The sequence below is a fragment of the Eubacterium sp. Marseille-QA0814 genome (genome assembly GCF_965119675.1).
Taxonomy (GTDB): domain Bacteria; phylum Bacillota; class Clostridia; order Lachnospirales; family Lachnospiraceae; genus Eubacterium_G.
The window spans coordinates 42501-100171 of sequence record NZ_CBCPMG010000001.1 but is presented as its reverse complement, the minus strand read 5'-3'; the positions used below and the strand labels follow the sequence as shown (position 1 = coordinate 100171).

General features: G+C 35.0%; 27 protein-coding genes, 14 tRNA genes and 1 rRNA gene (2 of these 42 cut by a window edge). 1 reads left to right on the top strand and 41 read right to left on the bottom strand.

What is annotated here, in order from left to right:
• The 8 genes from lepA to ACQY63_RS00400 all read right to left on the bottom strand — a co-directional run.
• A protein-coding gene (lepA, locus tag ACQY63_RS00435; RefSeq protein WP_428244550.1) for a translation elongation factor 4 crosses the window boundary here: on the bottom strand, positions 1-736 show its 5' end (the start). Its footprint begins 1079 nt before the window's first position; 736 of the gene's 1815 nt are visible here — the first part of the coding sequence; the start codon lies at positions 734-736; its stop codon lies off the left edge, out of view.
• A gap of 12 nt (positions 737-748) precedes the next feature.
• Positions 749-1273, bottom strand: coding sequence for a DUF4364 family protein (locus ACQY63_RS00430; protein WP_022165079.1), 525 nt, complete (start codon positions 1271-1273; stop codon positions 749-751).
• 3 nt (positions 1274-1276) lie between these two features.
• Positions 1277-1876: a ribosome biogenesis GTP-binding protein YihA/YsxC gene (yihA, locus tag ACQY63_RS00425; RefSeq protein ID WP_428244549.1), complete on the bottom strand. Its 600-nt coding sequence runs from the start codon at positions 1874-1876 to the stop codon at positions 1277-1279.
• A 32-nt stretch (positions 1877-1908) separates the two neighbouring features.
• Positions 1909-4221, bottom strand: coding sequence for an endopeptidase La (gene lon, locus ACQY63_RS00420; protein WP_428244548.1), 2313 nt, complete (start codon positions 4219-4221; stop codon positions 1909-1911).
• Between the two features lie 36 nt (positions 4222-4257).
• Positions 4258-5532, bottom strand: coding sequence for an ATP-dependent Clp protease ATP-binding subunit ClpX (gene clpX, locus ACQY63_RS00415; RefSeq protein WP_118436998.1), 1275 nt, complete (start codon positions 5530-5532; stop codon positions 4258-4260).
• 65 nt (positions 5533-5597) lie between these two features.
• Entirely contained in the window at positions 5598-6179 is a 582-nt protein-coding gene (gene clpP / locus ACQY63_RS00410) for an ATP-dependent Clp endopeptidase proteolytic subunit ClpP (protein ID WP_022165074.1), read from the bottom strand.
• A 35-nt stretch (positions 6180-6214) separates the two neighbouring features.
• The gene (tig, locus tag ACQY63_RS00405) at positions 6215-7495 is read right to left on the bottom strand and encodes a trigger factor (RefSeq protein WP_022165073.1); all 1281 of its coding nucleotides are present in this window, start codon (positions 7493-7495) and stop codon (positions 6215-6217) included.
• A gap of 161 nt (positions 7496-7656) precedes the next feature.
• A complete protein-coding gene (locus tag ACQY63_RS00400) occupies positions 7657-8202 on the bottom strand; it encodes a DJ-1 family glyoxalase III (protein WP_022165072.1) in 546 nt (181 codons plus the stop codon).
• Between the two features lie 369 nt (positions 8203-8571).
• On the opposite strand from ACQY63_RS00400, the gene ACQY63_RS00395 reads away from it, so the two are divergent.
• The gene (locus ACQY63_RS00395) at positions 8572-9030 is read left to right on the top strand and encodes a CYTH domain-containing protein (RefSeq protein WP_022165071.1); all 459 of its coding nucleotides are present in this window, start codon (positions 8572-8574) and stop codon (positions 9028-9030) included.
• Between the two features lie 109 nt (positions 9031-9139).
• On the opposite strand, the gene ACQY63_RS00390 is transcribed toward ACQY63_RS00395, so the two are convergent.
• From ACQY63_RS00390 to ACQY63_RS00230, 33 genes are all read right to left on the bottom strand, one after another.
• A complete protein-coding gene (locus ACQY63_RS00390) occupies positions 9140-9808 on the bottom strand; it encodes an ABC transporter ATP-binding protein (protein WP_022165070.1) in 669 nt (222 codons plus the stop codon).
• A 3-nt stretch (positions 9809-9811) separates the two neighbouring features.
• Positions 9812-10966 (bottom strand): hypothetical protein, encoded by a 1155-nt coding sequence (locus tag ACQY63_RS00385; RefSeq protein WP_022165069.1) that lies wholly within the window; start codon positions 10964-10966, stop codon positions 9812-9814.
• Between the two features lie 2 nt (positions 10967-10968).
• Complete coding sequence (locus tag ACQY63_RS00380) at positions 10969-12006, bottom strand: ABC transporter permease (RefSeq protein ID WP_412622286.1); 1038 nt, start codon at positions 12004-12006, stop codon at positions 10969-10971.
• A gap of 8 nt (positions 12007-12014) precedes the next feature.
• The gene (locus ACQY63_RS00375) at positions 12015-12434 is read right to left on the bottom strand and encodes a hypothetical protein (protein ID WP_022165068.1); all 420 of its coding nucleotides are present in this window, start codon (positions 12432-12434) and stop codon (positions 12015-12017) included.
• Between the two features lie 178 nt (positions 12435-12612).
• The gene (locus ACQY63_RS00370; RefSeq protein WP_428244547.1) at positions 12613-13143 is read right to left on the bottom strand and encodes a LytTR family transcriptional regulator DNA-binding domain-containing protein; all 531 of its coding nucleotides are present in this window, start codon (positions 13141-13143) and stop codon (positions 12613-12615) included.
• A 148-nt stretch (positions 13144-13291) separates the two neighbouring features.
• The gene (srtB, locus tag ACQY63_RS00365; protein WP_428244546.1) at positions 13292-14008 is read right to left on the bottom strand and encodes a class B sortase; all 717 of its coding nucleotides are present in this window, start codon (positions 14006-14008) and stop codon (positions 13292-13294) included.
• Between the two features lie 162 nt (positions 14009-14170).
• The gene (locus ACQY63_RS00360) at positions 14171-15535 is read right to left on the bottom strand and encodes an ABC transporter substrate-binding protein (protein WP_428244545.1); all 1365 of its coding nucleotides are present in this window, start codon (positions 15533-15535) and stop codon (positions 14171-14173) included.
• 47 nt (positions 15536-15582) lie between these two features.
• Entirely contained in the window at positions 15583-39486 is a 23904-nt protein-coding gene (locus tag ACQY63_RS00355) for a hypothetical protein (RefSeq protein WP_428244544.1), read from the bottom strand.
• A 435-nt stretch (positions 39487-39921) separates the two neighbouring features.
• Positions 39922-42189 (bottom strand): hypothetical protein, encoded by a 2268-nt coding sequence (locus tag ACQY63_RS00350; protein WP_022165410.1) that lies wholly within the window; start codon positions 42187-42189, stop codon positions 39922-39924.
• A gap of 76 nt (positions 42190-42265) precedes the next feature.
• Complete coding sequence (locus ACQY63_RS00345) at positions 42266-43978, bottom strand: NAD(P)/FAD-dependent oxidoreductase (RefSeq protein ID WP_428244543.1); 1713 nt, start codon at positions 43976-43978, stop codon at positions 42266-42268.
• Between the two features lie 59 nt (positions 43979-44037).
• Positions 44038-44117, bottom strand: a tRNA-Leu gene (locus tag ACQY63_RS00340).
• Positions 44118-44232: 115 nt separating this feature from the next.
• Positions 44233-44305 (bottom strand) — tRNA-Lys (locus tag ACQY63_RS00335).
• A gap of 38 nt (positions 44306-44343) precedes the next feature.
• Positions 44344-44415 (bottom strand) — tRNA-Gln (locus ACQY63_RS00330).
• A gap of 8 nt (positions 44416-44423) precedes the next feature.
• Positions 44424-44497 (bottom strand) — tRNA-His (locus ACQY63_RS00325).
• Positions 44498-44525: 28 nt separating this feature from the next.
• Positions 44526-44599 (bottom strand) — tRNA-Arg (locus ACQY63_RS00320).
• A 28-nt stretch (positions 44600-44627) separates the two neighbouring features.
• Positions 44628-44698: transfer RNA gene (locus ACQY63_RS00315), tRNA-Gly, on the bottom strand.
• 6 nt (positions 44699-44704) lie between these two features.
• Positions 44705-44779: transfer RNA gene (locus ACQY63_RS00310), tRNA-Pro, on the bottom strand.
• 121 nt (positions 44780-44900) lie between these two features.
• The gene (locus tag ACQY63_RS00305) at positions 44901-45383 is read right to left on the bottom strand and encodes a metallophosphoesterase family protein (protein WP_022164851.1); all 483 of its coding nucleotides are present in this window, start codon (positions 45381-45383) and stop codon (positions 44901-44903) included.
• Between the two features lie 4 nt (positions 45384-45387).
• A complete protein-coding gene (locus ACQY63_RS00300; protein ID WP_022164852.1) occupies positions 45388-45981 on the bottom strand; it encodes an XTP/dITP diphosphatase in 594 nt (197 codons plus the stop codon).
• A 245-nt stretch (positions 45982-46226) separates the two neighbouring features.
• On the bottom strand, positions 46227-47951 hold the full coding sequence (locus ACQY63_RS00295) for a lectin like domain-containing protein (protein WP_022164853.1): 1725 nt from the start codon (positions 47949-47951) through the stop codon (positions 46227-46229).
• Positions 47929-49101: a THUMP domain-containing class I SAM-dependent RNA methyltransferase gene (locus tag ACQY63_RS00290; protein WP_022164854.1), complete on the bottom strand. Its 1173-nt coding sequence runs from the start codon at positions 49099-49101 to the stop codon at positions 47929-47931. Before ACQY63_RS00290 ends, ACQY63_RS00295 begins: the two co-directional genes overlap by 23 nt.
• Positions 49102-49324: 223 nt before the next feature.
• Positions 49325-49609, bottom strand: a complete 285-nt coding sequence (locus ACQY63_RS00285; RefSeq protein WP_022164855.1) for a rhodanese-like domain-containing protein — start codon at positions 49607-49609, stop codon at positions 49325-49327.
• A 160-nt stretch (positions 49610-49769) separates the two neighbouring features.
• Positions 49770-49991: a hypothetical protein gene (locus ACQY63_RS00280; RefSeq protein WP_022164856.1), complete on the bottom strand. Its 222-nt coding sequence runs from the start codon at positions 49989-49991 to the stop codon at positions 49770-49772.
• Positions 49992-50410: 419 nt separating this feature from the next.
• Complete coding sequence (locus tag ACQY63_RS00275; protein WP_428244542.1) at positions 50411-53119, bottom strand: ATP-binding cassette domain-containing protein; 2709 nt, start codon at positions 53117-53119, stop codon at positions 50411-50413.
• 324 nt (positions 53120-53443) lie between these two features.
• Positions 53444-53517, bottom strand: a tRNA-Arg gene (locus ACQY63_RS00270).
• Between the two features lie 219 nt (positions 53518-53736).
• On the bottom strand, positions 53737-54984 hold the full coding sequence (locus tag ACQY63_RS00265; RefSeq protein ID WP_022164857.1) for a glycoside hydrolase family 25 protein: 1248 nt from the start codon (positions 54982-54984) through the stop codon (positions 53737-53739).
• Positions 54985-55120: 136 nt separating this feature from the next.
• Positions 55121-55204 (bottom strand) — tRNA-Leu (locus tag ACQY63_RS00260).
• A gap of 27 nt (positions 55205-55231) precedes the next feature.
• Positions 55232-55304: transfer RNA gene (locus tag ACQY63_RS00255), tRNA-Val, on the bottom strand.
• 50 nt (positions 55305-55354) lie between these two features.
• A tRNA-Ile gene (locus tag ACQY63_RS00250) sits at positions 55355-55428 on the bottom strand.
• A 10-nt stretch (positions 55429-55438) separates the two neighbouring features.
• Positions 55439-55511 (bottom strand) — tRNA-Thr (locus tag ACQY63_RS00245).
• A gap of 78 nt (positions 55512-55589) precedes the next feature.
• Positions 55590-55661 (bottom strand) — tRNA-Glu (locus tag ACQY63_RS00240).
• A 30-nt stretch (positions 55662-55691) separates the two neighbouring features.
• Positions 55692-55763 (bottom strand) — tRNA-Asn (locus ACQY63_RS00235).
• A 101-nt stretch (positions 55764-55864) separates the two neighbouring features.
• Positions 55865-57671, bottom strand: a 23S ribosomal RNA gene (locus tag ACQY63_RS00230); it runs 921 nt beyond the window's last position.

Sequence of the window (57671 nt, the reverse complement as noted above, 5' to 3'; positions counted from 1 at the left end):
CAAAATATCCAACTTCTACAACATTTGCCACTGCACCTGTTGCCATCATTTTTATATTCATTCCCGGCTTTACAGTACCTTCCTTAATACGGCAAAATACAATTACACCTTTGTAGGAATCATATAAGCTATCAAATATTAAAGCCTGTAAAGGTGCATTTGAATCACCTGTAGGTGCCGGTATATTTTTTACAATTGCCTCTAATACATCCTCACAGTTTAAACCTGTTTTTGCAGAAATAAGAGGTGCATCTTCCGCCTCAAGACCAATAACATCTTCGATTTCAGCTTTTACCCTGTCAGGATCTGCTGATGGTAAATCTATCTTGTTAATAACCGGAAACACTTCCAAGTCATGGTCTAATGCCAAATAAACGTTTGCCAAAGTCTGTGCCTCAACGCCCTGTGCCGCATCAACTACCAACACTGCACCATCACATGCTGCCAAACTTCTCGAAACCTCATAGTTAAAATCCACATGGCCCGGTGTATCAATTAAATTGAAAATATATTCCTCGCCATCTTTTGCCTTGTAAACAGTACGAACTGCCTGAGACTTAATTGTAATGCCTCTTTCTCTTTCAAGTTCCATATTGTCAAGAACCTGAGCCTGCATTTCCCTGTTTGTTAAAAGACCTGTCATTTCAATTATTCTGTCTGCCAAAGTTGATTTACCATGGTCTATATGAGCTATAATACAAAAATTTCTAATTTTACTCTGATCAATATGTGCCACTTTTTCCTCCAATTACTTAGTAAGATTATCAATTACAAACTGATATATTTTTTGACTGTTGTTCATTGCTTCCCAATTAGTACACATCTTAGATGCCATGTGCTTATCAGGGGTTGAAATATTCAGCTCAATTAACGTGCTGTCACCTTCTTTTACCTGACAATGTACCACATAGTCCCCATTAGAAGCCCTGTAATAATCAGACACCGTACCTACTTCGTTTCTAAGTTCGTATCTGTTGTCAACCAAAAACATATCTATATCATCAATAACCTGGTTAGGTATCTTGTTCTCGAAGAATTTAAGACTCTCTCTTCCCTCTGATGATAAATGGTAATATGATGTATTTCTGTTTACATTTGAAAAAACAAACCCATCCTCAATAAGTTCATTAATTGCTTTCTGCACAGCAAAATAATTTGTATATTCATTTTCCAAAAAGAATTGTGCAATCTGTGAGTTAGTCAATGGAAATTCTACTTTATTTAACATATGCATAATCATTAACTTGTATAAAGTTTCTGTTTCTATTGCCATATTCTACTCCTCTACTGTACCTTTTGCTAATTCTTCTATAACCTGTAAAATTTCTTCTTTTCCCTGCTTTGTCTGAGCTGAGAATGGTAAAATCTTTGTTCCCGGAATTACGTTTAATCCCTGACGAATCATTTTGATGTTCTTCTGAACCTGACTTCTTTTTATCTTGTCTAACTTAGTTGCTATAATAATCGGTTCATAACCGTTTGCCAAAATCCACTCATACATATTAAAGTCATTCTTTGATGGCTCATGTCTTATGTCTATTAACAAAAACACTGCCTGCAGCATTTGTGAAGTATGAAGATAATTTTCAATCATCCTGCCCCACTTTGCTTTTATTTCCTTAGACACGCTGGCATAACCATACCCCGGTAGGTCTACGAAATACATTTCCTTATTTACATTGTAAAAATTAATTGTCTGAGTTTTTCCCGGCTGAGAAGATGTTCTAGCCAATGCTTTTCTATTAACCAAACCATTTATTAATGATGATTTTCCTACATTTGACTTTCCTGCAAAAGCAATTTCCGGCATTGTATTTTCCGGTAATTTACTTGTTATTCCACAAACTGTTTCCAATTCAACATTTTTAACTATCATCTTCTCTCCTATCTTTCACTGTAAATCAAATTCTAAACTAATGCAATCTTTATAACATCATCCATTGTTTCAGCCAGAACAATTTTCATTCCGCCTGTTATCTCTTTTGATATTTCTTCAAGCATTGGTTTGTTCTTCTTAGGTACTACTACAATCTTAATACCTGCGTTCTTTGCTGCCAATAACTTTTCTTTTAATCCACCAATTGGCATAACCTTCCCTCGTAAATTAATTTCACCGGTCATTGCAACTTTACAGTTCACTTCTCTGTTTGTAACAGCCGAAAGTATTGCTGTTGCCATAGTGATACCTGCTGACGGTCCATCCTTTGGCACTGCCCCTTCCGGAACATGAATATGTATGTCATGTTTTTCAAAGTAATCATCTGCCACGCCATACTTACCTGCAATGCTTCTTACATAAGAAAGTGCAATCTGTGCAGATTCTTTCATAACATCGCCTAACTGACCTGTTAATTTCAACTGACCCTTGCCAGGCATTGTGTTTACTTCGATTTGTAAAGTTGTTCCACCAACTGCTGTCCAGGCAAGTCCTCTTACAATACCAATATCATTCTTTTCATTAGCCTTGTCATCGTCAAAAATCTTTCTGCCAAGATATTTTTCAATATTCTTTGAAGTAACCTTTAAACGCTTTTTGTTGTTTTTGATAATAAGACCTGCTGCCTTGCGACAAATCTTTGAAATTTCTCTTTCTAACTGTCTTACACCTGCTTCTCTTGTATAGTAGCGGATAATACTGTTAATTGCTTCATCTGTGATGGATAACCAGCTTTTCTTTATACCATTTTTTTCAAATTCTTTACTAATTAAATGTTCCTTGGCAATATGGAATTTTTCGTTTTGAGTATAACCTTCAATTTCTATTATTTCCATTCTGTCAAGTAAAGGTCTTGGAATTGTGCCTGCGTCATTAGCTGTTGCCACAAATAAAACCTTTGATAAATCAATTGGTATTTCAGCGTAATTATCTCTAAACTTTGAGTTCTGCTCTGAATCCAACACTTCTAATAAGGCTGACGCCGGATCTCCATGAACTCCCTGTCCCATTTTATCTATTTCATCAAATAAAATTAAAGGATTAGAACTTCCTGCCTGCTTTAGTCCTTTAAGGATTCTACCTGGCATTGCTCCTAAATATGTTTTACGGTGTCCGCGAATTTCTGACTCATCACTAACACCACCTAATGATATTCTAACATATTTCTTGTTAAGTGCCTCTGCAATTGATTTTGCAATACTTGTCTTACCTGTTCCTGGAGGTCCCACAAGACAAATAATCGGTGCCTCACCCTTTGCCATAGTCAATTGTCTTACAGCTAAAAATTCTAAAATTCTTTCTTTAACTTTAGTTAATTGGTAATGGTCTCTATTTAAAATTTCCTCTGCATTCTGCAGGTTGGGATTTTCTTCTGTTTCATTGTTCCATGGCAAATCTAACATTGTTTCCAAATAGGTTCTAATAATGTTACCTTCTGCCGGATTACCCATGGCTGATTTATATCTTGAAAGTTCTTTTAATAATTTTTCTTTAACACTGTCATCTGCGTTTAAATTATTAATCTTCTCTTCAAGCTGATCTGTTTCTGCGTCAAAGTCATCCCCTAATTCTTCTTTGATAATCTGCATCTGTTCGCGAAGAATATGTTCCTTCTGACTTTTTTCTAAACGTTGTTTAACTTTTTCTATAATCTCATTTCTAACCTGTGCAACTTCATTTTCTTTTGCAAGAAACGAATATATAGTAGTAAATTTATCTTCAATACTGTTCTGTTCCAAGTATTCCTGTTTTAATTTATATCCTACTTTTATTCTCATTAAAATCTGGTTCATTAGAGTTTCAATATTACTAATATCTAACAAACCTCTTAAACTTGAAGGAGATAATTCTCTTACCTTACCCTCGAATAATTTTAAAGTATCTCTTAATTCTCTAACATAAGCTTCTTCCTGCGCCTCTGTTAAAGTATTTTTATCTTCTTCTATAATTGAAACTTCCCCGGCAAAATGTCCATCAGCCATGTATAAAGACTGTATTTCTCCTTTGGCTTTTGCCTCCACCATAACTCTTACCACGTCATCGGGAAGTTTATTTAACTGCTTTACAACTACAACTGTTCCAACCTTGTATATACCATCAAAACCCGGTGTGTCTTCCACCGGGTCTTTTTGTGCAACAACAAACAATTCTTTATCGTCAATCATTGACTCTTCTGCTGCTGCAATTGATGCTTTTCTGCGAACGTCAAAATGAACAGTTGTTCCCGGTATAATAGTAAGGCCTCTTAATGGTATAACCGGAAAAGTTTTTAAGTTCTCTGACATGTCTTCTCCTTGTAATAGCAACTTAAATGTGGCTAATTATTTCTTTTTTGTAGTATTCTTTTTAGGGATTACCGAATTATAAATTATTTCAGGATCCGCTAATCCATTTACCACATCTTCATTTATAATACATTCTTTTATTGATTCGTCAGATGGTGTCTCATACATAATATCCATAATAACATTTTCAATAATTGCTCTAAGGCCTCTTGCACCTGTTTTTCTCTTAACAGTTAATTTGGCAATAGCGTTTATCGCTTCATCTGTAAATGTTAATTTAACTCCATCTAACTCAAACAATTTCTTATACTGTTTAACTAAAGCATTCTTTGGTTCTGTTAAAATCTTTTCTAATGCTTTTTCATCTAAGTAATCTAATGTAACTGTTACCGGTACTCTTCCGATAAATTCAGGAATCAAACCGAACTTAACTAAATCTTCCGGCATAACTTCCTTCAACAATTCATCTTCAACAATTTCAGATTTCTCAGCAATTTCAGTATTGAAACCTATTGAACTCTTATCAAGTCTTCTTTCAATAATCTTATCCAGTCCTGCAAAAGCTCCACCACAAATAAATAAAATATTTGTAGTATCAATAGGGATAAGTTCCTGCTGTGGATGTTTTCTACCACCCTGTGGTGGAACGCTGGCTTCTGTTCCTTCTAAAATCTTAAGCAAAGCCTGCTGAACACCTTCACCTGAAACGTCTCTTGTAATAGAAACATTCTCTGATTTCTTTGTAATCTTATCAATTTCATCTATATAAATAATACCATGTTCTGCTCTCTCAATATCATAGTCTGCTGCCTGAATTAATTTAAGCAGAATATTTTCAACATCTTCACCAACATAACCAGCCTCTGTTAATGTTGTAGCATCTGCAATTGCAAAAGGTACATTTAAAATTTTGGCTAATGTTTGAGCAAGATATGTTTTACCTGAACCGGTTGGACCTAAAAGTAATATGTTTGATTTCTGTAATTCTACATCTAAATCCTTGTCAGCCAATACTCTCTTGTAATGATTGTAAACAGCAACTGAAAGAACTTTCTTTGCTTCCTGCTGTCCAATAACATATTGATCCAAGAATTCTTTTATTTCTTTAGGCTTTAGTAAATTGATTTCCTCATTTGCACTTTTCTTTTCATCACCATAGATTTCATCATCAACTATGCTTGCACAAATCTCAACACATTCATCACAAATGTATGCATTGTTCGGACCTGCTATAAGTCTTCTAACCTGATTCTCACTTCTACCGCAAAAAGAACAGCGCAAATTGTTATCAGTTATATTTTTATTCGCCATAATAACCTCGCATTAATCTAAATTTGAACATAAGGCACCACAGTAATTGCGGTGCCTTATTCATTCTATCTCTGTTTAATTACCTGATCTACTAAACCATATTCTTTAGCTTCATCTGCACTCATCCAGTTGTCTCTGTCAGTATCCTTTTCAACAACTTCAACGGGTTGACCTGAATTTGCTGCCAAAATGTCGTTCAATTTCTTTTTAGTCTTTAAAATGTGCTCTGCAGCTATTTGAATTTCTGTAGCCTGTCCTTGTGCACCGCCAAGTGGCTGATGAATCATAATTTCTGCATTTGGAAGGGCATATCTCTTTCCTTTAGCACCACTTGATAAGAGGAATGCTCCCATACTTGCCGCCATACCGATACAAGTAGTTGAAACATCACACTTTACATAATTCATTGTGTCATAAATAGCCATACCGGCTGTAACAGAACCGCCCGGGCTATTGATATACATATGAATGTCTTTTCCAGGATCTTCTGATTCTAAAAATAGAAGCTGTGCTACAACAACACTTGCTGTTGCATCATTTATCTCTTCTCCTAAGAAAATAATTCTGTCCTTTAATAATCTTGAGTAAATATCATATGAACGTTCACCACGTGAATTCTGTTCAATGACATAAGGTACTAATGCCATAATCTATACCTCCTTAATAAATGCTAACAAATATCTTATTTAGCTTTTTCTACTACTAACTTAGCAGCCTTTCTTGCACAGATGTCAGCTCTGATGTTCTTCTTATCATCATCTGATAATAATTCATTAACCTTATCAGCTTCCATCTGATATCTTTCAGCCATTCTCTTGATTTCTTCATCAAATTCTTCATCTGATGCTTCAATCTTTTCAGCCTTAACAATAGCTTCAAGAACTAAGCTTGACTGTACTCTTGCTTCAGCCTGTGGCTTAACCTGTTCTGTAAGCTGATCTACAGTTGTACCTGTAAACTGCATGTATTGGTCAAAAGAAATTCCCTGCATAGCAATGTTCTGTGCAAATTCTTCAACCATCTGCTGGCTCTGAGCTTCAATCATCTTTTCAGGAATATCCATTTCTGAATCATTAACGATTGCTTCAATTACCTTGCTTTCCTTATCAGCTTCAGCTTCTTGTGCTTTCTTTTCTTCAAGATTCTTCTTAATGTCTGCCTTGTATTCATCTAATGTATCAAATTCTGAAACATCCTGTGCGAAATCATCATCTAATTCAGGATATTCCTTAACTTTAATTTCCTTAATTGTTACTTTGAACATTGCTGGCTTTCCTGCAAGTTCCTTAGCCTGATACTGTTCTGGGAATGTAACGTTTACTTCTACTTCTTCGCCAACTTTCTTTCCAATAAGCTGTTCTTCAAAAGTATCAATAAATGAATGTGAACCAATTGTAAGCGGATAATCTTCACCCTTTCCACCTTCAAATGCTACTCCATCAACAAAACCTTCGAAATCGATTGTTGTCTGATCTCCGTCTTCAACTGCCTTATCGTCAGCAGCTACAAGTCTTGCGTTCTGTTCCTTAACCTTATCAAGTTCAGCAGCTACATCTTCATCTGTAACTGTTGTGTCCATAGCTTCAACCTTAACTCCCTTGTACTTTCCAAGTTTGATTTCAGGCTTAAGTGTTACTTCAGCTTCGAAAACAAATGGCTTTCCTTTTTCAATCTGTGTTACATTGATTTCCGGACGAGCAACGATTTCTAATTCACTTTCTGCTGCTGCATTTGCATAAGCATCTGGAATTAATTCGTTTGCAGCTTCTTCATAGAAAACGCCTGCACCGTACATTTTTTCTACCATAGCGTAAGGTACTTTACCTTTTCTAAATCCTGGTACGTTAAATTTATTCTTGTTCTTCTGATATGCTGTCTGAATGGCCTTATCAAATTCTTCTGCCGGTACTTCAATAGTAAGCTTTGCTGTGTTATTTTCTAACTTTTCTACCTGTAAACTCATTATTTTTCCTCCTTGTTATCAAAACGGGTATGAGTATCCCATTTAATTCATTGAATTTTACTCGTCATAGCCTAGTAACCTATTGACGCAGTGTATGATTATATCATACTTTCCTTTTCTTGTCACTACCTTTTAAAACACATATTTTCAACAGTATTCTACTAATTATACTGAATCTGGTCAGCTATTTTGCCACTTGTTTCCTCATCAATAAGACATGATATTAATTCAAGTCCAAGCTCTAATGCAACTCCAAGACCTTTTCCTGTAATAATATTGCCGTCTCTTACAACACCACCGCCATATTCCTTACATTCCATCTTGTCTGCAAAACTTGGAAATGAAGTTGCCCTCTTGTCCTTCAAAATGCCAAGACTGCTAAAAATACTTGGTGCCGCGCAAATTGCTGCTAACCACTTACCCTGTTCATTATACTTAATGATATGGTCCTTTAATGTCCCACACTCACTTAAATTTGTTGTTCCCGGCATTCCTCCCGGCAAGAAAATACAATCGCCCTGTTCAAAGTCGATTTCATCTATTGTCTTGTCTGCAAAGAATTTAACCTTATGAGAACTTTCAACCATTAATTCTTCCTTGATGGATACTGTAACTACATTCAACTTAGCTCTTCTAAGTAAATCCACAACCATCAAACATTCAACTTCCTCTAATCCGTCTGCTAAAAATGCATATACTGTTTTCATTTAAAACCTCCTGTTTATTTAATGTGTCAAATATAATCATTTAACCTATAATTAACATAAGTATAATAGTAAATAACCGAATTTAATTATATCATAAGGGTATAATATTTGTTATACTAAAAAATATTGTAAAAAAATTATTAATTAAATATTTTCGTAATAAATTTATTATATCTGCTGTGGGAAACATACAACATTTAAGAAAGTGCTGGTAGCCCGTCGGTTCATCAAGGCAGCGTAGTCGGCTTGATAGAACCGCTACGAGGCGGACGCAGCGGAAGCGTGCTTTCGTAATGTTGTATGTTTTCACAGCAGTGTATAAAATTGTGAAAATTTTAGAGTTACTAAGAAAGGTGGTTTCATTATAATATGGGAATGGAAATAGAAAAAAAATTTATACCTACAGATTTACCAAAAGATTTGGACAGTTACGAACATCATGTAATTGAACAGGCATATCTTAACACTGCTCCTGTTGTTAGGATTAGAAAACAGGACGATGACTATGTTCTTACTTACAAAGGTAGTGGCATGATGGCTAGAGAAGAATATAATCTTCCACTGAATAAAAAAAGTTATGAGCATTTGTTAGAAAAAGCAGATGGCAACATTATCTCAAAAGTACGCTATCTTATTCCAATTAACGACGGAAAACTTACCGCCGAGTTAGATGTTTTCAAAGGAAAATTTGCAGGAATGCTTTTAGTTGAAGTTGAATTTTCAAGTGTTGAACAGGCTGATGCTTTTCAGAAACCGGATTGGTTTGGAGAAGATGTAACATATAGTAAAATATATCACAACAGCTATTTATCACAGATTAAGGGATAATTAAAAAACAGCACCAGCCAAAAATAAATAAGATTAATTTACTGATACCACTAATCTTTTTTATTTTTCATCAAACTGGTGCTATTTATTATTCTGTTTTAATATTTAGCTATTCTATCTTTCCATCTTTTATTGTTATTATTCTACCGCATTTTTTTGCAACGGTCTCATCATGTGTAACAATAATCACCGTTTTTCCTTCTTTATTCAGAGACGATAGTATTGACATGATTTTTTCAGCATTTACCGAGTCCAAAGCCCCTGTAGGCTCATCTGCCATTATATATTCAGGGTCACATACCAATGCCCTTGCTATTGCTACCCTCTGTTTTTCGCCTCCTGATAAAACAGATACCTTTTTGTTTGACAAATGTTCCACTCCTACTTTTTTCATTTTTTCTAAGGCTACTTCTCTTATTTTTTTCATAGAAGTTCTACTTAACATTAACGGAAGAGATACATTTTCCATAACAGTTTCGTCCTCAACCAATCCAAAATCCTGTAATACAAATCCAATTTTTTCATTTCTAATTTTAGCCCTTTGTTTATTAGTAAAATCAGATATGTCTTCACCATCTAACTTGTAGTTTCCCCGGTCGCATACATCCAACAAGCCTATTATATGTAAAAGGGTGGATTTGCCTGCTCCTGATTTACCCATTATTGCTATCATTTCGCCATCAGCAATAGTTAAATTGACACCATTTAACACTGATTGAATTTCGTTGTCTCTATTTATTTCATATTCTTTGTATATATTTGAAAGTTCTAATCCCATTTTCTATTCCTTATTTTTCTTATATAATTCTATAATGTTACTTTTACCTGATTTTTTTATAAAGTCAAAAGATGAAACTGCATAAATAAAGCACAAGTTTATAACAACCACTATATACATCCAGTTTTCTATCCTACCTACTCCTTTAGGTGATGTTATTGCCGCAATTTTTCCACCAAATATAAGCATTGTAATAGCAGAAATTCCGATTACTGAAAATGTATTAAGTGTTTCAATTAACATTCGTTTATTCTTGTTCATTCCCAACATAAATAAAATAGTATAAAACTTATCATTATTTTTGCTTTGAATATAATTTATTCCACCTATCCCTGTCATTGTAAGAAACAAAAATACTATTCCTACAATTCCATTTGTAAAAAGAAATTCTCTGTTACTTTTGTTATAGTTTTCCTGCATTTGTTCTACAGATGTAATAGCACCATAATCACTTAACATTTTTATAGCACTTTGATATTTCTTACCATTGCAATATATCATTTGGGAATCCTGCGGTAAATCCATTTTTACAATTTCTGAATTGTTATAATAGCTACAATTTGGCCCATACGGCATAATTAAATCACACCCTCTTACCGTCGCTAATATTTCTTCTATTGAGGATTTTCCTGAAGACGCTGACGCATTAAATCTAACTACACTACTATCCTCTGAGATTTTTCCTACAACTTCACAAATTTGTTTGTCCGACAATACTATTGTATCTCCAACTCTAAATCGATTTCCCATAGCAATTACCGGAATATTATCACCTGTATATGACGATATATTTTGCCCTTCTATAATATTTAATTTTAACTTCTTCATAATGATGTCATCATATCCTATCACTGCTATAGCGCTATCACTTTTTGATTCTATCTTCAATTCATGCATTTCACAAACTTCTACATTTTTAAAACCTTTTTGACTAAGTAGCTCTTCAGCGGAAAAGTCATCATAGTATGTATATGGTGAAAAATAATATATGTTTTTTCCATCAAAAGAATATGCCAAATCTTTTGTCTCAAAGTAATAAAAGATTTTTCCTAAAGTGGATAATATAACTATAGAGCATATTATTATTTCCACAGTTAATAAAAATAATGACCATTTTCTTTTTTTTGTTAATCTGTATGCAATTCTTAATGTATTCATAATCACTCCACTATATTATATATAATCTCCGACTTAGTTGCCTTTTTTGCCAGAATATATGAAAAGCCTACCAAAAGAATGATTACCACCCCTGATATAATTATGTATGGCAAATAATTTTGTTGATATACTATCTCATATTTCCTTATTATCATCTTTAAAATGGCAAACAATATATTTCCCACTAAAACTCCACTGAACATAAGAATTACCGTTTGAGTTAACGCAATATGGATTATGTCTTTTTTTGTCGCTCCACATATTGCATAGATTTTGAACTTTCTATTAAATGTACTTAACCATGCATAAGTCATACATAATACATTTATTATAACCGCTGCAAAAATCAATAAAATTTGAACAAAAGCTCCCATGAAATCTTCTGATAAAAATGGTGTACTTCTTTTCATATTATATTTTTTTACTATGGTATTTTGCGCAAGTGTCTTTTCTATTTTTGAGGAGTTTTTTCTATTATTATACTTTATCATAATATAGTCAGTAGGATAATTGTTAATATAATAATAAACAGGCAAAATGTAATTATCATATTGGGAATATGGAATTATCCCACCAATTCTTATTTTTTTTCCACCTACTTTAATGTTTTTACCTACTGGTTTTTCGTATCCTTCAATATTATCAACTTGATATTCAGCCATTAATAAATATGGTCTATTGTCATCAATACTATAACATTGTCCTACCAGCATATGCTCTTTCCATGTTTTATTGTATTCACCTATAAGCTTACCTTCTGATAACTTACCATTTGACACACACATATCTGATATATCCTTTTCTTTTAAAGACAACTCCTCAATCACTCTAATAATATCCGAACTCTGTGTTGATTTCTGTAAATAAATTTCCACCTGGTTTTCAGTCTGCGATTGGTAATAATCGTATAAAAAATATCCTGAATAAAATAATATTCCTAAAACCGATAAAGTTATACTTGTAAATATTATTAACATCATTATACTTTTATTTTTTAACATCAACCTTATGTTATTAATAGCTAAATATACTTTTTTCACTTTATTTCCTACTTCTTCCAAATTGTATTTTTTGTTGATACCCACTTATTGTTTGTGTTATATGTTTTTGCCTTATGAGTTCCTACAGCTTTTTTCGCTGCTCTAATGCTAGCTTTCGCCCCGGCATTAAGCGGCAAATCCCATACTGCTCCCCCTTTCAAATTATACGAGTCTTTTTTACAATCGCCATCAGAATTATAAATTTTAACAGTTGTTTTAGACTCACAATCATTGTATTTTTTTGATGGTCTTGATACACTTGTATAAGCTGTTGCATTATCTTTTAATATAGGTACTATATGTACATTTACGGATAAGTTTCCCTTAATACTATATCCAGCTGCCCAAATTGATGTTGCTAACATTGTTGTCAACGCTAAGCTTACTATAAATGTTCCTATTTTTTTGCTATAATTAATATGTTTCATACAAATTACTCTCCTTACTTTTTATTTTTTCAAATATATGAATTTACCATATTAGTACGCGCACTATAATTCACACATCGAAGTTACTATATCATTCTTTATCAATAAATAAAACCTCATGGTCATTTTTTGTATATTTAAAGTCCACTTTTTTCATATTCAATATTGCTTCCTATTTTTAATTTCTGTAATAACTTTCCATCTTTTCCTTCAATTCTTTTGTTTTCGAACGCGATACAGAAAGTATTTTTCCATCCAATAATTGAATTTCCTGTCTTTTTCTACCCCGTATATATTCCATATTTACTATATAACTATTATGTGCGTAAGCAAAATTATAATGTTCCAAAATTTTATATAATTCACAAATTCTCCTATTACAATGCACCTTTTTTATATTTAACCTCTGTTGTAACTTTTCGTTTATAAAAACATCAACTCCTCTTTTTGCAATCGCTATATACATAATCTCTTTAGGGGCTATTTTATAACTATCCTGTCCACTATGACATAATATATATTCATTTGCAAAACCTAATTTTGAACAAACTATATATGGGGCTTGTTCTCTCTTTATTGCTTTTATTAAATCTTCTTTTGAATTATATTTGTGAAATACTATATTTTTATTTAGATTTGACTTTAGAAATGTATTCTTGATTTGTCTTACATAATCTTCATCATGATTGTATATTGCTATGTTTATCATATGTTCCCCCTTTAATTTTGTTTCATTTTTCAAGACTTCCATAATTCTATCACAATTTACAAATTGTGTAAACATTAGGACTACAAAACCTCTCTCATTTATAGAACAACAAGGAATGTCCTTTAGAACATTCCTTGCCATTTAATAACTATTTTTTCTTCACTGCTACTACAATTAATCTGCCATCTTCATCCGAACCGTAGCATGTAGACAATGTTAATAACTGCTGACCAAACTTAGGTTTTACTCCTGTTGTATAAAGTACTTTTTCCATAATTCCTGTAATATTTTTCTTGAAATTTTTGCTATTTGGTGCATCAATGAAGTTGTACCATTCATCATCCTGTTTTAAAGCAACAACAGCAAAAATCTTATAAAAATTATCTCCGTTTTTTGTTTGGAATTCTACCTCCGGATGTTTTTTATAATATGATTTATCTACATACTGTTTTAGGGAAGCAAACAGCTGTCCATTACGCATATTATGTCCATACAATATGCAGTTACTGCTATTTATTGTACAACGTGCATCTAAAAAAGGAGTTCCTGAACTACTATACTGTCCGTTAAAATTTTTATACAAATATTTCTTAGGATCATTAGGTGTGTGCATTACAGGGTAATCTATGGCTGTTTTCTTTATGCATACCCAGCCAATGCACTCCTTATTTTTCTTAAATAAAGCATCTAAATCTCTTCCTGATTTACTGTCATTAGAGATTTCTTTTGACAGTTCTTTGAATCGCTGTTGTGCCACTTTATGACTGAAAATTTCACGACCAATTATAATTCCCGCTACTACAATAATTAATAACAATATTAAAATTATAATCCATTTAATGCCTCTGCTTTTTTTCTTTTTCATTACATTTCTCCTTTTAATTTGTAACCAATTTTAGGAGAGGATTGATTACATATTTTCACACCTGCACACAGTATATTTTTAATGGTGTACATGCAATTCATATACCTTCCCTATAGAAAGTATAGGGATTGTCATACATCATTCATATAACAATCCCTAATATTATTCTGTAATTTCTTTGTTGTCTCTTCCTGCAAGGAATGCAACCCATGTAGTGTCTTTGCTTATTGGCACTATGTTGTTTTCAGTTGCAAAAAACTTTTCGAAACAATCATAGAAATCTTCAGCGTCCATACCATTATTTTCCTTGAAAAATTTCTGAGCATCGGTGTCGCCCATCATATCCTGATATGCACCATAGGCAACAGTTATGTCATCGTTAAAACCTTTTGGAACTTCTTCTGTTCCGTAATCTTTTTCAGTGGTTTTAACCCCTTCTTCTTTCAACTTTTTAGCCAAAGCCTTGTAAATGTTTTTGGCTATTGCTGAGTAGTCATGACCAATTGTTAAACTCTTTGTTTTGTCAAAGTTTCCGCTATCCAGATATGAATAGTAATTTGGTTTAACGTAGGCATTTGTCATTCCGTCTGAATAAATCCCCTCTGCACTTGTTTTCTTGAAAAATTCTTCACCTTCTACTAATTTTCCAATGGCGTTTTTTGTGTCCTTATTCTTAATGTTAAGCTTTAAGAACCAACCTGTTTCTTTGCCATACTCGTAAATATCATAGGCTTTGTTCTTTTTGATTGCATCTCCATGCTCATCTTTATTAAATAAGAACATGTCATAATCCTGTGATTTAATGAGCCTTGTTTTGTCGCTAAAATCAGCAGTTTTTATTGTGACTGTTTTGTATGAACAATTACCATTTTTACCAGGCTTTAATGTAATATTATCGTACGCCTTAACCGAATCAATAACATACTTTCCTGTACCTAACGGATAATCCTTTTCCTTTAGTGACTGATAAATAATAGGAATATTAAATATTGTAATATTTCTGCTGTCAACAGTGTTAAAAGTAAATACTAATGTTTCATCATCTGTAACTTTCACACTTGAAATTCTTGTAAGCAAATCTTTGTAAGAATTGTCCTGTGATCTAAACCACCTGTATGACTGTGCCACATTAGAAGCTTTTACTTTTTCGCCGTCACTGTAAGTTTTATCAGTATTTAATTTCACTACGGCTTCCCTGCCTTCTTTGTTGAAGGTAATAGATTTTGCATTGCAGTAAGTAATTTTGTAATTACCGTCAATATTTATTAATGGTTCGTAAACAAGTTTTTTTAGAACTGCTGCTGCCTCATCATCATGACTGTATGGATGATTGTCAGCTATGGAAGTTGAAACCCCAATGGAATATGTATCTTCTCTATCCTGTTTTAAATTAACCTTAGATGAATCACCTTTGAATACAACGTGTGATCTCTGCCCTTTTCCAGCAAAAAACGCTATGATTAACCCTATTACAACAGCAATTAAAAATACAACTATCAGGGCTATAATTTTGTTTTTTTTATCCATTTTAAAATTTTTCATGTTCTTAATAAAGAATAAGGGGAAAAATCCCCTTATTCTACTTCCTTTCTTCTCTTTTTACCGAATATCAATAATATTGCACCTGCAAGCATTGCTAATACCATTGGTACTAATGCCCACCAATATTTCATGTCTAAGCCGGTCTGAATCTTATCAGATTTCTCTACTGCGGTAAATCCAAGATAAGCGTTCTTATGATTGTAACCATCAAGCTCATATTTAAGCTTGTAGTAACTCTTAGCCTTTCTTGGAATTGCCAATGTAATTGTTGGAGTAATACCTGTTGTTACCTTGTCCTTAGCACCCTTAGAAGTGTCAGGAGCAAGAATATTAACCTGTTTGCTTCCAAATATTACAAATTCATAATCCTTAGTAAATGAACGTTCATCCGGTTTTTCCATTGTCAAACGATATTCATAAGGTTCATTATTTTCATCAAGAACCGGAAGATTTTCAAATTTGAAGAATCCTCTCTTATCTGTAACAACTTTTCCACCTGGATACTTAACAAACTTGTCATCAGATTTCTTCTTGTATAATAAGTAAACATCTTTGTTTTCAAATTTCTGTTCACCCTTATCAATAATACCATCTGCATTAGCATCTTCAAATACAATACCTGCAATGCTTCCTACTCCGTAAGGAATAATACCTGCATCAAGTGATTCTACTGAGAATCCGTATGAAATATTATAGCCGTCTACGTTGTAATCAGCCGGTGTTGTGTTATCAGCTTTATCTGCTAAAATCATCAATGCCTGTTCTGTTTCCAGATAGCCTGTCTTTTCGTTCAAGTCACTCTTGTTTCCTTCAGCTTCAACATGGAATTTTGTAACTCCATACTGACTTGGGATTTCTGAAACCTTAACACGATATCCGTATACTACCTGTTTCTCATCAACATTTCCGTATAACTCAAGGTTATCGAACTTGTATTTTCCATCCTTGCCAGTCTTCATTGTTACAGGTTCTTCTTCGTCTATCTTAACCCATTTTCCATTGTTAAGATATAACTTTTCAAGTGTAACAGTAACGCCCTTAGCGTATTTCTTTTCATTACTAATTCCATCTCGGTCTTTGTCAACCCATACAAAACCTGAAATTGAGTAAACACGTTTTGCTACGAATCCACCGTTATACTGTTCGCGGTCAATTCCCTTAACAACATCATAACCTTCGATTATGTATGGTGTGTTAGGATTTTCATCATTGTCAGCTTTCTGTGCTAAAACAATACAACCCTTGAATAATTCTTCTCTGCCATCTTCTTTCTTAGTAATTTCGAAAGTATCGCTTCTAAGTGAACTATCCTTATCACCATTGTTCATCTCGTACTTAGTTGTCTGTCTGTCAGATTTGTCAATTACATATACTTTATATCCATACATGTAGTTTGTTCCATCTTCATTAACAAATGTATCAAGATTATCGAACTTATAGTTACCGTCTTTGTCAGTCTTTGTCTTAGCAAAGAATTCAACATCTTCTGTTGTTCCTGTTCCTAACTGACCTGTTGTATTTTCCGGAGCAAGCATCCATTGGCCGTCCTTGTATACAAAACGCTTTAATCCGATTTCTACATTTTCTAACATCTTATCACCATCGTTTATTAAACCATCGTAATTTACGTCATCGAATATAGAACCTGAAATAGCTGCTTTCTTAATTTCAGTGTAGCCACCATTGTGCTTCTTACTATGTTCTGCAAGAATTACGTTGTAACCTTCAACCTTGTAAAGATCATCAATTCCCTTAACATTAGTATCTTCTGTAATCTTGCTTGCGATTACAGTCTTTCCATCAAGCATTTCATTGATTGATGTATCAGCCTTAATAATGTGACCACTTGTAAGCAAGTAACTGTCATCACCGTATCTTGTTACGGCATATCCGTCAGGATCTTTAATTACCCATACTTCATAACCGTATAACTTATTAGATCCTTCTTCTTTCTTGTGTGTGTTCAAATTACTGAACAGGTATCCACCGTTGGCATCTGTTGTTGTAGTGCTTATGAAGTCCTCCTCATGAGTTGGTACCCACTGACCGTCTTCATATACAAACTGTTTAAGTCCAACTTCAAATCCTTCAAAGAACTTGTCGTCTTCGTCAATCTTGCCATCGTAATTTACATCTTCAAAGATTGTACCGCTTATTGAACCTCTCTGTTCTTCAACATAGCCTGCGTTGTAATTCTTATCATGTTCTGCCTTGATTACGTTGTAACCTTCAGCCATGTAAATATCATCAACGCCCTTCTTATCTTCAGCAGTTGTTGCCTTGTGAGCAACTATTGTCTTGCCATCAAGCATTTCATTTAAGCTTGAATCTGCCTTTAATATCTGTCCACTTACAAGTAAGTAACTATCGTCACCGTATCTTGTTACTGCGTAGCCGTCTGGATCTTTTATTACCCAAACTTCATAACCGTATAACTTATTAGTTCCGTTATCCTTCTTGTGAGTATCAAGATTATCGAATGTGTATTCACCATTCTTATTTGTCTTTGTGGTACTGATAAATTTATCATCATGAGTTGGTACCCACTTGCCATCTTCGTATACAAACTGTTTAAGTCCAACTTCAAAGCCTTCAAAATACTTGTCGTCTTTGTCAATCTTACCGTCATAGTTTACATCATCGAATACTGTACCACTTATTGAACCCTTCTGTTCTTTTACATAACCTCCATTGTAGTTCTTAACATCTTCTGCCTTAACTACATTGTAGCCTTCTGCAAAGTAAACATCATCGATTCCTGTAACGTCATCCTCATCTGTAACCTTATGAGCTACTACTGTTTTACCATTAAAGATTTCGTCAAGCTTTGTATCAGCTTTTACAATCTGTCCACTTACAAGTAAGTAACTATCGTCACCGTATCTTGTTACTGCATAGCCGTCTGGATCCTTTATTACCCAAACTTCATAACCGTATAACTTATTAGTTCCGTTATCCTTCTTATGAGTATCAAGATTATCGAATGTATAATTTCCATTCTTATCTGTTGTAGCTTTTGCTATGAAATTACCTTCATTTGTCGGATTCCACTTGCCATCTTCGTATACAAACTGTTTAAGTCCAACTTCAAAGCCTTCAAAATACTTGTCGTCTTTGTCAATCTTACCGTCATAGTTTACATCATCGAATACTGTACCACTTATTGAACCCTTCTGTTCTTTTACATAACCTCCATTGTAGTTCTTAACATCTTCTGCCTTAACTACATTGTAGCCTTCTGCAAAGTAAACATCATCGATTCCTGTAACGTCATCCTTATCTGTAACCTTGTGAGCTACAACTGTCTTACCATCAAAGATTTCGTCAAGCTTTGTATCAGCTTTTACAATCTGTCCACTTATAAGTAGATAACTGTCATCACCATATCTTGTTACGGCGTAGCCGTCTGGATCTTTTATTACCCAAACTTCATAACCGTATAACTTATTAGTTCCGTTATCCTTCTTATGAGTATCAAGATTATCGAATGTATAATTTCCATTCTTATCTGTTGTAGCTTTTGCTATGAAATCACCTTCATTTGTCGGATTCCACTTGCCATCCTCATATACAAACTGTTTAAGTCCAACTTCAAATCCTTCAAAGAACTTGTCGTTTTCATCAATCTTACCATCGTAATTTACATCATCGAATACTGTACCGCTTATTGAGCCTTTTTCTTCTTTGATGTAGCCGGCATCATAATTGCTTGCAACCTCTGCCATAATTACATAGTAGTCATTTACATTATAAGTATTATCAATACCTGTCATGTCATCCTGGTCTGTAATCTTATGAGCTACAACTGTCTTACCGTCAATTATTTCCGGTGTATCTGTGTCATTCTTAAGGATGTGATCGTTAACGAGTAAGAAGCTATCCTTACCATATTTTGTCTTAGCATAACCGCTTGGATCTTTAGTTACCCAAACTTCATAGCCGTATAACTTGTTCTCACCATTTTCGTTTACATAAGTATCAAGATTATCGAATACATAATGACCATCCTTATCTGTTGTTGTCTTAGCAACATACTGACCTTCATTATCTTCTTTCCATTTTCCGTTTTCGTAAATAAAACGTTTTAGACCAATCTCAACACCTTCGAATAATTTTTCATCACTATCAAGTTCACCGTCGTAATCCTCATCATCAAATGCGGTTCCTTCGATTATACCTTTTCGTAATTCTGTATATCCTGCATTGTAATCTTTAAGGTGTGACTCACGTACAACGTCATATCCTTCTACTACATACAAGTCATCTAAACCACCAAGAGTTTCTGAACTTGCTTTTCTTGCAACAACTAACTTGCCATTAAACATTTCATCTAATGAAGTGTTTTTCTTAATAACCTGACTGTTAAGTAATACTGCACTGTCATCAGTTCCGTTATTACTCTGATATCTTGTTATACCGTAACCTACCGGTTTGTTAACAACCCAAACTTCATATCCGTAAATATGTTTGTCTCCGTTGTCTTCAACAAAAGTATCAAGTCCGTTAAACTTATAATTTCCATCTGCATCTGTTACTGTTGTTGCGTAGTAATCATCGTCTCCCTGAGATAATTTCCACTGTCCATTTTCATAAACATATCTCTTTAAGCCAATAGTAATATTTTCGAATTTACCATCATTCTTATCAATGATACCATCTACATTCTTATCATCGAATACACAACCTTCAATGCTACCCTTTGCGTACTTAACAAATCCAAGATTGTAGCCCTTACGTGGAATGCTGATTGTACAATCATAATTTTCCACAATATGAGAACGTTCAGGATCAATGTCTGTAATCTTCTTAGCAATCATTGTGTTTCCGTCCATTAATTCGCCAAGTTCAAGGTTTGGATTCTTATCACCCTTAATAACCTGCATGCTGTTAGCAATTAATGCACTGTCGTCTTTATCGTTATTTGCCTGATAATATGTTGCAGCCAATGTCTGCCCTTCATCGTTTACAGGCATTTCTAATAACCATACTGTGTATCCATAAAGAATTGGATCATCTGTTGTATCTTCATGTGATGGCAATTCTTTAAATGCATAATAGCCATCTGCATCTGTTACTGTTGTAGCGTAATATGTGTCTCCGTTTTCGTTTGGTGCTTCAACCCACTTCTTAGTTGCAACATCATACTTATAACGTTTAACGCCAATATTTACACCACTTAGTAACTTATCCTGTTTTGTTACGTCAGTTTCATCTGTATCGTACTTACCATTGTTATTGTTATCCTCAAATGCAATACCATCAATATATGAAGCGTCCTTGTCATGCGCAACAAGTCCCATATTGTACTGCGTTAAATCTCTTCCAAGTGCAATATCATAATCACCGATTATTGTTGCACTAGCAGGTTCTGTTGATGGTTTTGCTGCTATAACATAGCCATCCATTTCTTCTTTGTCAGTTCCTGCGTATGGGCTGCTTGCAAGAGTCTTGGTTATATCATATTTTCCACCATTCTCTTTGATTAACGCATTACTATTCTTAACGACTCCGTTAGCCTTATGTTTAGTAACATGATACTCATCAGGAATAATATCCACCTGGAGTTTGTATCCAGCAAGGTAATTCTTATTATTAATTGTTACCTGTGTTGGAACTTCGATTTCATATTTTCCGTCTATGCTTGTAGCATCAACTATGTCTGTATATGTAACAGCATTGCCGCTTACAAGATACTGTTTCCACTGACCGTTATCATAGTAGTATGTTGTTGCTGTAACAACCATCTGTTTGTTACCAAGGGCATCCTTAATTTTCTGTGTAAATTCGTCTGCCTTTCCATCATCACTACTATTAATAATTCCATCATAGTTGTAATCTTCAAATACATTACCTGTAATTGTTGATTCCTCGAAAGCATGATATCCTGCATCGAGTTTTTCATAATCCTTAGATGTTACAAGATCATAATATTTATCCTTATAGTCTGTAACATATGCTAATTCATTTACTTTCTTTGCAGCACTGCTTCCATTAACTGTTCCCTGACCGCTAACATTACCACAACTGTCTGCAACGATAATATAGTCATCGTCCTTTGTAAGTTCCTTATTCTTAAGGTCACTACCACGCTGTGTGTCAGGATCATATGTTCCATACAATGTAGGTCCATAGGTTGTATTGTCAGGATCTTCTGCCATATAAACCTTGTATCCTGCAAGATAATACTTGCCGTCTTTATAAACAAATGTATCAAGATTATCTAAGTTATATTCTCCATTACTATCTGTTACTGATACAGGGCTTGTATATGTAGTATCTTCAACCCAGTTTTCAGTTCCACTTGAAACACTGTCAAGATAGAAACGTTTGATAGTAACTTTCTGTCCAACCATACCTAGTTCATTACTATCCATAATTCCATCATAGTTGTCATCCAGCCAAACCTTACCTGATACTGAGCCTTTTTCAAATCTAACCAATCCGGCATCACTTCCATCATGGTCTGTTACCTTGTTTACATCAAAGTAACCAAGGTCATTGTGAATTAAATATTCACTCTGGTTATTAAGAGATGCGTCTCCGTATTCACTCTTAACATCCTTATCCGGTATCTTCTTAGCAGTAATAATGAATTCATCATCTTCATTAAGCATTAATTCATCATCTGAATTCTTCCACAAATCACTATCTACATCTGCTGCTGCATTTCTGTATTTTGTTATGCCATAATGTAAGTCATCAATATTTGTATTAACTCTTACCTTATAACCAACTATACATTCTGTTCCATCTGCCATTGTTGCTGTAGACTTCACATTAGTAAACTTGTATGCACCATCTGCATCTGTATTAGTTGTAGTTGTGTATTCACTAAACTTGCCTGCATCCTTTAAGTCTGCATCCTTAAGTTTCTGCCACTTATTGTTGTAGTATACATATGGAACAAGCTGTAATTCAATATTTTCAATTCCAGGCTCGTCAACTTCGTTGCCGTCGTCATCTGTATACTTATCCTGCTTACCGTTATAATTCTTATCTTCCCAAACAACACCGTCAATTTCAGCATCATCTTTTGTTGTGAAGCCTGCATCGTACTCTGTAATAATAAGTGCATCTGAAATATCATAATCTTTTCCATCTGCTGTAAATTTATAATCATCTAAAGTGCTGTCTGTAGCTTCACCTGCCGGTACAACGATATCATCTGTAAGATATCTGTAGTTGCCTCCTGTAAGTGGTAAATCACTGTCAGATAATCCGTTGTTCATATAGAACTTAGTTGGAATGTATTTCTTACCTAATGTGTCAGAAACCTTATCAACACTACTCATATCTAACTTAACCTTGTATCCACATAAGTATCTGTTATCACCAATCTTATATGAAGTATCAACAATAAATGTATATGATGAGCCCTGACTTTCGACTACATCATCGTCATCATCATTTATTCGAATCCACTTACCATTGTCGTAATAGTATTTCTCAAGTACCAACTTAATTCCGTCAATACCCGGTTCTGAAACAAGTAATCCATTTTCATCAATGTACTCATTTCTAATACCATCGTAGTTTTGGTCTTCAAATATGTATTTACCAATAGCACCAACACCTGCCGGTACATAACCGAATCCTAATCTATCGTATGAACCATATCTACCATCTACACAATTTCCCATATCGTAGTCATCTGACTTTGGAAGAACTGAGAATATGTTAGTTGTATTCTTATTAAGATTCTTGTTGTATAGTAAATCATTATCCTTCTCATATTGAAGAGCCTTGGTACTTAATGTTACTGGTGATGGTTTGAGTATGTCATCAATCTTACCTGTGTCAGCAATAGCTATGTAGCTTCTGTATGGATATAACGTTGTACTGAAATATCCATTACTGTCTGTACAAATAGTTGTCTTATTCTTAGTGCTTATCTCGTTACCATTCTTATCATATGCCGGTACCATTGTACCATCGGTCTTAACTTCATAAATATAAATATCTACATTTTTAAGTCTCTTTTCTGCATCAGCCATCTTACCGTCAATGCTGTCTGTAATTGTCTTTCCAGCAGCATCATACTGAATATCCATCCATGAATATCCACCGTATTCAAATGATGGGGCAACACCTAAATCATAAGATGTCATCTTTTCATCATAATCCTGATAAGTTGACTCATCTGTACCAATAGCATCAATTTGAATTGCATCTTTTGTCTGGATAGTTAATGATTCAACCTTTGCACTATCACTTGGTTCATCACCTTTGCCTGTTGCTCCTAAATCTGGAAGGGTATCATTTGCCTCTCCTGGACGGTATACGTCAACAGATGTACCTGTAACACCTATACTTCTAGTTGTAAGAGCATATTGATTGTATTTACTATCCTTAGGGAATGTATAACGTAATTTATATTTTCCCGGTTTAATATTTGAAATAATGAAATATCCATCATTACCATAAACATCTTTTTCTGTTGTATACGACATTGGTCCGTATGTTGTATAAATTGATGAACCCATAGTATCTGTTTTAATCTTACCTGTGCTTTCGTCAATTACACAATACTTGCCGTCTTTTTCTACAACAGCTTCACCTAAACGGTTTACTGGATATCCGTTTTCTGTAAGAAGTTCAACTTTAACTCCGTTAATACCCGGATCATCAATTTCACCGTCATAATCTAAGTCTTTTGTCTTCTTCTCAAGTAACCATCTACCCTTACCTTCACGCTGGTAATAATCTGCTTCGTCTGTAAACTTAGCATTATAGCTTTCATCTAACCAAACATAATGTCCGATATAACCTCTGTCAGATGGAGCTGTTAAGCAAACACCTGCATTTGGTGATTCTGTAACCTTGTCATCTCCTGACTGAGCTGTGAAACTATTCCAACTATCTGAATCTGCTGTATCCTGTAAGATTGTTTCTGATTCTTCAGAAATACAATTCTTGCTTAATGGAAGGTTAAGTGGTGCCTTCAAGTCATATGATAAAGACAACTTAGCCTTTGTACTTAAATAGTAATCATCTGTAGGCTCTACATAAATTGCCTGTGCATGTTTTTGAAGTTCCTCAAACTTCTCAGGATCAGATGTCTTTAACTTAAGTAAATCTGATAACCTTACAAAATACCTCTTCTTTTTATTAATAGCAGAAGTTGTTTTACCTCTGATTGATTTATAGAAATCAACTGATGATGTTTGTTCCAAAGTTGGTAAATCTGATATATCAGTCTTTTCTATAGTATTTCCATTGTACTTAAATGGTCCTATCCAAACATTTACATCGTTTCCATCTGTCATTATACTTGACGAGCCATTTGCAACTGCTTCAATCTTAATTGATCCAAGATTTAACCAACCACGCCAGTCAGTTCCTCTTGATGTAGAGAAGCCTGTAGGTGCATACAATTGCGTATCGCCTACAAATGGAAGTACATCATATATAATCGGTTGCCTATACCCCTTCTTACCTAATACCGGTTCTGGGTTATAGATAGATGATGTAAAGCTGTACTTCGTACCTTCAGGAACAAGTGCCGGTCTGTCAGCTCCGGTTCCCTTTTCAGACATACCGTAACCATATTCAGAGAAAGCTCTCTTGTTTCGGTTAAATGCCTGTGTACCTGCGAAACCTACGTTATTTACAGATACAGTAATTGTATTTTCAATATTGCTTTTACCATTATCGTTAACATCACGAGTGTCAATTTCATATGCATAATTCTTAACGTTCTGTGATACAGGAATTGATGGTTCAAATGCACCTGACTTAAATCCGTAACCTTTTGAGCTTAATAACTCTGACTCAACCATTGTATTTTCATCAGTAGCTACAGGTAACATATAGTCAATTACCATTCTCTGACCCGGTTCAAGCTGTCCATCTGCTGTCCATCTTATAAATCTTCTCTGTCTCTCATACTTAATTCCGGCAATCTTTTCATACATATTCATTGATACTGAAGATATCTTACATTTGTCTTTGCTAACAACATTGCCGTCTTTATCTTCAACATGCCATGACCAAACTGCCTGTGAGTCATCGAATGTTTCCGGTGACTTAAAGGTTGGAGCTAAGGAATTCTTCCATTCATCACTACCATACTCTACTTCATGGAAGTATTTGTATACCAAAGGATCCTCTGATTCTACTGCTGAACTTAAGTTTTGAATAACTGGTAACAATGCAACAACCTGTGGGTTAGATGCATAGTCTTCTTCAACCTCACCAACATCTGTTTTTGCGATTTCCTCATTATCCAAGTTCTTTAATTCAATGCTGTACTTAAGCATATTAGATGAATTGTTAATTGTTATGTCGTTACTCCATCCAAACTCAATGTCATTTGTATCTTTGTTTCTTGAAACCATGAAGTATTGATTCTTCATATCAATTTCCATTACCGGAAGTTCTTTTGCTATATAATATCCTGCTCTTGAGCGTTCAGAATCTGCACACAACTGTGTATCATCATATTTAGCCCAACCTGTAGCTAAATGATTTACATGTCTTCTGGTTTCACTTAAGTGGCTTGCAGTCATCATAACAAAGGCTGCATTACCAATTTTGTTCTCGTCATCATATTCATCCTGATCGTTAGCTGTTGATACAACTGACTCTGGAAGTGGATCTAAATTGTTATGTTCAGGATCAACATCATTCATTTCCTGCTTACCATCTGTATCCGAATCAGCATCAATGTCTAATCTAAATCCCTTAGGAACAACATATTCATCTTCATCAGAAGAAATAATATAACGTACCTGATATATTCTCTTACCTAAAGAAGTTCTATTACCATAAAGTTTCTCAGATAATTTTCTAATATCAATAATTGTGTTTTTGTCGATGCTAACTCCTTTATCTGAAGTCCCAGCAATCTTTTCATTATACAACTGAGTTAAGTTCAACCACTCACCTGCATTACTGTTCTTAACATCCTGATAAGTTGCACCATCTGCTGCATCATCTACATTATCATTACATAATGCAAGTACCTGTACTTTCAGGTTCTTCTTTAGTGCTTCTCTGTATGCTTCATCGCCACAGTTTTCAGGAATTTCCCAAACACCTGTACCTATAGCATATATCTGTTTTGATATACTATCTTCATTTACAGGTGCTTCTTCCTTAGTTGCTAAGAAAGTTGATCTAAATGGTATACGCCAATCTACTATGAACTCTCTTACAGCACTACCTTCATTTACAGCCTGATCCATATATACAGACAGTCGAACTGAGCTCTTTACTATTGGATCATCAATTGTTCTATGTGAACCACCTAATATATCAGGGTTATCCACTTCTCTACGCTGAACTGATGTATCAAGTCGTATTGTTGAATGTGGTTTTAATAATGTTACAATAGCTGATTCATCTTTTGCGTATTTATCAGAATAATCGCCATCACTATCATAATCAACTTCGTTATCCTTATCATCCGTAGCTTCTCTTTCATATAAGATACCGCCATCATCTAAATCAGTTAATGCATCAAAACCACCATCCGGATTTGTATCTTTTAAGTAGTATCCATCTGCATCATCAAAAGTTACATAACCATCAGCCTTAAATTTATTATCCCATACGGAATCATTCTTCCAAGCTTCATCTGATGTTTCTATTTCTGAATCATCAAGAACATTGTTTCGTACCTGTGTTTTAACACCTACTACCAACGTATCTTTGTATGCAAAGTAACCTGGTAAATGTTTTCCATGTACATAATCACTATAAATTGGCAATTCATCTGTATCTTCATAATCTCCAGCTGTACATACCTCAAATGTAATAACCTGTTCCTTATTGTCATTGTAGTGTTTATCTACAACTTTCAATTCATAACCATGTTTTTCAGCTTCGTCAATATTCATCTTAACAACGGTGCCATCAGCCTTCTTGTATATAAGATATACTGCGTCGCCTTTTAACGGTACTGCTTTTACAATAGATGGTAATACTACTGTAACCTTCATCTTAGCATGAGAAATATTTCCTTGATAATAATATTCATCATCTTTTACTTTGTCTGCGCCATTTACAACTTTTACATTGTAATAAAGGTCATCCATGTACTGTACAGGTTCATCTTCTGAAGGATAATACTCATAAATATCATCCTGCCATTCAGGTGAACGTGCTCCTAAATTGTCAACCGCATCCGCTGCATTTTTAGAAACAAACGTCTTATTTTCAATAACCGGATATTTTACCCTAATTCTATTCGATGTCATAACACCTGCATTTGAATCTACACATCCATTATCTAAGTCTGTACCTTTATCTTCTGAACGCAAGTAAACGTTTTGTCTTAATTCCGGATAATCTTCAAGACTTAATTGGTCTCCATTTATTTCCTGAATCTGATTATCTTTCTCATAGTATCGTTTATTACCTAACTGATCTGTTGCATCAATTGCTGAATCACTACCAAGATTACTTGCTGTTGGTACCTTTGGTAACACTGCCTTAGGTGTACCTGACGGCATATCATTGTAATCTCTGTTTGTTTCTGCAATATCAAGTCTTGAATCTTTTAATGTACCTGTCCAGTGATATCTGTCCTGCTTATTGTATTTATATACATATGAGTCAACAACTTCATTACCTACATAGTAAGAATTTTCCATTCCTGTTGATTCAGCAACCTGCTTGTTTTCAACATCTGAATCAATCTTAAACTTGAAGTTATTCATTTCACTGGAAATGAAAGTTCTATTTGACTGATATTGTTCTCCTAGTCTTTTGTCCTTTGTTCCATCTTTAGTATTTAGATCAGGATTATCTGCTGTAAAGAACTTAAATGAAAATACTCTTGATGATTCTGAATCAATCTTAGCCTTCTTCTCATTTCTGATGCTTACTTTTTCCTTCTGCTTAAAGGTTATCTTGTATCTTCCTTCCAGAGTACCATCTTCACCTTCTAATTGAATGTATTCAACAGTAGCTTCGTAAAGTTCCTGTTCTTCCTGATATTCTTTTAAGGTATCTAAGTCTGCGCCGTTATAATCTGCACCTCTTAAGGTCCAGTCTAACTTCTTCTTAGCATTTTCCTTATTATCAGTAGTAAACAGATTTCCATCTGTATCTTTTGGTACTATACCTGCCGGTAAAATATTTGTAACTACAGGATGATATAGCGTTCCCATATTTCCACCGTCTGTTGCATAAGTATGTCTTACCTTAAATGTCTGATACGTTGTGTAATTCAGCAACCACTCTGGTGCTAAAGTATTAAGCCAGTATTTATTTTCAACATGAATGTTCAATGTTGATGTTTCACCTTGCGGATCAACATAATAATCTTGTGACTTGCTACCATTAATATTATCTTCACCAACTGTAGTCCAAGTTCTTATCATTGGTTTTCTCATATGAGCACGGGTTCCTGTACTTGCATAAGTATTACGAACACCGCTTGAGAAAACTTTTCTATCCTCTACACTAGCGGATGCTGCACTGTCTGCATCTTTTCCCTGACTTGACACCTCCCGGTTCGTAATATTCATACCGTTAATGTAAGGTGTGTTTGGGGAACCGTTAAGGAAATAGTAGTTACTATCTCTGTGATGGTCATCATGTACATAGTATGTATTCCACATAAAGTCCATTCCATATTTTTGTGTACTTACCGGTTTTGGCATGTCTGTCAAATAATTATTTCCCCAAAGTGAAGTTGTATCATAAACCTGATAGTAAAGATCCTTAGTTGTATCAACAGGTTTAACCATTACTTCGTCGTACCAATATTCATTCTTAGGTGTAGCATACACATGAGATGGAATATTTACATACATTGCATAACCTGTTTCATCACCTCTATTAAACCATTTTTTAAGTGGCTTAGTTATTGTTATTCTAAGAACCCAAGAAGTATGTTCATCTTCATTATAATAAGCATCTTTATTTTCATAACTGTCACCACTATTATTCATAGTTGATGTACTAAGAAGTGGATCTCTCATAATGTTTGGTGTTAAGTAACCTTGCTTATTGTTTGGACTTTGAATTACTTCTACCTTAACATCATTTTCAATATCAATATCACTATATACAGGATTCTTACTTGTTCCACTGCTTAAAATTTCAGCCTTTAATTCACTAAAATCAGGATTACCGTCCTTGTCTAATTTAGGCTCTATACCCTGTGGCATTACATATGTAAACTCGAGACCACTTTCAATGTCCCAATCACCGTAGTTATATGCTCCAATACGTGTTGTGAAGTCCTGATCATATTCCAATGTTGTAATGGTATCATCATTTAAATTTCTTATATAATCATTAAGCTGGTTGTGATCCGAACTATAATACCATTTATAAGCTGTATAATGATCATCCCACTGTCCGTTACTATAGTTTGTTGGCAAATACTCCTGTGATTTCAAGTAATCATCATCACCAATCATCTGTGAACTTGCCAGCAACCACGCTGTCTGCAGATGAAGTCTTGATTCTGTCCAAATAACCGCATCTTCATGATTTCCCTGCCAGTTCCTGTCTCGCACTCGCAGTACCATAAGCTTATTATAGTAATCTCTGGAGTAACCAGTAACTGAACCATTTCTATAGTTTTCACTTACAGGAAGTTGATTGTATTTACCTGTTGTACGTGTTGGATCATAATATGTCATCTGCTGATTATTAGCAGTACGCATATCCTGATCTTTAAGATAGCCGTTGTTTCCATATTCGTCATAACCGTAATCTGTAGACGTTTCATTTGACCCAGGCATATAGGTAATAGATTCCTTCAAATATTCATACTTGTCAATGTTCTTATTTCTTGTACCACTAACACCTACATCATGATAGAGATAGTTCATGTCCATCATATCATTTTGATTAGCAAATCGTGTGCTTAATGAACCAATAGTCCCAATATATGGATATGAATAACTATATGACCAGTAGAAGTTCTGCCACTGGTAATACTCACCCATCTTTGGATAGTAATCCACATAAGTTTTCTGAGTACCATCTTCATTATTACGTGTTGTATAAGCTAAAGGCAAATCTTCTTTTCTGATTTCTGCCTCATAATACACTTCTAATGTTTCACCAATTTCTAAGCGTGAACCATCATCAAACTGTATCTGATATACGTTAAAGTCAATTGATGTTGTGTCTGTGTTTTTCTTAGTTCCATTAAATATCAGATCTGTGTATGCATGACCGCTACCTGTATTAGAAGCTCCGTCATTATAATTCTTTGTAGTAACAAAATCTCCACCATAGTCTGCTGCATCACTGAATTTTGTTTTCGTAATAGTATACTTTGGTATTTCCGAATCATCTTTCAATGTACCATCTGCATTATACCATTTTATCTTAATCTTATTTGCATCAAGACCTGAAGTAGTAATGTATTCAGGAATCTTGTCAAACAATGCAGGATTCAATAATGCACCCTGGGGATCAGTTTGTCCTCTCTTATTGTTAATTACAGTTGTCTTATACCAAACTTTGTCACCAGGTCGATAACCTTTTATCTGTTCAGCATTAGCATTGTATTTAACTGCTGCGTCATCAGAATTTTTAAATATTTGTGTGTGAACTGTAAGTATTGGTCTTTCTCTTGTAATTACCGCTGTTGTACTTCCGTATATTGTTGCTGTAGAAGTATCTTCATATTTAGTATCTGTTGTTGTTTGATTTTCATCAGTGTTGCTAATGTCTTCATCATGTATATGTTCAAACGCACAACTTGCTGATACTCCTATAGTGAACTTGTCACTGGCAGTTGTGTTTTGCTTCTCAGCAGCATTTCTAGTGTCACGATATCTACCAATACCATGAAGTTCGAATGGCTTATCTGCTGTAGCAAATGTAATTTCTTCTGCCGGTACATCATAATATGTCCATCTAATAGATACTGCATCCTTTAATAAGAAGTAACCTGCATCTATCTGAGCTTGTGTGATTGTATCACCTGTTAATACTTTATCAGCCTCTACCCATTGAGATGTATACTGTTTATCTGTATAAATACCAACATCTGTTCCTATTGTCTTACCTGATAAATCCTTGTAGAAACAATATTCAACCTTAGCCTTCTTAGTTCCTGTAGAATCCATCTTTTCAGGATAAGCAAATTCCGGTTTTTCTGTTAAATCAAATCCCTTAAACCATCTACCATCATTTCTGCTATTAGTTAAGAAAGATGTTGTATATGTAATAGATGATAATTTATGTATTGTGCTATTAGTTACAGCTCCCTTATTTGGGCCATACAACTTAGCAATCATAGGTCTTTCATCTATGTGTGGATTTGTATCTTCATTTCTACCCGGTGTCTCATATCCGTCAACATATACTAATTTAGGTGTCAATGAGCTATTGTAATAAGTTATGTCACTCTTAATAGTTCCAACATAAGAACTTTCATTATTATAGAAAGAACCATAATAGCCACTTTGACCATATAATCTGCCATATGTTACATTATCCCCACTATCATTGTAATATAATGCATGCTGTGAATATGTATGTTTTGGATGTGTAGTAACATATACATTTTGTACAATATTCTTACCTTCAAACGGTTTTACTTCCTGTGTTAATTCGGTTATGACAACAATCTTAATATTTTTACCTTTAGTTATTTGATTGTATTTTTCATCTTTTGTTAAATCACCATATGAAATGTTTAACTGTTTGTAATTTGTATCTGTATTATCACTTGCCTTATAGTAACGCTTGTCCTTAACTATACTTACTGTGTTGCTTCCACTGGTTGCCTGTGCAGTGATATCTTCATTTCCTATATCAGAGTCATTCTCTAATATGTACCAACCAATAATTCGCTGACCATTTGGTACAATGAATCTTACATCAGGATGATATACAGGAATTGCTGAATCATCTGATGCTCCCAAACTAATCTGGTACTCAATAAAGTCATCAGGTAATAATTGATTTTTATTTAATGCTACTTTAGTTTTACCATCAATGTCGTAAGCGAATGAATTTGTACTATCTGAAATTTTTGTTTCACGTTTCATTGAAACTTCAAATGTACTTACAAGGTTCTTTACAACATATTCTGTGTATGTACTTGTGCCTGTAACATATCCTGACCATCCCCATGCATCAGGTTCCTGTGTTGTAAAGGTTGAGCTTACATAGTTACGTGCATGTGGCCAACTTGTTGTAAAGCTATCAGGACTATTAATTATTGTTGGTGTTGAATCATATGTCCATGCATTAGCTTCAATGTCATCCTTATTTCTGTCAACATAAACACCATCATAAGAGAATGTGTTTTGAGCATTAGCTAATGTAACGTCAGCCAAATTCTCTTTGTTAACATTTAAGAAATCACCACCATCTAATATAACTTCTCCTACACCTTTGAACTTAATTACAAATGAATCTACAAATTCTTTATAATACTGTGAACTGTCTTTCTTTGTATTATTAGGTGTAATCTTTGTTAATGTATTAACACGATCTCTAACATATTCATTTACATCAAATACATACTGCTTATTTTCACTGTCATAGCTAAAATAATTATGTTCAGTATCTGTAAGCAATGCTTTCAATTGTGCCAATGTGTATGTAGTGTCACCTATCTTTAAGTAATCTACATTAAACCAATCACCAGTTATAAACGCCTCTGGTATATAAATATGTTTAAGACGATAGGTTGAGTCCATACTATTCGTAACAGTGGCACTATCTATTTCTGCGGATCTTCCAGATTCACTATTTGTATCCTGACGGTTCCAAACTTTAATATTAAATTTAGCAAGATTAGGTGTCTTGTTGTCACTCTGATAGTCATATATAGTATTGCTTTTATTTCCTACTGAAATATTAACACCCGCCTGGAACGGTATTCTATAGGATGTAATCAAAGCACTGTCATTATTAGAAGTATATGGTTTTGTGCTTTCCTGCATATAGTTGTCGCACTTCATATTGTTCCAATCATTAAGTGTGCCTGATGTTTTAATATTATCATCAGTAATTCTATATATGTCACCACCAACATATATATCAGGTAAAGTGTCTACTCCATGATTGTGTGAATCAAGCAAATCCTCCATATCCTTCAACTCTGCTGCATAGTCAACATCACCGCCTAAATCTTTTAGGTGAATTTCATATTTTGTAATATATTCATCATCACCTAATACGATAGAACCTGCTGTATTTCCTGTAACCTGTGATGAGCTACTGCTTTGTGGATACACTACAGGTATTTCATAAAATGTTCTACTTGCTGTAGTATGTACCTTATGTTGATCACTTCCCTCAACCCGTCTATTATTATTGGTTGTGTTTTCTTTTTCAATATCTTTCCCCTGTATAGTAATTGTATCCGTTATGTTAGTATCAGTCACATTGCCATCTGTATCTAGTGTTGATTTCTTCTTATATACAACCACCTTGTCAATATATTGTTGTAAATCTTCTGAAATAAGAATCTTCTTTGCTAAGAAACCATAATAGTTTGAATCACTATCAGGTCTAACGTACGGTAACGTATCTGTTAATACAACTTTATCAGTAAAGGAATGTTTTCCTGTCCAGTTGTAAGGGTCATTATAAATCGAATAGTCATCTGAATGACCTGTTGACCTATGTTCATCCATACAATCTTGTGATGCTCCATACGGAGTTTGCACAAAACTAACTGAGTATTCATTGTATAATGAGAACTTAGCTTTTCTGTCCGTCTTGGTCTTTGGTGTTTCATGTACACCTTTCACAATACTGTTCTTTTCCGGATGTACATAAACCTTTGCTGTAGTAAACAAATGTCCCGATTTATAAGCTGCATAATTATGTACACCATATGACATACATGTTTTGTAATAATCTTGCCATGACCAAAGCGAACGATAAGCTGCATTTGCCGCATCAATACGGTTAACTATGCCATTTCCGCCTGCCAAATCTGACGAAGCAATGTTAGTATTATTCATTCCATTTGGCTTTCCTTCATCAGTTCTCTTCTTTGCCTGAGAAAACTGACGTTCAGTATAACCGCCAATATCCATCTTTGTGCTTGCTGTAGCATCAGCCACACCTGATTTAAAGAAACGACCCGTTATCTCAAACATATACTTAGTCTTTTCATCATTAAAATTATACCAAGTACCATAGTCTGCATTTTTAGCAACTGTTTCACCATTCTTCTCTTCAGAAGCATCTCTGTTAATTTTTAGAGCAATGACAATTTTGTCTACAGCCTTATCTGTCTTATAGTCAATCTTAGGACTTCTATATATACCATATTCATCGCCCAATTTACAAAGATTTAATCTATAATAAGAATCCTTTCCATTAGTTCCTGTGATTTTTTCTATAGAATCTTTCCAGTCGGACTCTTTTACTGTAGTCCAAGTATCATTATCGTCACCTTCACGATGAATTTTTATTTCCTTAATATAGTCATATGCATATGGATGCACCTTTAAATAATATGCTTCAAATGAATTCGATGGCAAATTAACCGTCATTTCAACATCTACTGCTGTGTTCATTGACTGTGTATACACATAATCATTCGGAGTACACTTTGCATTAGATGTATTTGGTACCATATCATACAATTCCTGATGATTTGCATCATTGGGATAATTGCTTCCCGAATTCAAATATTGTCTAAAGTCTAATAAATATGAACCTATTGCTTTATAACCAATATCTAATTCATCATTATCTGGATATTCATCAGTCCATCCATAATGAGAGTGCTCCAATCGCATATGCTCATATGAATCACTCACTGAGTCAAAACGTTTACCATTATCGTTATTGTCTTTATATCCTGCAACCATTGTTGTATCAAAATACATTTTACTAACTAATGCCTTTGCAGTATCACGTGTTGTAAATATATAGTCATCACCACTGTCTCTGAATTCAGATAAGTAGTTCTTTCCATTAACTTCCATTTCATTCCAAGAATTAATCTTAGAATCTAAATAACCGTATAATGTAACTCTGTGTTTTTCATCAGCTGGTGCTTCTCTTGTGGCTCTGAAGCCCTTGCCTGTAATAATCACTTTCTTAAGATTCTTGATATTCATACCGAACTCAGTATATATCTTCTGTTCATCTATATAAATATCTCCGTCTACAACCACACCTTCAATTACACTCTGACCGTCTTCAGATATTAACTTGCCGTTTTTATAGTCTATATTAAAGACTTTTCCCTGGTCGCTATCTGCATCATATAATGTAAGCTTTTCTAACTTTTCGTACTGACCTACTAATTCTTTACTAATTCTAATTCCTGTAGTGTGGAATCCTGTGTTGGCTTCATCACCCTGTTTGTTGTCATTAACAGGCAAGTCAATAATAACATCAAAGTCATCTAATTTTGATCTGCATATATTTCCTATATCAATTGTATAGATGAAATCTCTGTCATATGGTATACCTAACCACTTATCAGTTTTATCTCTATTATCTGCATCAGTTTTTGTTGTTCCATCTAAATCATAGTAATGAACATCTGCATGTATTTCCGCATATGGTTCCTGAATGTATAAACGATTTGTTAAATCTACAATGCTCTTTGTATCTGCCTCCAACTGCATTGTCTTATCATCAGGTGTGAAGTTCATAACAGCATCAAGATTATTGAACCATTCTGTTCTACCATCAATTTGAATTTCCATCTCAGGAGTATCTTCGTCCTTGCCTCCTAAGAAGTTATTCAAATCAATAACCATATACTTCAAATATTCAATCTGAGTATAATCTTTCAACTCAATTGTAATTGTTCCATCCTGTGATACAGTCATGCTGTCAAATGGAATAGTAACATCTGCATTGTCTGCACTTGGATCTTTGTCCCAATTCCAGAATCTAATCTGTTTAATGTCTGCCACATTTTTGAAGTTCTTAATAGTAATTGTTTTTGTTAAGAAGCCTCTTACATCATTAGACTTTGTTTTACTTCCAACACTACTTGATAAGTCAATTGAAATTTTTGCTTCTTCTGAATATGATGGTGTTGCATTACTAACAAAGAATTTGTAACCAGCATTGTCAATTCCCTTTGGAACTTCAATCTGATTAATCTTATCCTGTTCCTCAGCTCCACTTGCCTTGTTTTCATCTGACTCAATATGCTGTCCGTTTTCAATATAATCCTGACCATAACTTATGCCTTTAATAACAGGATTAATATTTCTAACGATTAGTGTTGCTTCATCTTCAGCACTTACATTCAAATCCTCATCTTTATATTTAGTTGTAAATGTACCTTTGACTATTGTGCAGTCATACTTTTCTTCCTCAGGTATGTCCTGATCATCTTTTTTATTGTCATCTTTTTTATCGTCATCTTTTGATGTATCTTTCTCTACCTTAGGTGAAACTAAATTTGCAATTCCTTCTAATAATATGTAAACATCTTCGTTATCCTGAGTTATTTCTATTTTGTCTAAAAAGCTCTTCATGTCTACAGTAACATTAATAAGTTCGCCTTTATCTTTCCAGACGCTTTTATCTATATAGTAATTTCCGTCTGCATCTTTACTCAAATCAGATACCTTTAATGTAATGTCAGGATTTGTGTCTGCACTTGTGTGAAGTATTATAGAAGATATCTTCGCCACTTTATCTACTAATCTCTTCGACAAAATAACCTTGTCTGTAATAAAGCCCTTTACCTTTCCAGCTTTATCATTGTATTTTGCCAGCTCACCAGAATCAAACTGTCCTGGCATAATCTTTGAAACACTGTCGTTACCTAACTGATAATAAATACCATAGCCTTTTGTGTTAACAGGTACTTCCATAGGATCTTTTTTCTCATATCCTGTATCAGTTTTCTTAACAACTTTTGTATTAATCTTAGGATCAGCAACTATTGCCTGAATGGACGCTGTAGATTTATCTAATTCTTTTAAATCTTTTTTGTATCCATCCTCACCTTCTTCTGAACGTTTGCTTGGATCACCAACCCATCTTTCATAAGAAGTAACTAAGTCGTTTGGATATTTTTTACCTTTACTTACAACACCATTGATTGCCACTCGACCATCAAAGCTTTCTCCTGCTTCAATACGTTTTTTGAATTTCAGTCGGAAGTGATAGTTATATACACACTTCTTACCTGTTGCTTCAACCTTCTGTATATAGTCATCAATTAAGTTTCCTAACTGTAAGCTCCAAGCTTTGTGTGTTGAGTCTGTCAAATCCGCATCTGGTTCCATTTTACCTAAAGTAACATACTCTGACTTTGGATCTCCTGTACCGTTAAGATTATCATAAGTTAGGAATTCAAACTGAACTGTATTATCCTCATCAAACCAATCTGCAAGTTTCGGTTCGTCCTTGTCAGCATCTACATTGAATATTGCAGATATTTTGTTTAGTTCAAAATCTTTATCAATGGAGTCAGTTGCCATTGCATTGAACACCGGTATATTTCCTGTATTTTGAAAATGTCCAAGATAGTAATCTACGGTATCATTAATAGCAACTTCTTTTTCGTCTTTTTCAACCTCCTGTTCTACACCGTTTACTTCTTCCGTTTCTGTAACAAATTTCTTGCCTTGGAAGTCATCAACTGGTGCTATAAATCCCCAATTAACATTTTGACTAACTTTTGTCCAAGTATATCCCTCACCAAAAGTTATAGTGTTATATACCTTAATTGGAATTCTAGATAATTTATCAATAGGTATATCTGTGCTCATAGGAAGTGATACATAGAATGTACGATGATCATATCCTGATGAATCTTCATGCTTGTTTACTCCGGCTTCACTGTAAACCTTACCATTTTTTTCAAAATAGATACCTCCATCTTTTTTGAAATAATATGGCATTGACTTTAACTCATTTCCCTTATCATCTATGATGTTAGTGAAATTAGTCATATCCCATTTTTCCATCGCAGCCTGACCTGATTCAGTAGACTCTAGTTCAGTAACATCATAAATCATGATGCCACCCTTGCCGGGAACACCTACCATAAGTTCATTAGCGTTTTCCCAATTGTCCCATTTATCATTAGCAGTCGGTGAGCCGTTGTTGTACAGGAACTTTGCTGCATTCTCTACATGAAGTCCGCTTTCCCATCCGTCTACGGCTTCAAAATCCGTCGGTGCTTTAATTTGGAAGTTGGAAGAATCATAACAGGAATCCGTATCCTTAGATGTATTTTTTATTGTAATTTTATAAGTTACATAATTGTATCTATCCCAAAGAACATTCTTAGGTGCAACTCCTACGATACTTGTTGTCCACTCTAAGTTACTACAAATCATAGTAAATATAGCAGCAGTATCTGTTACTGTAGTTGCATCCTTTTCGTAACCATCATATATATTTCCACTATAGTCTCTATAGGTTGCATAACCGCCACCCAGCTTAACTATACTCGCTGAGTTTTCAGGCATATTTCCTTCAAACCACAAGTTCACAGGCAGTACCGCCTGTTTTCCTGCAACAACATTACCTGTATTTTTAACCCTTACCTTAGTTCCCCAATAATGTTTGTCCTGAGTATAATCCCAATCTAATGGTGTGTCAGATGTAAACTCTGCCATAACCCTTATAAGACTTTTATCATTTTTAAAATCTTCATCAGTTAGCTTTGCGGCCTCCTCTGATGGAATGAGTGTAAGCTTGTCATTTACAATACGAAATACCGGTAATTCCAATTCAAAGTACATTCCTGAAGCTCTACCGTTACCATTCAGGTTTCCTACAAGGTTTACCTTAATATGATTCTCATATCCACGTCCTAACAACGCTTTGTTCTTACCTTGCAGACTATCCGATACTTCATTGTCTCCATTCGTATTATCCTTATCTGCGTTAATACTACTACCACCTGACTGGTACACCATTGAGAATTCAATTCCCGGTGTCTCCCCATTACCATTGTTGGAAGCAGCGTATGTGATTGGTGTGGATTGTCCAAACATGGATGTTATCATTGACAATACCAATAGCCAACCTGTTATTCGTCTCACTATCTGTTTCATAATTCTTCCTGTCCTTTCGTGCTTTATCCTAAAGTTTAGTATTCTTCAAATTTATTTTTTCTATATAATTAGTAAAATCAATTTATTCAAATATGGCATTTTGAGTCAAAAAGACCCACTTAGCCACTTTGTTTTACTTCTATTTTATAGGATTCGTCATTTTTTTTCAATAAAAGAACATATACCGTTCACTTTTTTGTCACATCTTACAATTTTGGCATTGAAAAAACGTTGCAAAAAAATGTTTTTTATTAATTTTTATTGTTTTTTATTTTTGGGGAAACGTTTTTCGTTCTTTTGTATATTGTTTAGATATTTTTTTGTCTTTTCTTGTCTATTTTTTCATTTTGTTTTAACGAAAAAAGCCTGCGCATCTATTACTATTAGATACGCAGGCTATTTAAGCTTAATATACTATTCTATTGTTCTCTAGAGTTATTTCCAAAATACCAGCATCTGTTTAATATAATAAAACAGTACTGGCGAATCATATTTTATATCGCTCCATTCCGGAGAGATTGCAACCATGGCTGTTATTGCAAAAGATGCTATGGCAAGACCAATCATTATTATTGTTACATATCTTTCAATGCCTTTCTCTCTCGCCTTGGAATACATGATAAGAACCACATATATAATAGGAAGAAAGAACATCCAGGCATAATCAATAGAATATCGAAGTGACGTTCCACCCATTGTGGTTGTTATATAACACATTGCAAAAGCAACTACCAAAGCTGTCATTACGAAGCCTCTATTTCCTGTTTCTTTTATGATTCTTCTGCTAGCCCATGGCACTAGGGTAAGCAGCCACATTACAGGATAGGCAAATATTCCCATACAAGCCATACTGTAGAAGAATCCCATGTAATCACTACTTTCTGTTGTTGCATTAAAGTATGGAAAAACCGAGCTTACACTTGGTTGCATCAACAAGCCTTTGCTTATTGCCACAGGAAGTTTTCCAATATCCGTTATATGATAGTAGCTTGTATCGTACACTGTCAACTGATACCTTGCTCCAAACTCTGTAATGCTTCCGAAGCGAATATAATTGTAATACATTAGAGCAATTCCAATTACCAAATATGGCAATGCAAACACTATTATCTCTTTTATATTTTTTTTGGAAAATATTGCCTTAAAATAATTGCATCTTTTGTGTTCATTTCCACTTGTCTTTCCAACTTTATTTATTCTATTATATCCACCGTTTGTTGCCAGTCCATTTAGAACTATCGGTGCAATAATAATTGACCCTAACACAAAGTTTGGTCTGCATCCTACTGCCAATGCCATGGAAATTGCTCCAAGCAGAAGCCTTTTCTTTTTAATTCCTTTTTCAGTAAAGGCATTAAGTATGCAATCAATCCCCATCAAAGCCAAGGCAAGTGCAGATATTGACGCCGCCTCATAGAACTTGCTTCCGTTAATACTATATAATAGGAAGGAGCTACTAATGAAGCACACAACCAAACTTGCGATTACCCACACATTAACAGGCTTTTTCCAACGGTTGACTATCGTCATTATTAGCTTGCACATAAGAAGCATGCAAATAACGCACATCATTAATACATATATTTTCGTGCTAATCAGTGCGCCCGTTACCATATAAATAGGAAGATATACAAACAGCACAGGCACAACACCAAAGTAGCAATAATATTTTCCTTTGTAAAAAGCTCTGTCCCACTTGTATTTAATATTGCTTCTTTGCTTCCATTCGTATGGGTTCTTTAACTTGTTAAGTTGTTCAATCTGACTTTGCACAAAATAGGTTCCACTACTACTAACACCATTTATGTCTACTTTTCCATTTGCCAGCGCCACTGTTAATTCCTGATAAGCGTCCATATCGGTGCTAAAATCAAATCCGGTTAGCCGTCCTGCATAATCAAAACTAGCATTAGTCATGCCCGCTAGCAGAACCACAAATCCAACCTGAAGAATCATTATTGTAACGAGTATCTTCCTATTATAATGTATATTTTTTGTTTTATTTACAAACTCAATGCTTCCTGTGAATCTTATAAGGGTAAAAAGCATAATAAAAATCATCATAACTATAGTTCTAATAGCATTAAATTTAAAAGCCTTACTATAATTTACTTTCACATATATTTTACTTATAGAAGATTCTACCGGAACCTCTAAGGTTAGTTTTACAGAATCTGTTTTCCCTGCAAAATGAGTTTTTATATGTCCTGTAGATGCAAGTCCATTTACAAGTGTTACATTGCAGTCGGCTTTCGCGTATTCTACAGTGTTCGCCTCGTCCTTATAATAGACCTTACAGTTAGCAGTTTTCTCTGCTCCATCCATAGATAGGTCCAAATCTTTAATTGCACAGTCGGCATACACAATAACAGAATACAAACGTGTTTCCCCTTCCTTGCTTACTTCCACGTTTCCGTTTTCCGCCTTATTCTTTTCTACTATTTCATTGCTGTCTGAAGTTACGGTGTTTTCAAGTGTCTTAGTATCAAACATTACAGCAAACTTTGGATTATTGTTTTTCTCATAGCTTGTGAAATTAAAAGTAAAAATTTCCAATACCACTGCTGCAAGCAATGCCTGCGCAACCCAGAACATATATCTGTTATATTTTTTTAGTTTAATCGATTTCTCTATTTTTCTGTTGAAAATTTTGATAATAAGAACCCCCAAGACAATTCCTATTAAGAACATTAAATATTGCATTTTTGCTCCTTATTGTTTCTGTAACAATTTTACTTTTGATTGGATTTCCTACCCATTGTCATTCTATTGCTAATGTTTATTCTTTTGTTTCGTGATATTCTTTGTCTGTATTTACATTCCAAATATTGCTTTTGTCTTTAATATTATTCACAATATTTTTTACAGTTTCAAAAGATGTAACCATTGAATGATCCATATTGTTATATCTGTGCTGACCGTTTCGACCCACGCAATACAGATTGTCAAAAGTATTAAGGTAATCAATAATTTCATTCATATTTGCATAGCCATCAAAGTATGCCGGATATGCTTTCTTGATTTTTTCTCTATGAGCATCAAGCACATCCGCTGTCTTAATCACGTCCATTTTGACCAGCTCATTAATTGCAAAATCAATACATTCCTTATCACTCATATTCCAGAATTCATCGCCTTCCCTGCAAAAATATTCCAGTCCTATCCAAACATATTTGTCCGGCTCCTGAACCATGTAAGGCGACCAGTTGTTAAACACCTGAATTCTTCCCAACTTAACTCCTGTATCCTGAACATAAATCCAGCAATCAGGCACAATATTATTTAAAGTTTTTAAATTAGTTTCATTTTTCAAATTTAATTTGTCTAAAAGTAAGCCAACTGTGACGAAATCCCTGAAAGGTAAATCTTTTGCTGACTCTTCAACTACCTGGGGTATTTCACTGCCCTTTATGCCTGCCACCAAGTCATTAACCGGCATTGAAGAAATAAAAATATCCCCTTCATATTCCACTGTCTGTCCATTTTCTGTGCAACAAACACTTTTTACTATATTATTTTCCGGATTATGCACTTCTCTGTTTTCCTGATTATGTACTCCGCTACTTTCCTGATTATGCGCTCCTTTGTTATCAGTTTTACCGCCATCTTCCGTATTAATTGTTGTAACCTTGCTGTTAAAAACAATGGTACCGCCCATTTCTTCTATTTCTTTGGCAACCATTTCCCACAACTGGCCCGGCCCATATTTAGGATATATGTATTCTTCAATTAATGAAGTTTCTACTTTTTTGCTTTTTCCACTTGGCATAATCTTACTGAATACATCTTTTAAAACAGCAGATATTGAAAGTCCCTTTACTCTTTGCGCTCCCCAATCTGCCGAGATTTCCCTAGGGTGTCGGCCCCAAAGTTTCTCTGTATAACCTTCAAAAAACATAGAATACAAAACTCGTCCAAATCTGTTTATATAGAAATTTTCCAAATTATCTTCAGGCAGTTTTTTGAAAACTGAATGTAAATAACTAAAGCCCGCCTTCATAGTTGTTGTAAAGCCCATATTCTTAATTGTCGCCCATTTAAGAGAGACAGGATAATCAAAGAAATGCTTTGCGTAATAGATTCTCGAAACTCTATTTCTTATAAGCATTACCCTATCTTCTTTTTCAGGATCAGGTCCGTTTGTAGCGTAGCTTTTTTCTCTTCCTAAAACCTTATCGTCGTATGATGACTTCCCCTGTATTGGCATTATATTGTTCCACCAATTATTTACTCTGTCATCTTTGGAGAAAAATCTATGGCCACCAATGTCCATTCTGTTTCCTTTATATTTTACAGTCTGTGAAATCCCCCCAATTCTGTCCGTTTCCTCCAGAATAGTAACTTCATATCCTTTTTGTTTTAATAGTTCGTATCCTGCTGTAAGTCCTGCCGGGCCTGCCCCAATAATAATTACTTTTTTCATTTTACTCTCCAATCTGTTCTTCACTTTGTCATTGTTTGCACACAACTCTATAATTTTATCATATTTCATATTTATTTCCTAGTAAAAGAAAAAGTCGAACCTCAACAAGAGATTCGACTTTCTTAAACTGCGGGTGACAGGACTTGAACCTGCACGGTCTCCCACTAGAACCTAAATCTAGCGCGTCTGCCAATTCCGCCACACCCGCGGATATTAACTTGCGCACATTAGTACATGAACCTTAATTGCTTCACAGTAGCTTATGCGTTGGTATTTGCATACCCTGTTAAAATCAAAAGGTGCAAGTAAAACTTGCACCCTAGTGAGCCACTGGGGAATCGAACCCCAGACAACTTGATTAAAAGTCAAGTGCTCTACCATCTGAGCTAGTGGCCCGTATTAATTATTTTTCTTAATGAGTCTAACCCATCTAACTGGGCTAGCTGGATTCGAACCAGCGAGTGCAGGAGTCAAAGTCCTGTGCCTTACCGCTTGGCGATAGCCCATTGTGTAAGGTGGCTAGAGGGATTCGAACCCTCGGCCTCCAGAGCCACAATCTGGCGCGCTAACCAACTGCGCTATAGCCACCATGCCATGCTCTGGTTTAATCCAGAAGTGTGCCCAAAGGGATTCGAACCCCCGACCCACGGCTTAGAAGGCCGTTGCTCTATCCAGCTGAGCTATGGACACATACCCCATATAACTATTGCTATATAGAAGCGGGTGATGGGAATCGAACCCACATATCCAGCTTGGAAGGCTGGTGTTCTACCACTGAACTACACCCGCAAAACATCGGGGTGACAGGATTCGAACCTGCGACCTCCTGATCCCAAATCAGGCGCTCTAGCCAAGCTGAGCCACACCCCGTTCTGTGTTTTTGTGTTGCCTTGTGTTTCACAACGCAAGAGTAATTATAGGGTAAGTGCCAAATAAAGTCAAGCGTTTTTTTAATTTTTTTTAAAAAAATTTTTTAACCTGATTTTTACGGCTAAACATACTGGATTCTAACGTCCAATTTTCCACTGTCATCTACCGTCAAAATTCCATAAGTTGGCTTGTGATTTAATTGTCTTGGTTGGCTCACACTGCCTGGATTTACTACGATTATGCCACCATAGACAGAATTTTCCGGATAATGAGTGTGACCATACATTGCAATTTTGCAGCCCTCTTCTTCTGCTGCGTAACATAATTTTTCCACGCCAAAATTTACACCAAAACAATGCCCATGAGTTATAAAAATTTTATTTTTTTCAACTTCTACAACATCAAAAAGTGGATTTTCTGACATTAAATCACAATTTCCTCTTACACATTTTATTTCACATTTGCAAATTTCTTTTAGCAAATCATCCTGTCCAATTAAATCCCCAAGATGAATTACCATATCATAATTTTTCTCTTTTTCAACAATTTTTCTAACATTATCTAAATTTCCATGTGAGTCGCTAATAATTATTACCTTTTTCATAATCTTAAAGTTTTCCTTTCAAAATTTCTTTCATTTGTTCTAATGCTTTTCCCCTGTGACTAATACTGTTTTTTAATTCAGGAGTCATTTCGCCTGTTGTCATCTCAAATTCAGGCACATAAACAATTGGATCATATCCGAATCCGTTTGTTCCTTTTTGCTCGTATGTAATCAAGCCTTCAATTATGCCCTTACAGGTAGAAATTTCGCCATTTGGGAAAGCTACAGCCATGGCACACACAAATCTTGCACTACGCTCTTTTCCCTTTGCATCTTTTAATTTTTCGATAATATAGTTATTTTTTATATCGTAGCTGGTGTCTTCCCCTAAAAATCTTGCAGAATAAATTCCCGGTGCCCCATCTAAATAATCTACTTCTAACCCTGAGTCATCGGCAATTGCGATTTCTCCTGTTATTTCCATTATCGTTTTCGCCTTAATAATGGCATTTTCCTCAAAAGTTGTCCCGTCTTCCACAATGTCAACATCCACTCCTGCTTCTTTCATTGTGCAAAGTTCTACATCCAGTCCATCCATCATCATTCTTACTTCACGAACTTTATTTTCGTTTGTAGTTGCAAAAATTATCTTTTTCATGCTTTCTTCCTTTCTCGTATTATACGTATTGCCACCGTCTTTAAATCAGTGACATTTGTCAGAAACAAAGGGAACTAGGTTCATTTTGTTTCTTTCTATGTAACAATTATGTATATTAAAGCTTTTAACACGTAATATTTCGTCCAAAATCGCTCATATCACGTGTTTTTTTACTTTATTCTAACAGTTTTGTACATAATGTGTTCCAGCCTGTTTTGCGGTTTATATTTGGGGAATATCCCCGGTTAATTTGCCCCATAGGCTTTTAAACATATATTACAACCCTGATTTTCGGCAGACTGCCAATTAACACCACTGGAGCTAAAATAGCCCTCCCCATCTGTTAGGTCTACCTTCCCTTCCATTGATTTTGTTTGCATTTCCACCGGTATCAGCTTGAATACATTATCATTGTTATTGTTGGTTACTTTTATAATAATGGCAAATTTCTGATTTTTCTTCACAGCATATTCTTTGTCCAGCTCAATTGTGTAAAAGCCTTTATTTGTTAATTTTCCACTTGCTGCAACATGACTGCGCTCATTTAATGATGCATTATTTTTGTAGTCTGTACATACAAATACTTCATATTGCAAATTAGTATCTGTGCCGTAAAAACCAACCGACTTAATTTTATCGTCAACCTTTGCCTTAAAAACATTTGAAAAATACACTGTGGGCTCATTTTGAAAGCCCATAGTTCCCGTCCAGCCACACAAATCGCTTTGATATATACTCTTGTAATTATCAGTGTCTTCTACTTTTGTGTAACAAACGTTATTTTTTCCAATAAGGTCATCATAATAAGAAACGTAAAAAGTTCCCTTATAGCCGAAATCTTCTCCCCAACTGTTCATACAAATAAAAGCCCCGTCACCTTTTATTGACTTATCATTAAACAATTCTTTTGAATAATTATCATCCCAGCCAATTATTACAACATCGTGATTTGGCTTGTTATTTCCTTTATAACAATAAGCATGCTCTGTCTCATTGTAATAAACTGACGACATGTCAGCATTACTCATTGACATGTACATTGAAGTTTCAACACCGCCGTATTTGTAAACCATTTCTTTTATCTGTTCGTAATTCTTTTCGGGAATAATTTGAGCCTCCTGAACATGCTTTACAACTTTGGCATTCTTGTTGTAAGTTTCATTTCCATATTTGTCATCTTTTTCTAAAACAGGGCCTTTCCATGCCATTAAATATGACATTGCCATCATATAGTCACCCCCGTCTTGAATGTCATTTCCTAAGTCATTATTGTATACCAAATTATTCTCTGAAAAATCCATTTTTTCTTCAGGCATAAGTGATGTTTCAAGAGCCGTCAAAGTAGCAAAAGCCCAACAGGTTCCATAATTTCCCTGGTCCTTAACTTCCACCGCTCTCTTTTTGTCAATGTAACTATATCTTGTAGGTAGCTTTGAATCCTTCACTGCCCTGTCATTCATAAACGCCTTATTTAGCTGGCTGTCCCATGTATATTTATAATTAAAATAATCCTTAAAAATATTTGCAGGTATGTAAACTGTTCCATTTTTTCTTACGACTTTATCCTGTAATTTGTACTGGTTGTCGTTAAAAATTATTGTGTCTTTTCCAATGTACATAACCGCAATGTTTCTGCCTTTTTCAACTATTACCCTTTTGTTATTATAAATATTTTGGGAACAGTCAAAAACATCCATTATTATATTAATTGGAATCATCAGATTCATGTTGTCACTCATATAAAGCGTATAATCTTTCGATTCTATTTTTTTATTATCAACCTGTAAATTAATTACTTTTTTGTTGGAACTTTTTGCCATTACGGCATTCCAATTTTTTATTTTAGCTTTTTCATAATCTGCTGAATTTCTTTCAACAGTACCGCTTGTAATTATAAAATTAGCAATTCCGATAATACAAACCAGCCCAATTCCCCAAATAATTAATTTAATTATTTTCTTTCTTTTCATTCACTTTTCCTTTTTTAGGTGGTTTTGGTCCCATAAACTGGTAGAAATATGTTTTCAACATTCCATTATATATCTTACGGTTTTTAGTTGCTTTTATTCCCATATCCTTTTCTGCGTCCTCGTAAGATGTAATAATAAACGCAGACCAACTGTCCAAACTCTTGTATCTTTCCCCTATGGTTCTGTAAAGTGGTTTTAAAGCAGACTTCTCCTCAAGTCTTTCGCCGTAAGGAGGGTTTGTAATTATAAATCCATATTTCTTGCTGTGACTTAATTTTTCCACAGGTCTTGTCTGAAAATGAATTAAATGGTCCACACCTGCATTTTCTGCATTTTTACGTGAATATTCCACCATTTCCTTATCAATATCGTACCCCTGAATGTCTACCTGTATATCATCGTCAATTAAATCATTTGCATCATTAATTGCCTGATACCAGTCTTTTTTGTCTATAATATTTGTCCATTCTTCTGCTGTAAATTCCCTATTCATTCCAGGGGCAATGTTGGCTGCAATCATGGCTGCCTCAATTGGAAATGTTCCACATCCACAAAAAGGATCAACTAAAATTCTATCCTTGTGCCATGGAGTAAGCATAATAAGAGCTGCTGCTAATGTCTCTGAAATAGGTGCCTTAGCTGTATATTTTCTATAACCTCGCTTGTGCAACGACTCACCTGTACTGTCAAGGGCAATAATTGCCTCATCCTTGTAAAAGAATACTCTAATTGGGTACTCGCTTCCATCTTCGTCAAACCAATTGACTTTATAGTCTATTTTCAGACTTTCAACAATTGCCTTCTTCACAATTCTCTGTATGTCTGAAGGGCTAAAAAGTTTGCTCTTTACAGTACTTGCTTTCTTAACCCAGAACTTTCCGTCTGCTGGAATAAAATCTGACCAATTAAGTTTTTTTACTTCCTCAAACAGTTGATCATAACTTGTTGCCTTAACTCTTCCAATTTGAATTAAAACACGTTCTGCCGTCCGCAAAAAAACGTTTGATCTGCAAACTGCAAGGCTGTCACCTTTGTATGTGATTCTGCCATCTTCAACCTTGATTATTTCATATCCTAAATCTAAAATTTCTCTTTTTAATACTGATTCAACACCAAAATGACATGGTGCTACTAATGTTAAATTATCCATTTATCTTCCTATCTTCGTTGTATTTTTTTAATTGCCCATTAACTTTTTTTTGCTACTTCTTCAATAATAATAACAATAGTTTGCGATGTCAACTTTAACAGCCGAAGTGACATTCTCTTACAGCCACAATAACATTCCGCAACAATGCAGGAACATTATTCCCATAAACCACAATAGTATCATTCCTTAATCCTGCCTATATTTAGTAACCCAAGTTCTACTTTTACTCCTTGTAACCGCCCACAACAGCCAGTACCTTATATCCGCAATCTGATAATTCACTTGCCAGTTTGAAACTTAGACTACCTCTTCTGCAATATAGAATCCATGTGTAATCTTTCTTATTGTACTGTGCTATTTTTTCAACTGTTGGATTCGGAACGTTAATGGCATTGTCAACGTGTGAGTAATAGAATTCCTGGGGACTTCTCAAATCTGCGACAATATATTTTTCTTCCATCGCTCTGGTTCGTGCTTCTTCTAATGATATATAATTGAATTTTCCCATGTTCATATCCACTAATAATTTATATAACTATTATATTTCAAAATTCAACAAAGTTGCCTGACCATTTGGCATTTGGCATTTTACATTTACTGTTGTATTTTATTTCCCAATACGTAAAAAGAAAACCTACAACCTGTTAAAGATTGTAGGCTTTCTTTTGTTATCTACAGTTCTTGCAATCACTTGCATCATCTGATGCTTCATCATTGTAACTATCTGTTGATGCCTTGTTGTCATAATCATTCTTTGATGATTCTGATGAATAAGAATTCTTGCTTGAATTTTTAGCTGAGTTCTTACTTGAAGCTTTGTTTGTATCAGCTTCATTTACAGAATCATTACAATCATACGCATTCTTTGAACTTGAATATTTCTTTGCCATAATAACCTCCTAAAAAAATGTTTAATACATTTTGCATTAGATATTATGGTTGCATATTTCTTTTTTATTCATGCTATAATTGCAAAACTGTTTTCCCCCATTATTTTTTCCTTTTTTCCTTTTAGTTAGCACTTTCGGTTTTTCATACTTTTCTTTTTGTTGTTTTCTTCATTTTTATTTTTCATACTTTTTTGTTTTTAAGTTTTTCATATTTTTATCATTTCTTTTTGTTCTGCATTTCCAATGTCAGCAATCTTAATTTTCCCGGAAGCCTCCACCAAAGATTTCGCCTCTTGAACTTTGACTATAATATGTGTGGTCCATTAATGTTCTCCAATTAAAGTTTATCGTTTTTCTCTACTGTTTTTATCTGTCTTATTATTTTTCTAAATTATCTGTATTCAATTACAGTTTACTTATTACTTATTTCTAATTGCCTCGATTGGTTTCTTTGATGCAATCCTGTAAACCGGTATGAAACTTGCAACTGCTGCAACACCTATACTAATAATGAATAATAGTGCAATCTGTCTTATACCAAAATTCAAAACAGTAATTAAAATTCCTACCCTGCTTCTAAATAAGCCATTTAAAATTGCTGTTCCAACTCCCGTTGCTGTGCATGCTAATACAAAATTAACCATTGCAATAACAAAACTTTCTGCAAAGAAAATTCTGAATACATCATTACTTCTTGCACCAATAGCTCTTAAAATACCAATTTCCTGCTTCTTGTATGAAATACTTGTTGCAATAAAATTAGAAAGCATAATCATTGCAAACAACGCAAATCCAAGTCCCACATAGAAAAATACCTTTGACATTACTTTTAAAATTTCATCAACTGTATCTAATTCGTATGTTACCGAATTCTGCATCTGGTATTTAACACCATCTCTAATTGTGTAGCAATATTTTACAATATCTTCTATATCAGAAGTTTTTTTAGGCATTGCTGTTACTGCAAAATCATAATCACCTTTTCCTTTTGTCCACTCTTCGCTGTAACCAAATATATTCTCAGGAACAATGTAAACGCCCTGGTATTTATCTTCGCCCTTGCCATAATCTAAAACACCAACAACCTTACATTTTTCCAGATCCTTAGTATTCTCATCATCTCCTGTATAAACAGTAAAAGTATGTGTTTTCAAGTATTCTAATTTTTCTTTAAGAGTTGTCTCATGGTTTTCATCAAAAGTAAAGCTCTTAATATCAACAATTATTTCGTTGTTTGCAAGCTTATCTTTCTTTCCGTCAAGCCATGTAACGTCATTTAAATCTATGTCGTCAATTGTTCCAATATACTCACCATCTACTGAAGCCTTATCATCAAATACATTTAAGTATGAGTTCATCATCTGAACAAAATTAGGAACATCGTTTTTGATTTCAGCAAACTTTTCGCTACTTACAACTGCCACAGATGAAAGACTGTACTGTTGAATTTTTCCAAGTTCATTTCCTAGCGCATACAATGCTAAATTTTCTGCAGATGAATTTCCTTTTAAATCCCCTGACAAATCTTTGTATCTATTTAAATCAACCTGTGTATCAAAAATTCCGACAACTTTATATTTTGATTTTCCGATAGCAATTTCTTTTCCAACTAAATCATTGTAATCATTAATCTTTATTGTCTTATTTCCATTTACATAACCAGCTTTTTTGAAAGTTTCAAAAACATATTCACTTAACGCAATGTCGTTGTTCTTTCCTTCCGGTAGTTTTCCCGCAATCATTTTGTAGTTGTACTCTTTTAATTTCTTGTTATCAAGAGTAGTAAAACCTGACACTGAATTTGCATATGCACAATATGAATCATTTTCAGTTAATTTTACATTTGTGTCGATGTTACCTAAAGTCAATTCTTCATTTGGTGTTATAACCCCTGTGAAATTCAAACCTGTCTCTTCGTTGATTTTTTTCAAATCACCTTTTGATAAATAGTTTCCGTATTCGTTCCAATAGCTGTATGTGCCATCGCCTACTTTAATTGATTTGGAAACAGTAGCGTATTTTATTTTTGAATCAACAATTGATTTTGTACATGTTTTTATATGGTTGTAATTTCCAAAAGTATCAGCTAAAGCAAACAATGTAAACGCCACAAATGACAGTAAAATTGTAATTGTCAATCTAATCTTTTTGTGTTTTAAACTACTTGCACCAATTTTAAATGCATTTTTCAAAGGTAGTTTAGATTTGATTAACTTAAATTCTCTGTCCTGATATTTAATTTTACTTTCGTCTGTTTTTACAAACTCTCCTGTGCTACCGCCCTGATTTTCGTTAGCAACCTTAATGTTTAAATTGCTATTAACTCTATCAATATATTCGTTAATTTTTATCCTGTCATCTTCAGTTAAATGATAGCCTTTTTTTACAACAACTGTTGTGTCGTTAAACTGTAAATTATCTTCATTTATTTTACGTTGCTTTGCTACAATCTTCACTGACTTTTCCATATCTTCAATGATATTTCCATCTGCCAATTCGATAATTCTATCACCATAAGTTTCAGCAAATTCTCTGTCATGTGATACAACAATTACCAGTTTCTCTTCTGACAATTTCTTTAATGTATCCAAAACCTGTTTTCCTGTTTTAGAATCCAAAGCTCCTGTAGGCTCATCTGCCATAATAATCTGTGGATTCTTTACCAAGGCTCTTGCTATAGCCACTCTCTGTTTCTGTCCACCTGACAATTCGTTTGGCTTTCTATCTCCGTACCCCTCTAAATCAACCTTTGTTAAAATTGAATTGATTTCTTCATCAGATGCTTTTCGTCCCTGAAGTTCAATTGCCAATGCAATGTTTGCTCCAACGGTAAATTCTTCTAAAACGTTGTATTCCTGAAAAATAAATCCAACGTATGTATTTCTGTAAGAATCGAAATGACTTTGGTTAAAGTCTTTAGATGAAACACCTTTAATAATTATTTCGCCTTCATCGTACTTATCCAAGCCACCTAATAAATTTAAAAGTGTAGATTTTCCACTTCCTGATTTTCCTAAAAGAAATACAAGTCCTTTCTCCGGGAACTTAATAGATACCCCGTTTAAAGCATTGACAGAAACACCTTTTTTTGTTTTGTATACTTTCTTTAAATTTTTTGTTTCTAGCATTATAATTCCCCTTTATTTTTTTCTTTTCCTCTATTGTATTACCTGTGTATTAATTGTACTATTCTGATTAATACAAATAGTTTATAACACATTTTATCCCCTCCGTCAACAAAGTTTTTGTTTTTTATTTTATAACTTAAGTATTTATTACATTAAAAAGAATGTCGCTTGCGACATTCCAAACACCAAGTACGTGCCCTCCCACAACTATTTTCTTCTCGCACCAGTGTACCTCCCTTGTGGAACGTTTTTGTTTAATAAGAAATTCCTTTAGAATTTCTTATTAAACAAAAAAAAAGAGACTCAAATTATGAGTCTCTCTTATGTACGTGAAAGGATTCGAACCCTCGGCCTTCTGGTCCGTAGCCAGACGCTCTATCCAACTGAGCTACACGTACGCACAAGTCACATTTTAGCGACATTGCTTATTTTACATCATATCCTTTTCTCTGTCAACCAGAAATCAATAAAAATACGAAAAATTCAAAATAGGTAAATATATGAAAATTCGAGAAATCCTAACTCAACCTTCATAAACTAAAACTTAATAAATATACGGACTTTTATCAACTATAATTTAATCTTACATGAAAAATAATATTAAAAGAATACGAATACTATTTTATTATATTCCAATTCAAATCTACTCTTGAATTAATTCCCCTTACAGTTCCTCTGTCAGAATACTGCCACATTTGAACATTTGGAATACCACCATCATAAAAATTCTTTGTATTATGTGTCCATCTTGCAAGCCATACTCCATAGTCAGATATCTTTTTGTAATACACTGAATATTTCAAAAAGTCCATGTAAGAATACACACTGGTATCATAGCCTCTATTTTCCAAATAATCGCAATATGTTTTGATTATATTTGTATTGGATTTCTTGTACTTTCGTTTATTTCTATATCCATTTTCAAAGTCAAAAGCGATTGGATAATCAATGTCGCCATAACTTTTTAGCATTTTATATGTAAACTTAGCTTCATTTTTTGCTTCCTTGTTATTGTCAGCATAACTATAAAGGTATAAACCTATCTTGATTCCATTTTTCTTTGCATTCTTATAATTGTAATCTAGCTGCTTATCAACAATGCCACCTTTTTTTGTTCCATAACCAAGTCTAATCATAGCAAAAGTAATTCCAGCTTTTTTAACTTTTTTCCAGTTAATTCTTCCATTATGATATGAAACATCTATACCTTTTAAATTACCGGCATAAGATGATTTTGTATAAGCACTTTTATAAATAGTATCGTTTATGTTTTCTACTACAGCAATTCTATACTGATACTTTTTTGACTTTGAAGCATCATAATCCTTATAGGAGCCGTTACCATCTGCTAATTCCGTTATGTACTTCCACTTACCGCCACTCTTTTTTCTATATAAAACATAACTTGACGCACTATCATTTAAATCCCATGTTACAAACTTGTAGTCTTTAAAATCCACAACGCTTACGTCCTTAACCCCTAGAGGTTTTGCAACTATTTCTGCTGAAACATACGAGTAATTTCCATAAGATTTTTTATTATGCTTTTTATACTTTAATGGTCTGATTTTATATGTATATTTTTCTCCTGTCTCTATATCATCATCTATGTATTCTAAAGAAGAAGTATAATCGACGTTTTTAAATGTTCCATTATTTACGCTTCTATAAACAATATATCTGTCATATTTCTTTTTAGACTTCCACTGAAGTTTTGTTCCCTTTGTTGTTGTAGAAAGCTTAGTAATTGTAACATTTGTCTTTAATTGTTTTCCATAAGCTTTTGTTGAAGTGCCAAACACTAAACATGTCATAGTTAGCACTCCGGCTGCCGTTGCAATTCTTCTTAATAGTTTATTTTTCATTTTTCTCTCCTAATTTATTAAAATAATTTACGTGTATTGGCGACAACTCGCATCCATAGTAGATTTTGTGTAACAATAAATTTTAGAGAATTTCCTATTACACAAAAAAGAGATATCACATGGGTGATATCTCTTATGCCGGTGACCGGAATCGAACCGGTACTGTGTTGCCACAACAGGATTTTAAGTCCTGCGCGTCTGCCAGTTCCGCCACACCGGCTTCCTTGATTATCTTTCGATAACCTAGTGGGACCTACAGGGCTCGAACCTGTGACCCCCTGCTTGTAAGGCAGATGCTCTCCCAGCTGAGCTAAGATCCCTTTTCTTTGATATTACTATCTGCTGGTTCTTTAAGTTTTTCTTCTTTTAGTGGACCTGCGGGGACTCGAACCCAGGACCGACCGGTTATGAGCCGGTTGCTCTAACCAACTGAGCTACAGGTCCATTTCTTTAAAGCCGATGAACGGACTCGAACCGTTAACCTGCTGATTACAAATCAGCTGCTCTGCCAATTGAGCCACATCGGCTTATTCATTTTTTCTTCAACCCTTCTGCTTCCTCAGCAGAACCAAGTCTTTCTTGCCACTAAATTCTTTTAGTCTGCGTGACTCCTACGGGAATCGAACCCGTGTTACCGCCGTGAAAGGGCGATGTCTTAACCGCTTGACCAAGGAGCCATTTCCTTCGTACCATATAGTACAAAAAAACTCCCCGAGTAGGGCTCGAACCTACAACCCCTCGGTTAACAGCCGAGTGCTCTACCATTGAGCTATCGAGGATTATTTTCATCAGATTTTATCTGAACTATGAATGCATTGTACATTCAAAACCACACACTGAAAAATTTCACATCCGGAGATAACTCCTCTTTCCTTCCTTCATGGATAAGCCCTCGACCTATTAGTATCAGTCAGCTGCATGCATTACTGCACTTCCACCTCTGACCTATCAACCTTGTAGTCTTCAAGGGGTCTTAATTCTTACGAATGGGATATCTCATCTTGAGGGGGCTTCACGCTTAGATGCCTTCAGCGTTTATCCCGTCCCGACTTGGCTACCCTGCGATGCATTTGGTAATGCAACAGGTACACCAGAGGTCAGTCCATCCCGGTCCTCTCGTACTAAGGACAGCTCCTCTCAAATATCCTACGCCCACGCCGGATAGGGACCGAACTGTCTCACGACGTTCTGAACCCAGCTCGCGTACCGCTTTAATGGGCGAACAGCCCAACCCTTGGGACCTACTACAGCCCCAGGATGCGATGAGCCGACATCGAGGTGCCAAACCACTCCGTCGATGTGAACTCTTGGGAGTGATAAGCCTGTTATCCCCAGGGTAGCTTTTATCCGTTGAGCGATGGCAATCCCACTTTATACCACCGGATCACTAAGTCCTACTTTCGTACCTGCTCCACCCGTCGGTGTCACAGTCAAGCTCCCTTATGCCTTTGCACTCTGCGAATGGTTTCCGACCATTCTGAGGGAACCTTTGAGCGCCTCCGATACTCTTTCGGAGGCGACCGCCCCAGTCAAACTCCCCACCTGACATTGTCCACCAGCCGGATAACGGCTGCATGTTAGAAACCCAATACTGCAAGGGTGGTATCCCAAGGGTGACTCCACGAAAACTGGCGTTCCCGTTTCCTAGTCTCCCACCTATCCTGTACATACAATATCGAATCCCAGTATCAAGCTAGAGTAAAGCTCCATGGGGTCTTTCCGTCCTGGCGCAGGTAACCAGCATCTTCACTGGTACTTCAATTTCACCGGATGCATTGTTGAGACAGTGCCCAAATCATTACGCCTTTCGTGCGGGTCGGAACTTACCCGACAAGGAATTTCGCTACCTTAGGACCGTTATAGTTACGGCCGCCGTTTACTGGGGCTTAAATTCAAAGCTTCGCATTCGCTAACCTCTCCTCTTAACCTTCCAGCACCGGGCAGGCGTCAGCCCATATACATCACCTTACGGTTTCGCATAGACCTGTGTTTTTGCTAAACAGTTGCTTGGGCCAATTCTCTGCGGCCTACCTTCGTAGGCACCCCTTATCCCGAAGTTACGGGGCCATTTTGCCGAGTTCCTTAACAATGCTTCTTCCGTCGGCCTTAGGATTCTCTCCTCATCCACCTGTGTCGGTTTACGGTACGGGTACAATATACACAATAGCGGCTTTTCCTGACAGCCAGCTCACCAGCTTCGCTACTTATAACTTCGCTACACATCACGTCTTCAGATTGTAAGGCGGATTTGCCTGCCTTACTCCTACCTCGCTTGTACCGGTCTTTCCATTCCCGGCTCTGGCTTTCTGTCTGTGTCCCCACAGTTCTGATATATTGTAGTACAGGAATATCAACCTGTTATCCATCGACTACGTCTTTCGACCTCGCCTTAGGCCCCGACTAACCCAGGGCAGATCAGCTTTACCCTGGAAACCTTAGATATTCGGCCGTGAGGATTCTCACCTCACTCTCGCTACTCATTCCGGCATTCTCTCTTCTTAGCAATCCACTGCTCCTTCCGGTACAGCTTCGTCTCGCTAACAATGCTCCTCTACCAATGATAATTCATTCCTCAGCTTCGGTGTAGTGTTTAGCCCCGGACATTTTCGGCGCAGGACCTCTCGACTAGTGAGCTATTACGCACTCTTTGAATGTATGGCTGCTTCTAAGCCAACATCCTAGTTGTC

Bases quoted from the DNA above. Each gene is read 5' to 3' on its own strand.
- ACQY63_RS00430 (WP_022165079.1), bottom strand. From the start codon at position 1,273: ATGGCAATAGAAACAGAAACTTTATACAAGTTAATGATTATGCATATG.
- yihA (WP_428244549.1), bottom strand. From the start codon at position 1,876: ATGATAGTTAAAAATGTTGAATTGGAAACAGTTTGTGGAATAACAAGT.
- lon (WP_428244548.1), bottom strand. From the start codon at position 4,221: ATGTCAGAGAACTTAAAAACTTTTCCGGTTATACCATTAAGAGGCCTT.
- clpX (WP_118436998.1), bottom strand. From the start codon at position 5,532: ATGGCGAATAAAAATATAACTGATAACAATTTGCGCTGTTCTTTTTGC.
- clpP (WP_022165074.1), bottom strand. From the start codon at position 6,179: ATGGCATTAGTACCTTATGTCATTGAACAGAATTCACGTGGTGAACGT.
- tig (WP_022165073.1), bottom strand. From the start codon at position 7,495: ATGAGTTTACAGGTAGAAAAGTTAGAAAATAACACAGCAAAGCTTACT.
- ACQY63_RS00400 (WP_022165072.1), bottom strand. From the start codon at position 8,202: ATGAAAACAGTATATGCATTTTTAGCAGACGGATTAGAGGAAGTTGAA.
- ACQY63_RS00395 (WP_022165071.1), top strand. From the start codon at position 8,572: ATGGGAATGGAAATAGAAAAAAAATTTATACCTACAGATTTACCAAAA.
- ACQY63_RS00390 (WP_022165070.1), bottom strand. From the start codon at position 9,808: ATGGGATTAGAACTTTCAAATATATACAAAGAATATGAAATAAATAGA.
- ACQY63_RS00385 (WP_022165069.1), bottom strand. From the start codon at position 10,966: ATGAATACATTAAGAATTGCATACAGATTAACAAAAAAAAGAAAATGG.
- ACQY63_RS00375 (WP_022165068.1), bottom strand. From the start codon at position 12,434: ATGAAACATATTAATTATAGCAAAAAAATAGGAACATTTATAGTAAGC.
- ACQY63_RS00370 (WP_428244547.1), bottom strand. From the start codon at position 13,143: ATGATAAACATAGCAATATACAATCATGATGAAGATTATGTAAGACAA.
- srtB (WP_428244546.1), bottom strand. From the start codon at position 14,008: ATGAAAAAGAAAAAAAGCAGAGGCATTAAATGGATTATAATTTTAATA.
- ACQY63_RS00360 (WP_428244545.1), bottom strand. From the start codon at position 15,535: ATGGATAAAAAAAACAAAATTATAGCCCTGATAGTTGTATTTTTAATT.
- ACQY63_RS00355 (WP_428244544.1), bottom strand. From the start codon at position 39,486: ATGAAACAGATAGTGAGACGAATAACAGGTTGGCTATTGGTATTGTCA.
- ACQY63_RS00350 (WP_022165410.1), bottom strand. From the start codon at position 42,189: ATGCAATATTTAATGTTCTTAATAGGAATTGTCTTGGGGGTTCTTATT.
- ACQY63_RS00345 (WP_428244543.1), bottom strand. From the start codon at position 43,978: ATGAAATATGATAAAATTATAGAGTTGTGTGCAAACAATGACAAAGTG.
- ACQY63_RS00305 (WP_022164851.1), bottom strand. From the start codon at position 45,383: ATGAAAAAGGTAATAATTATTAGCGACTCACATGGAAATTTAGATAAT.
- ACQY63_RS00300 (WP_022164852.1), bottom strand. From the start codon at position 45,981: ATGAAAAAGATAATTTTTGCAACTACAAACGAAAATAAAGTTCGTGAA.
- ACQY63_RS00295 (WP_022164853.1), bottom strand. From the start codon at position 47,951: ATGAAAAGAAAGAAAATAATTAAATTAATTATTTGGGGAATTGGGCTG.
- ACQY63_RS00290 (WP_022164854.1), bottom strand. From the start codon at position 49,101: ATGGATAATTTAACATTAGTAGCACCATGTCATTTTGGTGTTGAATCA.
- ACQY63_RS00285 (WP_022164855.1), bottom strand. From the start codon at position 49,609: ATGGGAAAATTCAATTATATATCATTAGAAGAAGCACGAACCAGAGCG.
- ACQY63_RS00280 (WP_022164856.1), bottom strand. From the start codon at position 49,991: ATGGCAAAGAAATATTCAAGTTCAAAGAATGCGTATGATTGTAATGAT.
- ACQY63_RS00275 (WP_428244542.1), bottom strand. From the start codon at position 53,119: ATGCTAGAAACAAAAAATTTAAAGAAAGTATACAAAACAAAAAAAGGT.
- ACQY63_RS00265 (WP_022164857.1), bottom strand. From the start codon at position 54,984: ATGAAAAATAAACTATTAAGAAGAATTGCAACGGCAGCCGGAGTGCTA.